This is a genomic window from Barnesiella sp. ET7, from assembly GCF_024733785.1.
Taxonomy (GTDB): Bacteria; Bacteroidota; Bacteroidia; order Bacteroidales; family Barnesiellaceae; genus Barnesiella; species Barnesiella merdigallinarum.
In genome coordinates this window covers 1-57,671 of sequence record NZ_JANRHM010000020.1, presented here as the reverse complement: position 1 = coordinate 57,671, position 57,671 = coordinate 1, and the positions used below count along the sequence as shown (strand labels likewise).

49 protein-coding genes and 1 tRNA gene (1 of these 50 running past the window's edge) are annotated in these 57,671 nt (G+C 53.2%); 16 read left to right on the top strand and 34 right to left on the bottom strand.

What is annotated here, in order from left to right:
* On the top strand, positions 1–969 hold the 3' portion of the coding sequence (gdhA, locus tag NW211_RS11945) for an NADP-specific glutamate dehydrogenase (RefSeq protein WP_258327969.1). Its footprint begins 366 nt before the window's first position; only the last 969 of its 1,335 coding nucleotides appear in the window; the start codon falls outside the window, past its left edge; the stop codon is at positions 967–969.
* 227 nt (positions 970–1,196) lie between these two features.
* Here gdhA and NW211_RS11940 read toward each other — a convergent pair whose 3' ends face one another.
* The 14 genes from NW211_RS11940 to NW211_RS11875 form a co-directional block, all read right to left on the bottom strand.
* Positions 1,197–1,580 (bottom strand): hypothetical protein, encoded by a 384-nt coding sequence (locus NW211_RS11940; RefSeq protein ID WP_258327968.1) that lies wholly within the window; start codon positions 1,578–1,580, stop codon positions 1,197–1,199.
* Positions 1,581–1,596: 16 nt separating this feature from the next.
* Entirely contained in the window at positions 1,597–2,445 is an 849-nt protein-coding gene (locus NW211_RS11935; RefSeq protein WP_087409139.1) for a DUF4296 domain-containing protein, read from the bottom strand.
* A gap of 4 nt (positions 2,446–2,449) precedes the next feature.
* Positions 2,450–3,079, bottom strand: coding sequence for a lipoprotein signal peptidase (locus tag NW211_RS11930; RefSeq protein ID WP_258327967.1), 630 nt, complete (start codon positions 3,077–3,079; stop codon positions 2,450–2,452).
* Between the two features lie 168 nt (positions 3,080–3,247).
* Positions 3,248–3,631, bottom strand: a complete 384-nt coding sequence (locus tag NW211_RS11925; protein WP_025277464.1) for a TraR/DksA C4-type zinc finger protein — start codon at positions 3,629–3,631, stop codon at positions 3,248–3,250.
* Between the two features lie 100 nt (positions 3,632–3,731).
* Complete coding sequence (gene ileS / locus NW211_RS11920; RefSeq protein WP_258327966.1) at positions 3,732–7,166, bottom strand: isoleucine--tRNA ligase; 3,435 nt, start codon at positions 7,164–7,166, stop codon at positions 3,732–3,734.
* 114 nt (positions 7,167–7,280) lie between these two features.
* Positions 7,281–8,123, bottom strand: coding sequence for a histidinol-phosphatase (locus tag NW211_RS11915; RefSeq protein ID WP_258327965.1), 843 nt, complete (start codon positions 8,121–8,123; stop codon positions 7,281–7,283).
* A 1-nt stretch (position 8,124) separates the two neighbouring features.
* The gene (locus NW211_RS11910) at positions 8,125–9,561 is read right to left on the bottom strand and encodes a carbon starvation protein A (protein ID WP_258327964.1); all 1,437 of its coding nucleotides are present in this window, start codon (positions 9,559–9,561) and stop codon (positions 8,125–8,127) included.
* Positions 9,562–9,780: 219 nt separating this feature from the next.
* Positions 9,781–10,161 carry a VOC family protein gene (locus NW211_RS11905; RefSeq protein ID WP_087409144.1) on the bottom strand — a complete coding sequence of 127 codons (381 nt, stop codon included), beginning with the start codon at positions 10,159–10,161 and terminating at the stop codon, positions 9,781–9,783.
* 36 nt (positions 10,162–10,197) lie between these two features.
* Positions 10,198–10,908, bottom strand: coding sequence for an MBL fold metallo-hydrolase (locus tag NW211_RS11900; protein ID WP_258327963.1), 711 nt, complete (start codon positions 10,906–10,908; stop codon positions 10,198–10,200).
* Positions 10,909–10,953: 45 nt separating this feature from the next.
* Positions 10,954–12,525, bottom strand: a complete 1,572-nt coding sequence (locus NW211_RS11895) for an NAD(P)/FAD-dependent oxidoreductase (RefSeq protein WP_258327962.1) — start codon at positions 12,523–12,525, stop codon at positions 10,954–10,956.
* Between the two features lie 15 nt (positions 12,526–12,540).
* Entirely contained in the window at positions 12,541–13,914 is a 1,374-nt protein-coding gene (radA, locus tag NW211_RS11890) for a DNA repair protein RadA (RefSeq protein ID WP_087409147.1), read from the bottom strand.
* A 3-nt stretch (positions 13,915–13,917) separates the two neighbouring features.
* A complete protein-coding gene (locus tag NW211_RS11885; protein ID WP_087409148.1) occupies positions 13,918–14,676 on the bottom strand; it encodes an RNA methyltransferase in 759 nt (252 codons plus the stop codon).
* A 64-nt stretch (positions 14,677–14,740) separates the two neighbouring features.
* Positions 14,741–15,724 carry a hypothetical protein gene (locus tag NW211_RS11880; protein ID WP_258327961.1) on the bottom strand — a complete coding sequence of 328 codons (984 nt, stop codon included), beginning with the start codon at positions 15,722–15,724 and terminating at the stop codon, positions 14,741–14,743.
* A 113-nt stretch (positions 15,725–15,837) separates the two neighbouring features.
* Positions 15,838–16,659: a lipopolysaccharide assembly protein LapB gene (locus tag NW211_RS11875; protein ID WP_087409150.1), complete on the bottom strand. Its 822-nt coding sequence runs from the start codon at positions 16,657–16,659 to the stop codon at positions 15,838–15,840.
* Between the two features lie 116 nt (positions 16,660–16,775).
* Here NW211_RS11875 and NW211_RS11870 point away from each other — a divergent pair, with 116 nt between their 5' ends.
* From NW211_RS11870 to NW211_RS11835, 8 genes are all read left to right on the top strand, one after another.
* The gene (locus NW211_RS11870) at positions 16,776–17,963 is read left to right on the top strand and encodes a clostripain-related cysteine peptidase (RefSeq protein WP_258327960.1); all 1,188 of its coding nucleotides are present in this window, start codon (positions 16,776–16,778) and stop codon (positions 17,961–17,963) included.
* Positions 17,964–17,999: 36 nt separating this feature from the next.
* Positions 18,000–18,920 carry a mechanosensitive ion channel family protein gene (locus NW211_RS11865; RefSeq protein ID WP_087409152.1) on the top strand — a complete coding sequence of 307 codons (921 nt, stop codon included), beginning with the start codon at positions 18,000–18,002 and terminating at the stop codon, positions 18,918–18,920.
* 142 nt (positions 18,921–19,062) lie between these two features.
* Positions 19,063–19,575, top strand: coding sequence for a GNAT family N-acetyltransferase (locus tag NW211_RS11860; protein WP_258327959.1), 513 nt, complete (start codon positions 19,063–19,065; stop codon positions 19,573–19,575).
* A 265-nt stretch (positions 19,576–19,840) separates the two neighbouring features.
* Positions 19,841–21,562: a single-stranded-DNA-specific exonuclease RecJ gene (recJ, locus tag NW211_RS11855; RefSeq protein WP_258327958.1), complete on the top strand. Its 1,722-nt coding sequence runs from the start codon at positions 19,841–19,843 to the stop codon at positions 21,560–21,562.
* A 195-nt stretch (positions 21,563–21,757) separates the two neighbouring features.
* Complete coding sequence (locus NW211_RS11850) at positions 21,758–23,665, top strand: ATP-dependent DNA helicase RecQ (protein ID WP_258327957.1); 1,908 nt, start codon at positions 21,758–21,760, stop codon at positions 23,663–23,665.
* Positions 23,666–23,721: 56 nt separating this feature from the next.
* Complete coding sequence (locus NW211_RS11845) at positions 23,722–24,087, top strand: CidA/LrgA family protein (protein ID WP_143240964.1); 366 nt, start codon at positions 23,722–23,724, stop codon at positions 24,085–24,087.
* On the top strand, positions 24,084–24,776 hold the full coding sequence (locus NW211_RS11840; RefSeq protein WP_258327956.1) for an LrgB family protein: 693 nt from the start codon (positions 24,084–24,086) through the stop codon (positions 24,774–24,776). Before NW211_RS11845 ends, NW211_RS11840 begins: the two co-directional genes overlap by 4 nt.
* Positions 24,777–24,906: 130 nt before the next feature.
* A tRNA-Lys gene (locus tag NW211_RS11835) sits at positions 24,907–24,979 on the top strand.
* Between the two features lie 128 nt (positions 24,980–25,107).
* Here the strand turns inward: NW211_RS11835 and NW211_RS11830 are convergent.
* The 19 genes from NW211_RS11830 to NW211_RS11740 all read right to left on the bottom strand — a co-directional run bounded on the left by NW211_RS11830 (position 25,108) and on the right by NW211_RS11740 (position 46,984).
* On the bottom strand, positions 25,108–25,329 hold the full coding sequence (locus NW211_RS11830) for a DUF6140 family protein (RefSeq protein ID WP_258327955.1): 222 nt from the start codon (positions 25,327–25,329) through the stop codon (positions 25,108–25,110).
* A gap of 103 nt (positions 25,330–25,432) precedes the next feature.
* Complete coding sequence (locus NW211_RS11825; protein ID WP_258327954.1) at positions 25,433–26,392, bottom strand: YafY family protein; 960 nt, start codon at positions 26,390–26,392, stop codon at positions 25,433–25,435.
* Positions 26,393–26,455: 63 nt separating this feature from the next.
* The gene (locus tag NW211_RS11820) at positions 26,456–28,537 is read right to left on the bottom strand and encodes an ATP-binding protein (RefSeq protein ID WP_258327953.1); all 2,082 of its coding nucleotides are present in this window, start codon (positions 28,535–28,537) and stop codon (positions 26,456–26,458) included.
* Positions 28,538–28,729: 192 nt separating this feature from the next.
* Entirely contained in the window at positions 28,730–29,122 is a 393-nt protein-coding gene (locus tag NW211_RS11815) for a WbuC family cupin fold metalloprotein (RefSeq protein WP_258327952.1), read from the bottom strand.
* Positions 29,119–30,333, bottom strand: a complete 1,215-nt coding sequence (locus tag NW211_RS11810) for a glycosyltransferase family 4 protein (RefSeq protein WP_158096871.1) — start codon at positions 30,331–30,333, stop codon at positions 29,119–29,121. Before NW211_RS11810 ends, NW211_RS11815 begins: the two co-directional genes overlap by 4 nt.
* A gap of 13 nt (positions 30,334–30,346) precedes the next feature.
* Complete coding sequence (gene wecB / locus NW211_RS11805) at positions 30,347–31,480, bottom strand: non-hydrolyzing UDP-N-acetylglucosamine 2-epimerase (RefSeq protein ID WP_258327951.1); 1,134 nt, start codon at positions 31,478–31,480, stop codon at positions 30,347–30,349.
* A gap of 19 nt (positions 31,481–31,499) precedes the next feature.
* Positions 31,500–32,645, bottom strand: coding sequence for an NAD-dependent epimerase/dehydratase family protein (locus tag NW211_RS11800; RefSeq protein WP_258327950.1), 1,146 nt, complete (start codon positions 32,643–32,645; stop codon positions 31,500–31,502).
* 8 nt (positions 32,646–32,653) lie between these two features.
* Positions 32,654–33,679 (bottom strand): polysaccharide biosynthesis protein, encoded by a 1,026-nt coding sequence (locus NW211_RS11795; RefSeq protein WP_258327949.1) that lies wholly within the window; start codon positions 33,677–33,679, stop codon positions 32,654–32,656.
* 126 nt (positions 33,680–33,805) lie between these two features.
* Positions 33,806–34,900, bottom strand: a complete 1,095-nt coding sequence (locus NW211_RS11790) for a glycosyltransferase family 4 protein (RefSeq protein WP_087409166.1) — start codon at positions 34,898–34,900, stop codon at positions 33,806–33,808.
* Positions 34,901–34,948: 48 nt separating this feature from the next.
* Positions 34,949–36,022, bottom strand: coding sequence for a glycosyltransferase family 4 protein (locus NW211_RS11785; protein WP_087409167.1), 1,074 nt, complete (start codon positions 36,020–36,022; stop codon positions 34,949–34,951).
* The gene (locus tag NW211_RS11780; protein WP_087409168.1) at positions 36,015–37,202 is read right to left on the bottom strand and encodes an O-antigen ligase; all 1,188 of its coding nucleotides are present in this window, start codon (positions 37,200–37,202) and stop codon (positions 36,015–36,017) included. The genes NW211_RS11785 and NW211_RS11780 overlap by 8 nt, the downstream gene beginning before the upstream one ends.
* 27 nt (positions 37,203–37,229) lie before the next feature.
* A complete protein-coding gene (locus NW211_RS11775) occupies positions 37,230–38,204 on the bottom strand; it encodes a N(5)-(carboxyethyl)ornithine synthase (RefSeq protein ID WP_258327948.1) in 975 nt (324 codons plus the stop codon).
* A 17-nt stretch (positions 38,205–38,221) separates the two neighbouring features.
* Positions 38,222–39,124, bottom strand: a complete 903-nt coding sequence (locus NW211_RS11770; protein ID WP_087409170.1) for an ATP-grasp fold amidoligase family protein — start codon at positions 39,122–39,124, stop codon at positions 38,222–38,224.
* Positions 39,125–40,390: an oligosaccharide flippase family protein gene (locus NW211_RS11765; RefSeq protein ID WP_087409171.1), complete on the bottom strand. Its 1,266-nt coding sequence runs from the start codon at positions 40,388–40,390 to the stop codon at positions 39,125–39,127.
* Entirely contained in the window at positions 40,390–41,406 is a 1,017-nt protein-coding gene (locus tag NW211_RS11760) for an NAD-dependent epimerase/dehydratase family protein (protein WP_087409219.1), read from the bottom strand. Before NW211_RS11760 ends, NW211_RS11765 begins: the two co-directional genes overlap by 1 nt.
* A 9-nt stretch (positions 41,407–41,415) precedes the next feature.
* Positions 41,416–41,931, bottom strand: coding sequence for a UpxY family transcription antiterminator (locus NW211_RS11755; protein ID WP_258327947.1), 516 nt, complete (start codon positions 41,929–41,931; stop codon positions 41,416–41,418).
* 352 nt (positions 41,932–42,283) lie between these two features.
* Positions 42,284–42,709 (bottom strand): hypothetical protein, encoded by a 426-nt coding sequence (locus NW211_RS11750; protein ID WP_258327946.1) that lies wholly within the window; start codon positions 42,707–42,709, stop codon positions 42,284–42,286.
* Between the two features lie 496 nt (positions 42,710–43,205).
* A complete protein-coding gene (locus NW211_RS11745) occupies positions 43,206–44,531 on the bottom strand; it encodes a sigma-54 dependent transcriptional regulator (RefSeq protein WP_087409174.1) in 1,326 nt (441 codons plus the stop codon).
* Positions 44,528–46,984, bottom strand: coding sequence for an ATP-binding protein (locus tag NW211_RS11740; protein WP_087409175.1), 2,457 nt, complete (start codon positions 46,982–46,984; stop codon positions 44,528–44,530). The genes NW211_RS11745 and NW211_RS11740 overlap by 4 nt, the downstream gene beginning before the upstream one ends.
* Before the next feature lie 463 nt (positions 46,985–47,447).
* Here NW211_RS11740 and NW211_RS11735 point away from each other — a divergent pair, with 463 nt between their 5' ends.
* From NW211_RS11735 to NW211_RS11705, 7 genes are all read left to right on the top strand, one after another.
* Positions 47,448–48,770: a TolC family protein gene (locus NW211_RS11735; protein ID WP_258327945.1), complete on the top strand. Its 1,323-nt coding sequence runs from the start codon at positions 47,448–47,450 to the stop codon at positions 48,768–48,770.
* Between the two features lie 68 nt (positions 48,771–48,838).
* Positions 48,839–49,936, top strand: a complete 1,098-nt coding sequence (locus NW211_RS11730; RefSeq protein WP_087409177.1) for an HlyD family secretion protein — start codon at positions 48,839–48,841, stop codon at positions 49,934–49,936.
* A 43-nt stretch (positions 49,937–49,979) separates the two neighbouring features.
* Positions 49,980–51,656, top strand: a complete 1,677-nt coding sequence (locus NW211_RS11725; RefSeq protein WP_258327944.1) for an MFS transporter — start codon at positions 49,980–49,982, stop codon at positions 51,654–51,656.
* Between the two features lie 56 nt (positions 51,657–51,712).
* Positions 51,713–52,597 (top strand): AraC family transcriptional regulator, encoded by an 885-nt coding sequence (locus NW211_RS11720; protein ID WP_241147849.1) that lies wholly within the window; start codon positions 51,713–51,715, stop codon positions 52,595–52,597.
* A gap of 30 nt (positions 52,598–52,627) precedes the next feature.
* Positions 52,628–52,996 (top strand): arsenate reductase family protein, encoded by a 369-nt coding sequence (locus NW211_RS11715; RefSeq protein WP_087409179.1) that lies wholly within the window; start codon positions 52,628–52,630, stop codon positions 52,994–52,996.
* Between the two features lie 135 nt (positions 52,997–53,131).
* Positions 53,132–53,704 carry a 30S ribosomal protein S16 gene (locus NW211_RS11710; RefSeq protein ID WP_087409180.1) on the top strand — a complete coding sequence of 191 codons (573 nt, stop codon included), beginning with the start codon at positions 53,132–53,134 and terminating at the stop codon, positions 53,702–53,704.
* 373 nt (positions 53,705–54,077) lie between these two features.
* On the top strand, positions 54,078–56,210 hold the full coding sequence (locus tag NW211_RS11705) for a LamG-like jellyroll fold domain-containing protein (protein WP_258327943.1): 2,133 nt from the start codon (positions 54,078–54,080) through the stop codon (positions 56,208–56,210).
* Between the two features lie 352 nt (positions 56,211–56,562).
* On the opposite strand, the gene NW211_RS11700 is transcribed toward NW211_RS11705, so the two are convergent.
* Complete coding sequence (locus NW211_RS11700; RefSeq protein ID WP_258327942.1) at positions 56,563–57,624, bottom strand: hypothetical protein; 1,062 nt, start codon at positions 57,622–57,624, stop codon at positions 56,563–56,565.
* Between the last annotated feature and the right edge of the window lie 47 nt (positions 57,625–57,671).

Here is a 57,671-nt window from a genome sequence, read left to right as displayed (position 1 = left end):
GCCAAAGGTGGTTCGGACTTCAGTCCGCGCGGCAAATCCGACGCTGAGGTCATGCGCTTCTGCCAGGCCTTCATGCTGGAGTTGTGGCGCCATCTGGGCCCCGACACCGACGTACCGGCCGGCGATATAGGCGTAGGCGGCCGCGAGGTGGGCTACATGTTCGGCATGTACAAGAAACTCACCCACGAGCACACCGGTACATTCACGGGCAAGGGCCTCGAATTCGGCGGTTCGCTCATCCGTCCCGAGGCTACCGGTTACGGAGGTCTCTACTTCGTAAAACAGATGTTGGCTACCAAGGGTATCGACATCGCCGGCAAACGCATCGCCATCAGCGGCTTCGGCAACGTGGCCTGGGGTGCTGCTTCGAAAGCTACCCAACTGGGCGCCAAGGTGGTTACCATATCGGGCCCCGACGGTTATGTATATGACCCCGACGGAATCTCGGGCGAGAAGATCGACTACATGCTCGAGTTGCGTGCTTCGGGCGAAGACATCGTAGCTCCCTATGCCGAGAAATACGGCGTGCAATTCTTCCCCGGCAAACGTCCCTGGGAACAGAAGGTCGACATCGCTCTGCCTTGCGCTACCCAGAACGAGCTTGACGAAGAGGATGCCAAGAAGCTGATCGAGAACGGCGTCATCTGCGTGGGCGAAATTTCGAACATGGGTTGCCGTCCCGAGGCTATCGACCTCTTCATCAAACACCGTATCATGTACGGTCCGGGCAAGGCTGTCAACGCCGGCGGCGTAGCTACCTCGGGTCTGGAGATGACTCAAAACGCCATGCACATTTCGTGGACGGCCGAAGAGGTTGACCAACGCCTGCACACGATCATGAGCGACATCCACGCCCAGTGCGTGAAATACGGTACCGAACCCGACGGCTACATCAACTACATGAAGGGCGCCAACATCGCCGGCTTTATGAAGGTGGCCAAAGCCATGATGGCTCAAGGTGTCATCTAATCAAGGAAACCGACAAACCATCTATACAGAGAGAGCGACCCCACACGGGGGGCCGCTCTCTTTTTATCTTCCTATTTTTGTTTCTGTACTTGTATTGCGCACAATGGTATCGCCACCTGCAGATAATCCGCACCGAACAGAAGCCTTGGAGACCACGCCCGTGAAACGGGGGTACCCCTCCTGCTCCATCGACCAGTGAAAGCCGACGCACCGAAGCCGCAATTCGCTCAGAGCACCTTCACCAAATCGAGACGATCGTCGCGCAACCGAGCCGTAGCCCAGTTGATCGAGGTAATGGTATAGAGACTGCACGGATGCACATCGTCGGCCATGTGGCGCAAATAGACGGGATTCTGAATGATGGCTTCGCCCACGGTAAGCAACCGGTTAGCCTCCAACTGCTCGCGTATGGTGCGGCAAAACTCATCCTTCTCAGATTCAAAATCGAGCGAAACGACAAAAAGCACTCCTTCACAAAAAGTGGTCAACGACACCTCGCGCTGAAAAGGCAATATGTTGTCTACCCTATTGTCTATGGTCAGGTAGAGAATATGCTTGTTCAACAGAGAGCGTCTGTAACATAACTGATGTGAGAAGAATCCTTTTTTCATAATTGCTAATCTGGAGCTATTTTTTCAAGTTTCCTAATTTTCTTATCGGTGCACGATTCCCCGACTTGTTTTCGACGGGTCGTTCGGGCAGCGACTTCTGCCCGCTTACCGCCGGAATGCGGTTGTTGTAGTGGCGCCGGATGAGCGACAGACTGTCGACATACATAGCCGACGGTACCGGCTGAACGGGTAACACGACATATCCGAAGAGGCGCTGCAACGAGGCCACGGAGTCGGACTGCAACGGCAGCGTGCACCACCCCTCCCGATCGACATCGACCTGATTGTAGACAATATCGTTGTTGCTGTGCCGTATGGCCATGTAGACCTGCGGCTTCACCGCCAAACGGGGCATGAAAAGCACCTTGAACCGCAACTCGAAGTAGTCGCGAATGCGGAAGTTCTCGTCGGGCACGATTTCGAAAGCGAGCAGATTGGAGGCCTGTCGCGTATCGAATACATGAGCCCGCTTCTGTTTCCACACATCCACACTGTCGCCGGGTTGCGACATGGTCTGCGAGTTCTCCTCGGCCAGCAGTTTCTTGGCCTCGTCGTTCTCGGTCTGGAGCCGTTCTATCACCTGCTCGTATATCGCCATGTAATCTTCGATATGATGCCCGTACCACACCAGGTTGGTATCGAACTGCTCCTGCGTGATGCCGTGCTTCAAGAAAACCGCCTCGCGCAACTTCTTCTTGTCGGCATTGCTGCTGTACAGGTTGTAGTTCGATTCGATTACGGCCTCGGCCTTGTGCACGTCGACCAGCACATCGACCATCTTCTTTTTTCCGATTACATAGTCGGGGTCGTGACTGCAGGCAGCCAGCACGAAAAGCGCCATGACGAGATATACCAGCTTTCTCATATCGTTACTGCGGTTTGGCCTCCTTCTTGTGGTCGGTAGAGAGATAGCGGTGATAAAACAGAATGAGACATACGACACCGACCGAGATGGCCGAGTCGGCTATGTTGAAGACCGGGCGGAAGAACTCGAAACGCTCCCCGCCGATCCACGGCATCCAGTCGGGCCAGTAGAAACTGAAGAGCGGGAAATAGAGCATATCGACCACACGCCCATAGAAGAGCCCGGCATACCCCTCGCCCGGGACAAACGAGGCCACCATCGGCGGCATGGGATTGTCGAACAACAGCCCGTAGAACAGACAGTCGAATATGTTGCCGGCCGCTCCGGCGATAATCAGGGCCAGACAGACAATAAAGCCCGTGGGCATCTGCGGCTTGTTCTTCACCCGCCACAAGACCCACACCAGCAACACGACAGCTACGATGCGGAACAGCGTAAGGAACAGTTTGCTACCCACCTCCATACCGAACGCCATACCGTTGTTCTCGATAAAGGCAATGTAGAACCAGTCGGTCACATGAATGGCCTGGCCTATATACATGTGGGTTTTCACCCATATCTTCACGACCTGGTCGATAATGAGTACAAGCACAATCACCACGAGGGCAATCTGGCCTTTGGTCAATTTCTTCATCTTTTCTCTCTTTTTCAAAAAAACAGATTCGACCTTCGTGCTTTTCTACGGCGAGAAGAGCGACCGAAGGTCGAATTGTATCAGCATATCGCTTCGATAAGTTTCGTAAAACGGGCATACCGTCCCGCGGCTTCCCGCAGGGAGCCGACAGGCAAAAGCGCGGCCCACTTATTTTTTGCGTCCATCTACCTTCGCATCTATGCCCAGCGTGGCATGAGGAACAGCCCGGAGTCTCTCTTTGGGAATCAGCTTGCCGGTTTCGCGGCAGATACCATAGGTCTTGTTCTCGATGCGCACGAGTGCAGCCTGCAAATGTTGTATAAATTTCATCTGACGTTGAGCCAACTGTCCGGCCTCTTCCTTGGAAAGCGTACTTGCACCCTCCTCCAGCACCTTGAATGTGGGCGACGTGTCGGTTACATCGTTACCGTCGGTATTCATAATCGAGGCTTTCAGCAAATCATAATCCCGATAAGCCTTCTCGAGCTTCTCGTTGATAATCTGTCTAAACTCTTCCAACTCGGCGTCGGAATAGCGTGTTTTTTCACTCATAATTATTATTGGTTAAAGTTACACATTCCATCGGTTCATCCCCCTCCGGGGGTGCCTTACGTCAGGTCAAATATAACAGAAATATTACTATGGCTCTCTATTATTTCACGGATTTAACAATTTTGATATTTACCTTGAAGGTGTCGAAATCCAACTCGCTGACACCCTCGCCCGAGAGCGTGTCGACAATCTCGAAGGTATTGGCCAGCACCTGGCGCGACATGTAGTCGCGATACTCCTTCACGGCCTGGTCGGTCTCTTCGTTCGAAGCGATGTAGACGTCGATCTTGTCGGTAATATCGAAGCCCGAGGTCTTGCGGATGTTCTGAATGCGGTTCACCAGTTCGCGGGCCACACCCTCGCGACGCAACTCGTCGGTCACGGTAATGTCGAGTGCCACGGTGAGGTTACCCTCGTTGGCTACCAGCCAGCCGGGAATATCTTCCGAAATCACCTCTACGTCGCCCTTCTCGATGGTAGCCTGCTGGCCGTCGATGTCGAAGGTAAACGAACCGTTCTTCTCGAACTCGGCAATATCGGGTTGCGACATGGCGGCAATGGCAGCAGCCAGCAGCTTCATGATTTTGCCGTAGCGCGGGCCCAGTTTCTTGAAGTCGGGTTTCACGCGTTTCACCAGTATGCCGGCGGCGTTGTCGACAAACTTCATTTCCTTCACGTTCACCTCGCTCAATATCAGGTCTTTTACGGCCTCGATATGAGCCTGCTGGTCCTGGTTGAGAACCGGCACCATGAGGGTCGTGAGCGGCTGGCGCACCTTGATGTTGACTTTACGACGCAAAGCCAGTACCATCGAGGTCATGCTCTGGGCAATCTGCATGCGCTCCTCGAGTGCCGAGTCGATATAGCAGTCGCAACTTACGGGGAAGTTGGCCAGATGTACCGAACGGTTGTCGCGGCCGGTGGCCGTAGTGAGGTCGGTGTAGAGGCGGTCGGCATAGAAGGGGGCAATAGGCGCCATCAGTTTGGCAACCGTCTCGAGGCAGGTATAGAGGGTCTGGTAGGCCGAGAGCTTGTCGTCGGTCATGGCACCGCCCCAGAAGCGTTTCCGGTTCAGGCGCACATACCAGTTGCTGAGGTTGTCGTTTACAAAGTCGGAGATGGCACGTCCGGCACGGGTGGGCTCGTAGGCCGAGAGCTGCTCGTCTACCTCCTTGATGAGCGAGTTGAGCAGCGAGATAATCCAGCGGTCAATCTCGGGACGCTTCTCTACGGGAATCTCGGGCTCGGCAAAGGTGAAGCCGTCGACATTGGCATAGAGGGCAAAGAACGAATAGGTGTTGTACAGGGTGCCGAAGAATTTGCGGCGCACCTCTTCGATGCCGTCGAAGTCGAACTTGAGGTTATCCCACGGCGACGAGTTGGTAATCATGTACCAGCGCAGCGGGTCGGAACCATATTTTTCGATGGTGCTGAAGGGGTCGACGGCATTGCCCAATCGCTTCGACATCTTGTTGCCGTTCTTGTCGAGCACGAGACCGTTGGAGACTACGGCCTTGTAGGCCACGCTGTCGAATACCATCGCGGCGATGGCGTGCAGCGTGAAGAACCAGCCACGCGTCTGGTCCACACCCTCGGCAATGAAGTCGGCGGGATAAACCTCGCGTTTGTCAAAGGCCTCCTTGTTCTCAAACGGATAGTGTATCTGGGCATAGGGCATGGCACCCGAGTCGAACCACACGTCGATGAGGTCGCTCTCGCGCTTCATGGGTTTGCCCGAAGGCGAAACGAGCACGATGTCGTCGACGTAGGGACGGTGCAAATCTATCTTGTTGTAGTTTTCGGCCGTATATTCGCCCGGTACGAAACCCTGTTTCTTGTAGGGATTCTCGGTCATCACACCGGCGGCGATAGCCTTTTCGATTTCGTTGTAGAGCTCCTCGACCGAACCGATGCAAATCTCTTCGCTGCCGTCCTCGGTGCGCCAGATGGGCAACGGGGTACCCCAGTAGCGGCTGCGCGAGAGGTTCCAGTCCTGCAGATTCTCGAGCCATTTGCCGAACCGGCCCGAACCGGTCGACTGCGGTTTCCAGTTGATGGTGTTGTTGAGCTCAATCATGCGGTCGCGGCAAGCCGTGGTGCGGATGAACCAGCTGTCAAGGGGATAGTAGAGCACCGGTTTGTCGGTACGCCAGCAGTGGGGATAGCTGTGTACGTGCTTCTCGATTTTGAACACCTTGTTGGTCTGCTTCAACATCACACAGATGTCGATGTCGAGCGTAGCGTCGTCCTCGGTCAGTGCCGGGTCGTAGGCGTTCTTCACGAAACGGCCGGCATACTCGCGGTAAGCCTCTACGTTGACATTCTCCTTCACAAACTCGGGATCGAGGTCTTCGAGCAGGTAGAACTTACCGGTCATGTCGACCATAGGCCGGCGGTTGCCGTCCTTGTCGAGCATCATCAACGGGGGCACGCCGCTGGCTTTAGCCACCCGGTCGTCGTCGGCACCGAACGTAGGTGCAATGTGCACGATACCGGTACCGTCTTCAGTAGTCACAAAGTCGCCCGTGATTACACGGAAAGCGCCCTTGCCGGGATTTACCCACGGCAACAGTTGCTCATACTCCATGCCGGCCAGGTCGCTGCCCTTGTATTCGGCTACGACTTTCCAGGGGATGAGTTTGTCGCCCGGCTTGTAGGCGTCGAGCTCCAGGGCGGCAGCCTTGGCGTTGAAGAGCGTGGGCACGAGTACCTTTGCCACAATCACGCTGATGGGCGCACCGGTATAGGGATTGTATGTCTGTACCAGATTATAGTCGATATTGGGACCTACGCACAGCGCCGTGTTGGAGGGCAAAGTCCAAGGCGTCGTGGTCCATGCCAGGAAATAGGGCTCACCGAAAGCCGCCATCTCGGGACGCGGATTGCGAATCTTGAATTGTGCGATACAGGTTGTATCCTTCACATCGCGGTAGCAACCGGGCTGGTTGAGCTCGTGCGAGCTGAGGCCGGTACCGGCAGCAGGCGAATAGGGCTGAATGGTGTATCCCTTGTAGAGGTAGTGTTTGTTGTAGAGTTGCTTGAGCAGCCACCACAGCGTCTCGATATAACGGTTGTCGTAGGTGATGTAGGGGTTCTTCATATCTACCCAGTAACCCATACGGTGCGTGAGGTCTTCCCACTCGCGGGTAAACTTCATCACATCTTTGCGGCAGGTAGCGTTGTAGTCGGCCACCGAAATGGTCTTACCGATGTCTTCCTTGGTAATGCCCAGCGCCTTTTCCACACCCAACTCTACGGGCAGACCATGGGTATCCCAACCGGCCTTACGCATCACCTGAAATCCCTTCATGGTCTTGTAACGGCAGAAAATATCCTTGATGGAGCGAGCCATTACGTGGTGAATACCCGGCATACCGTTGGCCGAGGGGGGACCCTCGTAGAATACAAACGAAGGACAACCTTCGCGGGTTTCCAAACTCTGATGAAAAAGATCTTGCTTATCCCACTGATTCAGAACCTCCTTGTTGATTTCAGAGAGGTCGAAGTGAGAATATTCGGTGAATTTCTTGCCCATATATTTCTGAAATAATATTTACTTAAAAAAATCGGCACGAAGATACAAAAAAAAGCTGTAACCATGAAAGAAACAGCTTTATATTCTTTTCCGAAAGAAAATCATACGACCCCGTTACAAGTCGAGCGGAGCCTCTACCCACTCGCCCCGGCTCAACTGCCACACGGCGGTGTAGCCGGCACGGGCCAAGGCGTGCAGGGCTTCGGGGCGGCCGGCATTGATTTTGGCCGGATAGTGTGCATCGGAGTTGACGACCACCCGGATGCCCATCCGGTGCATCTGCTCGAAATAGTCTTCGTTGGGGAAGAAGCGGCCGCGCGTGGCAAAGGCCTTGGTGTTGACCTCGACCAGCAGGTGGCGCGAAGCGATTGCCTCGAGGTAGTCGTTCACCAGCCGCCGGTACCACGCCTCACGGTCAAGGCCGGGCCGATAGAGCGAGGCATTGAGCCCAATCTTGTCGAGGTGCCCCAGAAAGTCGAACCCGCCCAACTCGATCAGGCGGAACGAACTGCGGTAGAAGCGACGCACCGCCTCGTCGACATCGCCCCCGAAATAGGTATCGACGTAGCCTCTGAAGCGGTCGGAAGATCCGTCGGTGTCGATAGGAGTTCCGTCGGGGGTGACAATGTAGTGCACCGACCCGATGCGATAGTCGAGCGGCAGCTCCTGAAAGTAGGGAATCGAGGGGTTGAAGGTGTCGTCGAGAAAGTCGATTTCGAGCCCCACATAAAGCTCTATCTTCGACGCATAGAGCGATTTAAGCCGATGGAACTCATCGAGATAGTCGACCAGCCGCTCCCGGTGCATGTTGCAGTTGTTGGCCACCGGGAAGGGGGCGTGCGACGATATGCCGTACGAGGCAAAGCCCTCGGCAACGGCCTCCTCGACAAAGTCGGCCATGGGGGCGTGCCCGTCACAAAACTCACAATGCGAATGATAATTGGTCAACAGATTCATATTATCTTCTTAAAGATTCACGGCCCGGCAGCGAGCGTTTGAACCGAACGAACAAAACGGTTATCGCCAGCGTGACGACAAAGGCGGCGCCCAGCGAGATGCCATAGGGAAGCCTGAACCCTTCGCGGGCAAAGAGTATATAGGTAACCGTCACCAGGGTCATAAACAGGGCCGGGACAAAGGTAATCCAATAGCATTTGCGTTCGCGGGCCAACCACACGGTGAGGGCCCACAGGGTGAAGACGGCCAACGTCTGGTTGCACCAGGCGAAGTAACGCCACAGCACCTCGAAGTCGATCATCATCACCAGCCAGGCCAGGGCAAAGATGGGGAGCGACACCAGCACCCGGTTGCGTATCTTCTTCTGGGAGATGTGCAGGAAATCGGCCGCAATCAACCGGGCCGACCGCAGAGCCGTATCGCCCGAAGTAATGGGAGCGGCAATCACACCGAGCATGGCCAGAATACCGCCGAAGGTACCCAACCACCCTACCGATATGTCGTTGACCAGAATAGCCGGGGTCTTACCCGTCAGATAGTCGGAGAGCGCGGCAAACGACCCGTCGAAGAAGGCGATGGCGGCAGCCGCCCAGATGAGGGCCACGATACCCTCGACCACCATGGCGCCATAGAATACCCGGCGGCCCATCTTCTCGTTTTTCAGGCAGCGGGCCATCATGGGCGACTGGGTAGCGTGAAAGCCCGATATGGCTCCACACGCTATCGAGATGAACATCATGGGGAATATGGGATTCACGTCGGCATCGGGCCGGGTGTAGGCCATGGCTTCGGTAAACTCGGGTAGACTGTCAGGGCGCAGGAAAAGCGACACCATGATGCCGATGGCCATAAAGAGCAGGGCAAACCCGAAAATCGGGTAGAGCCGCCCGATGAGCTTGTCGATAGGCAGCAGCGTAGCCAGTATATAGTAGCCAAAGATGATGGCAACCCACAGGGTCGTGGTGGTACCTTCGCCCGTGAGCAGGTCGAGCAGATTGGCAGGATTGATGACAAAGACAGCCCCCACAAGCACCATCAGGAGCAGCGAGAATACCCGCATCACCTGCTTGATGCCCACTCCCAGTTCGTCTCCTACGAGTTCGGGAAGGCTGGCGCCGTTGCGCCGCACCGAGAGCATACCCGACAGATAGTCGTGCACGGCTCCACCGAAGATGGTACCGAAGACAATCCACAGGTAGGCCGAAGGACCGTAGAGGATTCCCATGATAGCCCCGAAGATAGGGCCCAGCCCGGCGATGTTGAGGAACTGTATGAGGAAAACTTTCCACGTGGGCATGGGGATATAGTCAATCCCGTCGGTCGAAGCATAGGCGGGGGTCGTCCGGCTCGGCTCTACGCCAAACACCTTCTCGACCCAGGCACCATACACAAAATAGCCTGCAACCAGCAGCAACAGGGCAATACAAAAGGTTATCATACTACAAATATACTTCTGCTTGTCAAATACTCTTTCACGAAAGAAGAATCTCGCACTCTTTCAAAATGCCATTGATACAAATCGAACGAAATCTTTATCGCCTCTTTTTCATGGAATCGTACAAAGGTAAAACCTTTTTATCATTCCGACAACCTATTCAAAAGAAAAAAGCCGCCATTCCTGCGAGAATGACAGCTTCCTAAGTTTTTATGACGCTATTCACTCCTTCACCGGGAGCACCTCGATCCAATAGTCGTCGGGGTCGTGAATGAAGTAGAGCCCCATTGCTTCGTTTTCGAAGCAGACGCAGCCCATCTCCTTGTGGAAGGCCCGCACCTGGTCGTAGTCGCCCTCGACCCGCACACACAGGTGGCTCTCGTTCTCGCCCAGTTCATAGGGCTGGTCGTGGTCGCGCAACCAGGTGAGTTCGAGCAGGAAGGGCGACACGCCGTCGGAGAGATAGACCAGCACGAACGAGCCGTCGGCAGCCTCTTTACGGCTTACCTCATGAAAGCCCAACGCCTTGTGATAGAAGGCGATGCTGCGGTCGAGGTCGGTCACATTTACATTGAAATGGTCGAATTTCGATTTTATCTCCATAGTCGTAGTATAAATTATAGAATGATTATAGAATAGTTATTGAATAGTCACACTGTCGCCCGTATGGCTCAACAGCACGAAGTCGACCCCGTGCTGCCGGGCTATGGGTGCAAAGGCTTCGGCCTTGGCGACTGCGGGATAGAAGTGCATGGGCACGAAGAGCCCTACCTCGAACCGCTCGACAAACTGCCGGGCGCCCCGCATGTAGTCGCTACCCAGCCGGGCATCGACGGGAAACATGGCCACGTCGAACCGGGCCACCGTCTGCCCCAGGTAGTCGAGCTCGGCCCGATAGGCGGCCTCGGCTTCGCGCACCTCCTCCTCGGTCGACTCGTCCGTCCAGTGCCAGTTGTTCAGGTCACCGGCATGAAATATCACACGGCCGCCGGTCTCGACCTCGAAAGAGGCGCCCAGGTCGGTCGACCCGAAGGCGGTCACCCGCACCCGCTCGTCGGCAAACGACTCGCCCCGGCTCAAAAATGCCGCGTTGGGCAGATGGACCAACTCGCTGCGGCTGTCCATCTCGCGGGGAAACAGGTAGCAGATGCGGCTGTTCAGCCGGCTCCAGTTCAATATCTCGGGGTTGTAGTGGTCGCGATGCTCGTGCGACACCAGCACATAGAGCGGCTCGCCACGGCGAAGCACCTCGTCGAGGATGGCCTCGCCCCCGCGATAGTAGTCGAAAACGACGGCAAAGCCATCGGCCTCGAGCAAAAAGCCACTGTGAAAAAGATAGGTCAGTTTCATCTTCTTACACTTTTCATGAAAAACGTATATACAACACGCGGCGGGTTATGCAGGTTTACCGGTAAGTCGAAGGGCCAACGCCTCGGCACAACGCTCGCCGTCGATGGCGGCCGACACGATGCCGCCGGCATATCCGGCACCTTCGCCACAGGGATAGAGCCCTTGCAGGCGAATATGGGTCATCGACTCGCGGTCGCGAGGTATTCGTACCGGCGACGAGGTGCGGGTCTCTACCCCAATCATCACCGCCTCGCGGGTGAGGAACCCGTGTGATACCTTGCCGAAGTGCTTGAATCCCTCCTGCAAACGGGTGACGATGAAGGGGGGCATCCAGAAGTGCAACGGCGAGGCGATAAGCCCCGGCGAATAGGAAGAGCGCGGCAGGTCGTAGGAGTTGCGGCGGTTCACGAAATCGGTCATACGCTGGGCGGGAGCCGTCTGTTTGCAGTTGCCGTTGAGGTAGCACTGACGCTCGAGGTCTTCCTGAAACTTGATGCCGGCCAACACGCCATAGGCCGAGAAGCGGTCGGCAAAATCTTCGGGCTGCAGCTCGACCACCATGCCCGAGTTGGCCCAGACCGAACCGCGGGTCGAAGGCGACATGCCATTGACCACAATCTGTTCGGGCCCGCTGGCGGCCGGCACCACAAAGCCGCCGGGACACATGCAGAAGGAGTAGACCCCCCGCCCGTTCACCTGGGTGACAAAACTGTATTCGGCAGCCGGCAGGTACTTGCCCCGGCCGTGTGGATTGTGATACTGTATGGAGTCTATGAGTTGCTGGGGATGTTCCAGACGCACACCCACGGCGATACCCTTGGCCTCGAGCTCTACCCCCTTGTCGTGCAGCATGTAGTAGACATCGCGGGCCGAGTGGCCGGTGGCCAGAATGACGGGGCCGGTATACTCCCGCCCGTCGGCCGTGACGATGCCCCGCACCTCGTCGCCCTCGATTATGAGGTTATCCATGCGGGTCTCGAAGTGGACTTCGCCCCCCGACTCGACGATGCGGTTGCGCATGCGCTCGATGACGGCGGGCAGTTTGTCGGTGCCGATATGCGGATGAGCATCGGAGAGAATCGATACCGAAGCGCCATGCTGGCAAAAGATTTGCAGAATGCGGTCTACGTTGCCCCGCTTCTTGCTGCGGGTGTAGAGCTTGCCGTCGGAGAAGGCACCTGCCCCACCCTCGCCGAAACTGTAGTTCGACTCGGGGTCGATGCGCTGCTCGCGACTGATGCGGGCAATATCCTTGCGACGGTCGTGCACGTTCTTTCCCCGCTCGACCACGATAGGGCGCACCCCCAGTTCAATCAGACGCAGGGCGGCAAACAATCCGGCCGGGCCGGCTCCTACCACCACTGCCTGCGGCTTACCCGATACATCGCCATAGTCGATGCGGGGAAACTCGTCGTCCTGCGGGAACTCGTTGATGTACAGGCGCACCTTCAAATTGACCATAACGGTGCGCTGGCGAGCGTCGATCGAGCGCTTCAGCACCCGCACGCTCTTCACCGTGCGTATATCTATTCCTTGCTCACGAGCCACATAGGCCGCTATATTCTGTTCGTTGGCAGCCTGCTCGGGCAAAATTCGTAATTGCAATTCCTGAATCATAATCTTCTTTCTGTTTTATCCGAAGAGTTGACGGAAGGCCTCCTCGACCTTGCGCACCGGAATCAACTCGATGGAGAGCTTCGAGGTGTCGAAACCCTTGATGTTGTTCTGCGGGATAAGCATGCGTTTGAATCCCAGCTTCTCGGCCTCGAGGATGCGCTGCTCGATGCGGTTGACGGGACGTATCTCGCCCGAGAGGCCCACCTCGCCGGTCATGCAGGTGCCGGTCTCGATGGCCATATCCATGTTCGACGAGAGGATGGCACTGATGACCCCCAGGTCCATGGCCGGGTCGTTCACCTTGATGCCGCCCGCGATATTGAGGAATACATCTTTCTGAGCCAGTTTGAACCCCACCCGCTTCTCGAGCACGGCCAACAGCATGTTCATGCGCCGCAGGTCGAAACCCGTGGCCGACCGCTGGGGCGTGCCGTATGCGGCGGTGCTCACCAGAGCCTGCGTCTCGATCAGGAAGGGGCGCACCCCCTCGATGGTGACGGCGATGGCTACACCGCTCAACCCCTCGTGGTCTTGCGTGAGCAGCATCTCCGAGGGGTTCGAGACTTCGCGCAAACCGTTCTGCCGCATCTCGTAGATGCCCAGTTCCGACGTGCTGCCGAAACGGTTTTTGATCGAGCGCAATATGCGGTACATGTAATGCCGGTCGCCCTCGAACTGCAGCACCGTGTCGACTATGTGCTCGAGCACCTTGGGGCCGGCAATGCTCCCCTCTTTGTTGATATGCCCCACGAGCAGCACCGGCGTGTTGGTCTGCTTGGCAAACTTCAGCAGCGAGGCGGCACACTCGCGCACCTGCCCTACACTGCCGGGCGACGACTCCATGGCCGTGGTGGCGATGGTCTGTATCGAGTCGATGACCACGATGTCGGGGTCGACGTTGCGGATGTGTACGAAAATATCTTCGAGCGAAGTCTCGCACACGATATAGCAGTCGGGAGCACTGCCGCCAATGCGCTCGGCGCGCAGCTTCAACTGGCGGGCACTCTCCTCGCCCGACACATATAATATTTTATAGCCTTTCAGCCCCAGGACGGTTTGCAGGATAAGGGTCGACTTGCCTATGCCCGGCTCGCCACCGATAAGCACCAGCGACCCGCGCACGAGACCGCCGCCCAGCACCCGGTTGAGTTCGCCGTTTCCCAGGTCGATGCGCGACTCCTCGGTCACCTGTATGTCGTCGATGCGTTGCGGACGCACCCGATTCTCACCCGAGAGGCTGTATCCGCTACCCGACGAGGCGGCAGGCTTCGTGCTCACCACCTCCTCGACGTAGGTATTCCATTCGCCACACACGGGACAACGGCCTATCCATTTGGCCGACTCGGCCCCGCAATTATTGCAATAGTAAACCGATTTTGTCTTTGCCATATTTTACGAAACGATTTGCCTCCGGCGAAACTCGGCACAGGTAATGGCTGCCGCCATGGCGACGTTGAGCGATTCGGAGGTAGGTTGTCCAGCCGGATAGCTGGGGATATAGAGACGGCTCCCGATGTAGGGCTCGAGCTCGGGCGATATGCCGTTGCCCTCGTTGCCCATGACGATGACACCCCGGGGAGTCAGGGTTGAACGATAGAGGTCGACCCCGTCGAGAAAGGTGCCATAGACCGTAGTGCGGTCCATCGAACCGAGAAAATCGGCCAACGGGGTATAGTAAAGGCGCACCCGGGCCAAGGCCCCCATCGTGGCCTGTACCACCTTGGGGTTGTAGAGGTCGGCCGTCTCGGGCGAGCAGACGATGTGCCGGATGCCGAACCAGTCGGCCAGGCGCACGATTGTACCCAGATTGCCAGGGTCCTGCACGGTGTCGAGAGCCAGCACCAGCTCCTGGCGCAGGGCCTCCACATCGAGCCGATAGCGGGGTATGCGGTAGATGGCCATCACGTCGGTGGGGGTCGTGAGTTGCGACACCTTCGCCATCTCCTGCTCGGTCACCTCCTGCGCCGGCCGGTCGAACGCGCGGGCATGCGCATCGATCCACCGGCGGGTAGCCAGCAGCGTGTCACACTCGAAGGCCGCCCAGGTATCCTCGACCAGTTTGTGACCCTCGGCTATGAAACAGCCTTCGTCGCGCCGTCCTTTCTTACGGGCGAGCGATTGTATGCGTTTGATTTGATTTTTACTAAGCATCGCTTATCCGATAATTCGATAACAATAGAGCCCCCCGACCGAGCCCAGCCACGCGTCACGCCCCTCAATCCCGGGCGTTCATAATCCAGGCATTTTCAAAAAGGGGCTGCTCCTTGACCAGTTGCGAGAGGTATTGACGAGCCTCTTCGAAATCGTTGAACGAGGCCACATAGAGCCGCGACTTCCGCGCCGTCTCATAGATGTGCAGGTCGCACGCAACGCCCTGCTGGCGGAAACACTCAATCTGTTTCTCGGCCAATCGTTTGGAGGGAAGCGACGAAACTATGATGTAATAGGTATCGGCAGTAGCGGGTGCATCGGCTGTGATGACCGTCGTCTCCTTGGCGGCAGGAGCAGTTTGCTGCGACTCGGCCCGAGTGTCGGGCACGTCGCCTTCGTCGAGAAGTTGGGCCGTATCGCCGGCCGTACCGAAGAGTTCGGCCGAGAGCAAACCGGCGTAGTTGACGGTGGTATCGGGTGTATGGACGGGCTTCGACAACATCAGCAGAAAAACGATGACCGCCGCAGCTACAGCCACGGCCCGCAACGTGCGACGCGGGAACGAAATGTAGATGCGGTCGGGAGTCTTCGCCTCTTCGACCACGGCCACTTCGTTTTCGACCTCGGGCTCTTCCAGCAGATTCACCTCGACCGGGGCAAACCCAAACCGGGGATATTCGACAAAATTGGCCTCATCGGCACAGAAACTCAACCCGCCGTCGCGCTGTACGAAACGGCCCAGCCGACCCAACCGATATTCGCCATCGGCCTCGATGGCCCGGCGAATGGAGCCGACCTCGCCGTCGAGGGCTTCGCGAGCCTCGTCGTTCGACAGAAAACCGGCACGCATCACCGAGCGGAGCAACCGCTCGTCGTCGCCTGTCTCGCCGGGGAGAAACCCGATACTCCGCACCGGGGGCAAAAACGAACTCCCGTCGGGCAGCAGTCGAGCTTCGCGGTAAGTAACCGTAAACACACCCAACCCGGGCACCGAAACCCGGTCGTTGTGCAGCAACAAATATTCAATATGACGCGCCAGTTCAATCATACAACAAAGGTACGCATTTTCTTTCGTCGGCGCAATAGGTGGGGAAAAAATCTTTACATTCTTTCGGCGGCAATCAGGGTCTGCCTCCTGCACGAAACAGACGAACCTACCCGCTACTCCTCTTGCCGGAGCAACTGCTCGGCCGACTCCCGGTCGTACCCCAGCTCGACAGCCCGCTTCAAATCGGCCTTGGCCGACTCCCGTTCATACCGGGCCAACTTACCCAACGCCCGCAACACATAGACCACCGGGTCGTCGGGGTCGAGCTCCATGGCCTTCTCTATATCCTTGTCGGCCTTGGCATACTGCCCGGCAAAAAGGTAGGCTTCGGCCCGCCCCACATAGAGAATCTCCTTCTCGGGGTTGAACTTGATGACCTGCGAATAGACCTCGATGGCCTCGGGGTAGTAGCCCATCACCTTCAGCAGCGAAGCAAAGCCGATGCGACCGTTGGCACTGGCGGGATTGATTTTGAGCAGCCGCTCGAAGTCGGCCCGGCTCGAAATCGTATCGCCCCGCCCCAGCTCGATAAGTCCCCGCTGGTAGAGGGCATCCTCGTCGGAGTCGTCGATCATCAATATCTGGCTGTAGTCGTTATAGGCCAAGTCGATGCTGTCGATTTCGGAATAGAGGGCCGCCCGGTTGCGCAGCAGCGTGACCGAGTTGGGGGTCATCAGCAGACCATTGGAGTAGCTTCTGAGCGCCTCGTCGTACTTGCCGGCATAGCGCTGCACGGTGCCCAGATTCGACATCAGCAGCGAGTTCTGGCCGTTGGCCGGTTCGGTACGCAACGCACTCAGCAGGGCATGCTCGGCCCCGGCCCAATCCTTGGCCTTGATGCAACTGTCGGCCTTCTCGACCCACTGGTAATAGCTTTGCGCCCACAGCCCCAAAGGCAAGAGTAGAATCAAAAACAGAAATCCAAGTTTTTTCATACCCGATATTTTACCTAACAAAGGTACAGGTTTAGACCTTATTCTCCCACTCCGGGATTCTAAAAAGTACTCAAAAAAAACAGTCCTTGAAAAAATTTCTGTTATTTTTGCGAATTATGAAGAGATTCGATACAATATTCCTTTTCCGCCCGAGCCTTTGGGATCTGTTTTTGCTGGTAGCCGTCGCCTCGCTTCTGACCGCATGCTGCAAAGACGACGAGCCCGAGCCTGTCCCCGTAGACCGCACGGTGCTGGTCTACATGCTCTCCGACAACAGCCTGGGCTACTACGGGTATGACACGCAAAACATCAAAGAAATGCTGCAGGTGGCCCAGGCCGGCGAACTGAACGGCGGCAATCTGATTATCTATCGCGACGGTGGCGACACCAATCCGCAACTGATTCAGATAAAGCGCGATGCCTCGGGGCAGGCCCAAAAGGTGATTGTGAGGGAGTACCCCAACCGCAACTCGGCCACCGGCGAAGTGTTGAGCGCAATCGTCGACGAGACCATCGAGCTGTTCCCCGCCTCGGAGTATGGCCTGATACTCTGGTCGCATAGCACCGGATGGGTGCCGGGCAACTCATCGTTGGCCCTCTCGCGCAAACGGTGGACAGGCCCCCTTACCCGCTCGTTCGGGCAAGACGGCTCAAACTACATGGAGCTCGACGAACTGGCCAGGGCCCTGCCCGACCATCGGTTCCGGTTCATCCTCACCGACGTCTGCTTTATGGGCAGCGTCGAGTGCGCCTACCAGTTGCGCAACAAGACCGACTACTACATAGGCTCGGCTGCCGAGGTGATGGGGACCGGCATGCCCTATACGCTCACCATCCCCCTGCTCTTTGACTACCGGCTCGACCTGAGCAGCGTGTGCCACGCCATCTATACCTACTACGACGGACTCTCGGGGGCCTATCGGACAGCTACCACCAGCCTGATTGACTGCAGCAAACTCGAGGTGCTGGCCGACGCCACACGCACCATCTTCGCAGCCCACAGCGAGGAGGCCGCCCCCGACCTCACCCAGATACAGCACTTCGACCGCCAACGGCCCTACATCTGTTTCGACCTGCGTGACTACCTGTCGAAAATTGCTACGGCCGACGAGATGAGCCTGCTCGACCAGGCCCTGGCCGCTACCGTAATCTACCGGGCGGCTACCCCCTCGATTCTGGAAACAGTGCCCGTCAACACGCACTGTGGCTTGAGCACCTATGCCTTGGGAAGCGGCGACGCAACCCTCGACAGCTACTACACCACCCTCGACTGGTACCAACAGGTCTACCCGATTGCCAATTAAGAAACCAATAAAAACCATTAACCCTATATTTTACGTATGTCTATTCTCAATTCGCTATTGACCTTGTGGGCACAAACGCCCGACCTGCCGGCTCCCGAAGAGGTAGCCCAAACCTGGCAACAAAAGCTCTCGTCGCTTTCGTCGCTTTCGTTCGAACAATTCATGGAGCAAGCCATCTCGGCCATTTTGCACGGTCTGGTGAAGGTAGCCATCGCTCTGGCCGTCTTCTTTATCGGCAAGTGGATTATCAACCGCATCCACAGCTTCGTGGCCAAAGCCTTCGTCCGCCGCAACGTGGAGCTCTCGCTGCGCACCTTCCTGCTGAGCCTCATCCGCATCATACTCATGCTTATCCTCATCGTCATCGTCATCGGTATCCTGGGCATCAACACCAGCTCGTTCCTGGCCATCTTTGCCTCGGCCGGTCTTGCCGTAGGTATGGCACTGAGCGGCACGCTGCAAAACTTTGCCGGCGGGGTGATGATTCTCCTCTTCAAGCCCTACAAGGTGGGCGACTTCATCGAGGCGCAAGGCTACTCGGGTACCGTCAAGGAGATACAGATATTCAACACCATACTCAACACACCCGACAACAAAACCATCATCATACCCAACGGCGGGCTCTCGACCGGCAGCCTCAACAACTACTCGAAAGAGGGGCGCCGCCGCGTAGACTGGAAGATAGGCATCGCCTATGGCGACGACTTCGACACGGCCCGCACGGTCATCCTGCAACTGCTCGCGGCCGACAAACGGGTACTGACCGAACCGGCCCCGTTCGTGGCTCTGAGCAGCCTGGCCGACAGCGCCGTCGAGGTGACCGTTCGCGCCTGGGCTGCCGCCAGCGATTACTGGGGTGTCTATTACGATTTCAACGAGCAGGTATACAAACAGTTCGAGAAGTACAACCTGCACTTCCCCTACCCGCAAGTCGATGTGCACATGATCGACCAATAACCGGTACGACACAAACACATTATCCCCGGGAGGCAACCTGCAAGATGGTTGCCTCCCGTTTTTTTCAAGGAAATAGCCCCCACCCGTATACAACGGTCGGCCGTTTATTCGTATATTCGTGCCCTAAAAAAGAGACGATACGATGATACGCGAGGTTACCCCACACGATGCCGACGCCATTACGGCCATCTACAACGAATATATACTGCACAGCACCATCTCGTTCGAGACCGAACCGCTCACCCCCGAAGCCATGCGCGACCGCATCGTCCACATCGCCGACCACTACCCCTACTTCGTAGCCGAAGAGGCGGGCACCGTAGTCGGATACTGCTATGCCCACCCCTGGAAAGAGCGGGCCGCCTACGGCCACACGCTCGAAACTACCGTATACCTGTCGCCGCTCGGCCAAAACAAGGGACTGGGCCGGCAACTCATGCTCCGCCTCATCGAGGAGTGCCGCCGCCGGGGCTTCCGGGCCTTGATTGCCTGCATCACCGGCAACAACGAGGCCAGCCGCGCCTTCCACCTGCGGCTCGGGTTCGAACAGGTATCGCTCTTCAAAGAGGTAGGCTACAAATTCGACCAATGGCTCGACGTGGTCGATTACGAGTTGCTGCTGGCTCCACAAGCCGCCCCCGACCGAACCGAATAAAGGACGTTAAAATTTTGAAGATTTACAATTTTAATACGCAAAAGCGGTTCAACATTGAATGTCTTTTTATAACTTTACGCCAATAATGAGGTGAAAAAGGACTGTCTGTAAGCAATTACATCTCCTGCTCATTGCTATATAAATGTGGACAAGGCAGATAGCTTGGCCGAGGTCCATTTTTCCCGCTGGACACCATCGGGCTGTCGGACTTTTAACAGCCGGTCGCTGCGGGAACCGAGAGCGATAAAAAATAAAAAAAATATAAATGATAAGTAAATGGAATTACTTACCCCTAACATCCAACCAACAACAGATAGCCCAGAGATTAGAGGCCCGATACCCACGGGTCCCTGCGCTCTGTAAACTACTGACTCAACGAGGGGTAACTTCTGTCGCCGAAGCGGAGAAGTTTTTCAAACCCCAACTGTCCGATCTGCATGACCCGTTCCTCATGCGAGATATGGAGAAAGCGGTAGTTCGGCTCAACCGCGCATTAGGGAGTAAAGAAAAAATTATGATTTATGGCGATTACGACGTGGACGGAACGACGGCCGTATCGCTGGTATACAAGTTCTTGCAGAATTTCTACTCGGGGCTCGACTACTACATCCCCGACCGCTACGACGAGGGTTACGGCATCTCCGACAAGAGTATCGACTATGCCGCCCAGAACGGCATCACGCTCATCATCGCCCTCGATTGCGGCATCAAGGCCGTGGAGAAGATTGCATACGCCAAGAGCAAAGGCATCGACTTCATCATCTGCGACCACCACATGCCCGACGACCAGTTGCCCGACGCCGTGGCTATCCTCAACCCCAAACTCGAGGGAGAGACTTACCCCTACAAACATCTGTCGGGCTGCGGCGTGGGGTACAAGTTCATGCAGGGTTTTGCCCTGAACAACGGCATCGACATAGCCGCCGACCTGGAACCGCTGCTCGACCTGGTGGCCGTGAGCATCGCCTCAGACATCGTGCCCATCACCGGCGAGAACCGCATCCTGGCCTATCACGGCCTCAAGCGGCTCAACTCCAACCCCAGCATGGGACTGCGCGGCATCCTGAAGGTGTGCGGACTGAACAACAAAAACATCACCATCAGCGACATCGTCTTCAAAATCGGGCCCCGCATCAACGCCTCGGGTCGCATGCAGTCGGGCAAAGAGGCGGTAGACCTGCTGGTGGCCAAAGATATGGCCGGCGCCCTCGAAAAGAGCCAGAACATAGACCAGTACAACGAGAACCGCAAGGAGCTCGACAAGCGCATCACCGAAGAGGCCAGCAAGATACTCGAAGAGCATGTCGACATCAACCACCGCAAATCGATTGTCATCTACAACAAGGATTGGCACAAAGGCATCATCGGCATCGTGGCCTCGCGCCTGACCGAACTCTACTACCGCCCGGCCGTGGTGCTCACTCTCTCCGACGGACTGGCTACCGGCTCGGCCCGCTCGGTACAGGGATTCGACATCTACAAGGCGGTGGAGTCGTGCCGCGACCTGCTCGAGAACTTCGGCGGCCACACCTACGCCGTGGGGCTCTCGATGAAGGAGGAGCACATCAAGGAGTTTACCGCCCGCTTCGAGGAGCATGTGGCCAAACACATCCTGCCCGAACAGATGGAACCCCAAATCGACATCGACACCGAAATCGACTTCAACGAAATCACCTCCGAGTTCTTCGCGCTGCTCAAGCAATTCAACCCCTTCGGACCCGGTAACCAGAAGCCCATTTTCAGCACCCGGCACGTGACCGACTATGGCACGAGCCGGCTCGTGGGCAAGAAAAACGAACACGTGAAACTGGAGTTGGTCGATAGCAAGTCCAAGAATATCATGAACGGCATCGCCTTCAACATGAGCCGTCACTTCGACCACATCAAGGCAGGCAAACCGTTCGACATCTGCTACACCATCGAAGAGAATACCCACAACAGCGGATCGATACAACTCTTTATCAAAGATATACGCCCCTCGGAATAACCGAGCGGAGGCTAAACCGCATCACGGCAGAGGCACGGCAACCGACCCGGATACCGTGCCTCTGCTGTTTTTATCGGCTTCCGCTATCATGCCAGGACCCCTACCGATTTGCGGCTTTGCTCCAATTTTCGTCACCCGATTTCTATATCGTAATAGATAAAATTGTATTTTTGCAGTCGATTTTCAAGGAAAGGCATGCAAGAGCTTATCTACGAAATATTGAAGAAGTATTGGGGATACGACCGTTTCCGCCCTATGCAAGAGGAGATTATCACCTCGCTGCTCGACGGACACGACACGCTGGGACTCATGCCTACCGGCGGGGGCAAGTCGCTCACCTTCCAGGTACCCACCCTCTGTCGCGAAGGGCTCTGCCTTGTCATCACTCCCCTCGTGGCCCTGATGAAAGACCAGGTCGACAACCTGCGCGCCCGGGGCATACGAGCCGCCTGTATCCACGCGGGCATGTCGCGCCGCGAGATGGTGGTCACCTTCGACAACTGCCTCTACGGACGATTCAAGTTTCTCTACATCTCACCCGAACGCATCGACACCGAGCTCTTCACGGCCCGCATCAAGGGGTTGCCGGTCTCGTTTATCGTCGTTGACGAGGCACACTGCATTTCGCAATGGGGCTACGACTTCCGCCCCGCCTACCTGAAGATTGCCCAGATACGCCACACCCTGCCTCACGTTCCCGTGCTGGCACTCACCGCCACGGCTACTCCGCGCGTGGCCGAGGATATACAACAGAAACTCGACTTTCACGACGGGCGCGTATTCCGCACCCCCTTCACCCGCCCCAACATCTCGTATGTCGTGCGGCAGGGCGAGGACAAGATGCAGCAACTGCTGCGCATCCTCACCCGGGTGCCCGGCAGCGCCATCGTCTATGTGCGCAACCGCAAGCGCACCAAAGAGGTGGCCGAGGCGTTGACGCGGGCCGGCATCTCGGCCGACTACTACCACGCCGGTCTGGGACAGGAGGAGAAGAACGAGAAGCAGCGCCGGTGGAAAGAGAACGAGACGCGGGTGATGGTATCGACCAACGCCTTCGGCATGGGTATAGACAAGCCCGATGTGCGGGTGGTGGTGCATCTCGACATGCCCAACGCTCCCGAAGAGTATTTTCAGGAGGCAGGCCGGGCCGGTCGTGACGGGGCCCGCGCCTACGCCGTGCTGCTCTATGCCCGGCGCGACAAGGCCAACCTGCACAAGCGACTCACCGAGGAGTTTCCCGACAAGGAGTTTGTGCTGAAGGTCTACGAGCGGGTGAGCAACTTCCTCGAGATTGCCCTCGGTTGCGGCATGGATTCGATATTCGAGTTCAACCTGAAGCGCTTCTGCACCACCTTCAACTACACCGCCACGCCGGTGCTCAATGCCTTGAAGATACTCACCATATCGGGCTACATCGAGTTTATCGAAGAGACCGACACCCTCTCACGCGTGATGATTCTGGTGCACCGGGAGGAGCTCTACAACCTGCGCGACTGCGACCCGCAGACCGACCGCGTGCTGCAATGTCTGTTGCGCTCCTACACCGGGCTCTTTGCCGACTACATATACATTCACGAAGATCTGCTGGCCCAGCGGCTCGGCATCGACCAGCATGCCGTCTACGAAGCACTGCTCAAGCTGAACCGTCTGCATGTGCTCCACTACGTGCCCCGGCGGCGCACCCCCTACATCGTCTACACCCGCGAACGCATGGAACCCCGCTACGTGCACATCACCCGCGAGGCCTACGAAGAGCGACGCAAACGCATGGCCGACCGCATCGAGAGCATGATTACCTATGCCACCTCGACCCGCTGCCGGCAACAGATGCTGCTCGAATACTTCGGCGAGAAAAGCGACTACGAGTGTGGCTGTTGCGACAACTGCATCGAACGGCGCAAACACGAGCGCCCCTCGATACAGCGCCCTGCACAGATAGCCCGGGCCGTGCAGCAGGTAATCGGCACCGACACCGTGAGCCGCAACCGGATAGTCGACTCGCTCCCCTATCCCGAGGACGAAGTGATCGAAGCCCTGCGCTTCCTGCGAGATGAAGGATTCGTCGTCTGCGAAGACGAAATTCATTATAGAAACAAGGAATAAAAAGAGATAAAAAAAGATTTAGGTATTTAGGTATTAACAAGTAAGGTTTTAAGAAAATGATTAAAGGTTTTTGCTACATCATGCTCTTCTATGTACTGGGAGAGATGGTAAGCCTGCTCATCGGGAAACTCATTCCCGGCAGCGTGTGCGGCATGATACTGCTGTTCCTGGCACTCACCCTCAAGTGGGTACGTCCGCGCGACGTCGACAAGGCCGCCTCGGCCCTCACCCGCAACATGGCCCTCTTCTTCGTCCCCGCCAGCATCGGACTCATGCACGAGTACAAGATACTCATGAGCAACTGGGTGGTCCTGCTCACCGTCTCGGTAGTGACTACACTGCTGGTCATCATCGTGGTAGGAGTCACCGAAGAGCATCTCGACCGCAAACTGTCGCGCAAGAAAGGAGGGGTTGAGCAATGAACGCCATATTCTCCTCCACGCCCTTCATCCTGCTGCTGGTTCTGGGCTGCTATCTGGCCGGTTGCAAACTGCATCAGAAAAAACATATCGCCCTCTTTCACCCCCTGCTGGTAGCTATGGTGCTCATCATCGCGCTACTCTCGCTGCTCGACATCGACTACGACACCTTCTGCGCCGGCAGCAGCTTCATCAGCTTTCTGCTGGGCCCCTCGGTCGTTGCCCTGGGATATGCACTCTACGAACAGATCGAGCAGATACGGGGCAAAGAGATTCCCGTGCTCACGGCCGTCTTTGCCGGAGGTATCGTGGGCATCGTGAGTGTCATCGCCATCTGCCGCATAATGGGAGTCGACGAAGCCATCACCTCGTCGCTGCAACCCAAGTCGGTTACGATACCCATCGCCATCTCTCTCTCGGAGCATTCGCACGGCATCCCCTCGCTCACGGCCGTCATCGTATTTGGTTGCGGATTGCTGGGCGGCATCATCGGCCCGGCCGTACTCGACCGCTGCCACGTCAACAGCCGCGTAGCCCGCGGTCTGGCTCTGGGTTCGGCCGCCCACGGACTGGGTACCGCCCGCGCCATCGAGCTGGGAGCCGTCGAAGGTGCCATCAGTGGCTTGGCCATCGGTCTGATGGGTGTCATCACCTCGCTCCTCATCCCGGTGTTCGAGACCCTCATGCGCTGACAATCAATCCCACGACCGTGAGTCATGGGCCCCAGAGCGAAAAATAAATAGAATATTTTGGGGCTAACCCTTGTATATTCCAATAAAAGGCGCTATCTTTGCAACGCTTTTACAAAAAGCACCAAGGTTAGATTCGCTAGCTCAGCTGGTAGAGCACAACACTTTTAATGTTGGGGTCCTGGGTTCGAGCCCCAGGCGGATCACCGAAAAGCCAGACACTCCGATAATCGACCGATTACCGGAGTGTCGCTTTTTAAAAGTCCCCTATTATTCTCGCCGAGGCGGGGCAGTAAGTTCTCCCGCCCAGCTTGAAAAGAGTATCCCCTCTGTCTCAATCCAAAGCCCGAAAGTTGAAATCGGACTTATTGCAACAGGCCTTTTGATAGTCAAATCCATAGAGACGCATGTACGCCTCTTTGATCTCTTTGGCCCCGTTGTAGAACGGATCGGCGGTGTGTAGCTGAGTGGTTACGGTTACCTCCATTTCGGGAGTCAATACGGTGCCGTTTACCCGTTTGATTTTTTTCGGCGTTACTTTAAATACCCTTGACATATCGGTTTTTCGTTTTAAGTGAAACATTTTTGATTAACGATATGACAAAGGTAACCCCACCGATATGCCGGAACGAAGCACAGGTGAAAGCATTTTACCAAATTTATTCCAAGGGCTTATTTCCTTGTTTCAACAAAGATATCCCCTCCTCTATCGGGAGTGTCGGGTGGTATCGTTGCCATACCTCCCGGGCCAACTCGCACATTCGCTTTTTGACCCACTCGGGCTCGACCACCTCTATCTGCCCCGCCTGCTGCAACAGCAGTTGCATGAAGTCGAAGGTAGGGCGTACCTGCAACTCGAAGGTAATCGACTTGTCGTCGCGGGCTATTTCGCGCTGCGACGCATGCAGCGGCAGAGTCTTGATATACCAGCGGGCCCAGTCGTAGGTCTTGATGACTACCCGGTCTATCCCTATATCGTCATCGGCCATAATGCCTACACACCCCTCGAAATAGTGGTCGATGTCGAAATCGGCAGGTAGATCGAAGAGCTTGTCGGTAATCTTGACGCTCAGCATGCGGTCGAGTGCATAGGTGTAAATAGTGTTGTATTTAGGACTGCGCCCGATGAGATACCAGCGACGACGAACCACCTTGAGGTGATAGGGCTCAACCTCGAAAGTATAGGCAGTCGGCTTGTTGAAGGACTGATATTCCAACTCGACCACCCGATTCTTGCGCATCGCCTGCAGGAGGATTTGCAGGTAACGGCTGCCCGAGGGTATCTGCTCGAACGAGATGCGGCTCTGCAAATGGCTGTCGGCCTGCACCTGGTTGAGGGTGGCATACGAGTCGATGAGCCACGAGCGCAGGTTGTTGCCCTGCAGCTCGTCGTCGGCTATGTAGTAGCCATAGCCGGCCTTGGGGTCGCACTCGACAATCACATCGAAGATGGTCTCGATGGCCTCCTTGTGGTTCATAAAGGTACGCCACGGGAGGCACTTGCCGTCGCCCAGGCCCGAGTCGGCCCAGGCTTCGCTTATCTGCCGGAAGGTAATGCGGGGGTGATTTTTAATGAGATCGACCAGCCATATATATCGGCCGAATTTGTTAGCTGCCATAGAGGTTAATGAATTATATTGGGTGAAGTTACGGTTTTGTTATGAAAAAATCAAGCATAGCCTTTATCGATTGAAGCCAATCTTTCCGCTCGACCCGCCCCGGCCTATCTTCTCCTCGTTACAGATTCGGATAAGATTCTCCCACGAGGGGGCAGTGCCGTCGACCACCTCGGTCAGGGTCACCTTGCGCACGATGTTGTCTATCTCGCCACCGCTGAAGTTGTAGGTCGCGGCCAGCCGGGTAGCCTGCTCGTCGGTGAGCACGGGCAGTTTGTCGAGCCAGATGTTTCGCTTGGCCTCGACCGAAGGCTTGTTGAAACGTATCTTGAAGAGGAAGCGCCGCTCAAAAGCCTTGTCGAGATTATCGACCAGATTGGTCGTCGCAATCAGAATCCCGTCGAGCGTCTCCATCTCTTCGAGAATAATGTTTTGGATGGCATTCTCGGTCTGATCGATGCTACCCCTTCCCGTCAGATTCTGGCGGGTGGAAAAGAGGGCATCGGCCTCGTTGAACAACAGGATAGGCTTTTGTGCCGAGTGCTTGCATATGCTGCGATAACGGGTAAATATCTGCTTGACTATCTTCTCGCTCTCGCCATACCACATGCTCTTGGAGGCGCTTATATCGACATGCACAATATCGCGCCCCGACTGACGGGCCCACTGCATGACCGACTCGGTTTTACCCGTGCCCGGCTCTCCATACAGCAAGACGGCGATTCCCCGGGGGAGCAATTTGGCCTCGAGGCGGTCGACCAATGCCCGATAGTTCTCTTCGTTCAACACGTTGCCTACCAGCGACAGCTGCTCCTGCTCTTCAGGCGAAAAGAAGAGCCGTTTTTCCCGAATACCGGATGCCCGAATCAACTCCTTGTCATCGATCTTCTCCACAAAAAACCGGGCATCCTCTCCGAAATAGAGCTCTTTCCCCCGGTCGGTGAGTATCAGTTTCGTCTGTTTCCCGAAGAAACTGCTCTCGGTTACCATCTCGATCAGATCGAGCCGCTGCAACTTGTGAGACCCACTTTTGAAGAGGCTCAAATTGGCACTGCAATCTTTCGGGGAATAGATAAGATTCAACACCATGGGCAGCTCAACCCCCGATCCATCGATGCAACCTTCGCACGCCAGATAGAACAAGATTCTGTAACCGGGCTCTTCAATCAGGTTCTGCACTTTGGCCAGGCAGGAGATGTGATGGTTATCCTTCTCCATCGCAACCAGTTTTGCTTCCATTCTATAGGTATCCCTCGCGGTTTTGGTTCCACGCCTGGAGCGGTCGACATACTCCTCGACCATTTTCGCAAAGCCATAACAATCGCTCTCTACATTCGTCTTGAGCCGCTCAAAATCTTCACCCAGGAAAAGGCGCTCCCCTGCGGTTGTAAGTTCCAGATACTCCTTGTCTACCAGCTCCATCAATCCGGCGACAACCAGCGGATGTTCTCTGGAGAGTAAAGCATGCTTTGCCTGTAAGCGTGCCCCATAGTTCTTATAGATATCTTCCAGAATATCATCCACATCCGAACTGTTATTCTCGGTAAAACCGAAACACAGTTTATAAAAGATTGCTCGCTCATCCAGTTGAGGCACTACACCCTTCAACTCTTTCACCAGCGACATCCCGGCATTATCCCGCTCCAGAAACTCGATACATTTCAGAGAATCAACATCAGAAGAATTTCGATTTTGCAGCACCGTGTCGACCGCCTCGCAAAAGTCATATTGATTAAACGCATTTCCCGGCATATACTCTTTCGGATGGGGCATCTTGTTTTCCAGGATAGACTCGATTACATAATCGGGTATTATGAACATCTGTTCTACCACTCGAAATTCACTCCTGTTGGTCTGTACCACCAGATGCTTTCGAACCAACGACCGGATAGCCACTACATACTCCATCATCTGCAACAGCGTACAACCGAAGTAAGCGACCAGGTCGTTCAAGTCGTTCTTCCGCCCTCCGCATCCACAATCAAAAAGAGCCGTAAAGACAACAGCCTCATCCACATTATCCAAATGAAAGCGAGCCTGCACCTCGCCCAACAACCCCGAAAGCTCTTCCCCGGTAAGTCCCTTGAGTTTCCGATTGTGCAATTTCGAAGCCGTCAGTTTAAGCAGTTGAATCATCGTTCTTTCCATACTTTTCTAAATTTATGCCACAAAGTTACATATGGACATATGCCAAAATATAGCATAGGTTTGGAGAGATGCGAAATTTTTTCATATCCCGGCAACAGCTTCACCGCCATCCCTGTACGCACCGAGGGCAACCTGTCGGCCAGATAGACCGACGGGTCGCCCTCGGAGAAAACGGGATAGGTAACCAGGTACCTACTCCAGTATGTCGGCCGGAGCCAGAGGCATGTAGGGACCGTCTTTCACCTCGAAGATGACGGTACCGCTGCACAACACCTCGATGGTGTGCCACTGCCCGCGGGAAATGTTCACGCCATAGGCTCCCTTCGTGGGATCGAGTTCGTAATGGGCCGTCACCTGACGGTCCTCGTTGTAGAAGTCGACATTGAGCCGGCCCCGCAACACGACATAGGTCTCGGCCGTGTGCATGTGGCGGTGTATGGGCAACACCGTGCCCGGCTCGAGCGCATTGAGCAGACGTTGCGCAGGGGCGTCGAGCGTCTCGTGAAAGTTGTAGTTTATGCGCAACCGGGGGCTGGCCTGGGCTTCGGCCGTCACCTGGTCGAGCAATTTCTCGTCGATAATCATTTTTTAGCTCCTTTCTTTTTGTAGTTTTCGATGGTTCCGAAGAGGTCGTTCATACACTTGTCTCTTCTGAAATGGCGCTGGTAGTAGTGGTATCCGTTGCGCCCCTTCTGCTCGAGCTCCTGCTTGGGGACCCGCGAAATGGAGAGCACGAGGCGCACCATCTTGTCGATAGAGTCGGCATTGGCACCATAGCCGCACCGCGCCTCGCGGACCACCGACTGGGCCTCGCCGTTGGCCATCACCAGCACGGGCTTGGCATTGAGCATATAGGCCTGCAGCTTGGCCGGCAGGGTCACATTGAATGCGTTGTTGTTGCAGAGCGAGAGCAACATGATGTCGGCTTTCTTGAAAAAGGCCGACATGTACTCTATCGGATAGCGTTTGTAGAGATGGACCGTATCTTCCATTTCGCGGCTCTGCACAAACTGCTGCACCCACTTCTTCTTGCGGCCGTCGCCGATGAAAATCCACTGGATGCGTTTGTCGTCCTTCAACCGCTCGGCCACACGCATCACGTTCTCGAGGTTCTGGGCCTCGCCCAGATTCCCGGCAAACATGATGCGGAACCCATCGGGCAACGGGGGCAGCTGATCTTCGCTCACCTCATCGCCCTGCAAGGCATCTTCACCCCAGTTGGGCAAGTCCTCGATGCAGTCGTTGCGCACGCCGCGCTGCTGCAACAGCGACCGCACGCCGGGGGCCGCGATAAAGATCTTGTGACAGTTGCGATATATGCGGCGCATGATTTTGTCGACGATGCCAATGATGTATTTGTTGGTGATGCCACCGGCTGCCAGACTCTCGGGCCACACATCGAGCAGCCAGAAGTAGATGGGTATGTGCTGTATCTTCTTGGCCAGCACGGCGGGAATGCCGATAAAGGCCGGCGAAAGTTCCTGCACGAAGATGAAATCGAACTTCTTGCGGAGCACGATGCTCAACGTATAGATAAAGGTGAAGAAGAGGCTCGACACGTAGTTGAGCACCATGCGTATGGCCCGGCCGTTGCCGCGCGGGATGACCGGCACGCGTATCACGTTCACCCCGTTGACTACCTCGCGCCGGCGGCGCCACATGCCATACCCGTCGTAGAAACGGCCCTGCGGGTAGTTGGGGATACAGGTGATGACCGTAACCTCGTAGCCCCGCTTCACCATCTCGAAGGCTACGTCGTTACCCCTGAAGGTCTCGGGGTAAAAATAGTTGGTCAAAAGCAGACAGCGCTTACCTTTCACTCCAGACGACTCGCTTGACATAATCGGTATAGGATAAGATGATTCGTACTACCTTGTCGCTCACGTTGGGTATCGAGTAATCGGCTACCGGGCGGAAGTTGCGGTGCTCGAGATTCTGGTCCTGCAACTCGGCCAACCCTTGCATCACCCGCTCGGGATTGAGACCCACCATCATCACCGAGGCCTCCTCCATCGCTTCGGGACGCTCGTGCGCCTCGCGGATATTCAGGGCCCGGAAGTTGAGAATCGACGACTCTTCGCTGATGGTGCCGCTATCGGAGATGACCGCCCGGGCATTGAGTTGCAGCTTGTTGTAATCGCTCAATCCCATCGGTTTCATCAACCGCACCAAGGGGTCGAATTCGACCCCGGTCTGTTCGATTCGCTTGCGGGTGCGGGGGTGGGTCGACACGATAACCGGATAGCCGTACTCCCGGGCAATGCCGTTCAGAATCGTCACCAGATTGCCGAAGTTGCGGTCGCTCGAGATATTCTCCTCGCGATGAGCCGAGACCACGAAGTAACGGTCGCGCTCGAGCCCCAATGTCTCGAGTATGGTCGACGCCTCGATCTTGGGCAGGTAGCGGTTCAGCACCTCGTACATGGGGCTGCCGGTCTTGATTACGCGGTCGGCCGGGATGCCCTCGTGCAGCAGGTATTCACGGGCGATGCTGCTGTATGTCATGTTGATGTCGGAGATATGGTCTACAATCTTGCGGTTGCTCTCCTCGGGGACCCGTTGGTCGAAGCAGCGATTACCGGCCTCCATGTGGAAGATGGGGATGTGCCGCTTCTTGGCCGCAATGGCACAGAGGCACGAATTGGTATCGCCCAGCACCAGGAAGGCGTCGGGCTTGACCTGCTCGAGCACGGGGTCGATGTTGATCAATATCTGCCCGGCCGTAGAGGTAGCGTTGTTGCCCGCCGCATTGAGGAAGTAGTCGGGCTTGCGCAATCCCAGGTCCTGGAAAAATATCTCGTTCAACTCATAGTCGTAGTTCTGGCCGGTATGTACCAGCACATGGTCTATGGCTGGACTGGCGTCCAGTTTCTGCAACACGCACGAAAGTCGGATGATTTCGGGTCGTGTGCCCACCACAGTAAGCACTTTCAAAGGTTTCATAATCTTATATTGAGTTGTTTCATGGTTCTTGTTCTACGGGTTCGAAATAGGTATCGCCGTCGTCGGGATCGTACCACTCGTTGATCCAGAACTGGGCATACAGTATTTCATCGCCGATATTCGATATATTATGCGTATACCACACGGGCATATCGACATAGGCCGGACGCTCGCCGTCGAGGTAATAATCGAGCACCTCGTCGGTACCCACCCGGCGCAGCTGTATGCGGGCCTTGCCCTTGATGACGACAAAGCGCTCCATCTTGCGCGTGTGGTAGTGGTTGCCCCGAGTGACGCCGGGCACCGTGGTCGAGAAGCTCACCTGCCCCCCTACCCCTATCTTCACCGTCTCGACAAAACTGCCGCGTGCATCGGTGTGCTGCACCAGCTGCACCGGGAAGTGCTGCTTCATGTCGATGTAGCTGCGGAAGGTGTTGAACAGATTCCACTCGTGCCGGTTACAGAGCGGCGGGATAATGCCCTGCTCGAGGTAGAGGCTCTTGAACTGGCCGAAGCGGTCGAGCACCTCGCTCACCTTCATGGCAAAGTCGAAGGGCACTTCGTCGCGTTCGACCACCACCTCGGCAATCTCGGACTGACGGCGGATCCGCTTGCAGATGTATTCGCACAACGAACCCACATAGATGAGATGCACCTCGCTGTCCTGCATCACCACCGGCTCCTCGCCGTGGGTCAACTTATAGGCAAACGTAGCGATAAACGAGTTGTAGTTGGGGCGGCCGAAGGGTCCGAAGACATTGGGTACCACCAGCCCGGTGAACGAGGCCCCCTGACGGCGGGCCCACTCCTCGAACAGGCGACGCCCCTCGCGCTTGCTGCGACCGTACTCGTTGCCGCGCTCCTCCTGCGTACTCGACGAAAAGAGCACATAGGGGCGCACCCCGGTCGACTCCATCGCCTCGATGAGCTGGCGCACCAGCTTCACGTTGGTCTCATACAGCACCTGCGCATCGGGGTGACGGTTCATTGCCGCCAGATGCACAATGACATCGCACTGCCGCACAAACGCCTCCAGCCGTTCCCGGTCGGCAAAAAAGGAATCCTCGAAAGGTATCCGCTCGAACACTTCGGACCAGAGCCCCAGCGTATGGTACAGATGTGTACCCACGAAACCGGCCTGCCCGGTAATTCCTACTCGTATCATACCCCCTCCTATGCTTTCAGGTTCAAATCGTCACGCACCAGATCGAGCTTGAGCAGCAATTGCTTCATCTCCTCCACGTCGAGGCGATGCGTGTTGTGAGAATGATAGTCTTCGATTTGCGAAACCACCTTGTTGCCCTCGACAAAATACTTGTCGTAGTTCAAGTCGCGGCTGTCGCACGGGATACGGAAGTAGTTGCCCATATCCACGGCACGCGCCATCTCCTCGCGAGTCACCAGCGTCTCGTACAACTTCTCGCCATGACGGGTGCCGATAACCTTCACCGGCGTATCCTTGCCATAGAGCTGCTTCAGGGCCGTGGCCAGAGTCTCCAGCGTAGCTGCCGGCGCCTTCTGCACGAACAGGTCGCCGTTGTGACCATGCTCAAAAGTATATACCACCAGGTCTACCGCATCGTCGAGCGTCATCATAAAGCGCGTCATATTGGGGTCGGTCATCGTAATCACGGCATTATTCTTCATCTGGTCGATCCACAAGGGGATGACCGAACCGCGGCTCGCCATCACGTTACCGTAGCGCGTGCAGCAAATCGTAGTCGTCGCCGAGTCGCCCAACTGACGCCCCTTGGCGATAGCCACCTTCTCCATCATCGCCTTGCTGATGCCCATGGCATTGATGGGATAAGCCGCCTTGTCGGTCGAGAGCACCACCACATTCTTCACCCCGTGTTCGATAGCCGAGTCGAGAACATTCTCGGTCCCCAACACATTGGTACGCACCGCCTGCATGGGGAAAAACTCGCACGAAGGCACCTGCTTCAAAGCCGCAGCCGAAAATACATAATCGACCCCGGTCATGGCCCCGTCGATACTGCGCTTGTCGCGCACATCGCCAATATAGAATTTTACCTTGGGATTTTGCAGCCGATGGCGCATATCGTCCTGCTTCTTCTCATCGCGACTGAATATGCGAATCTCGCGCACGTCGCTATCGAGGAAACGTCGCAAAACGGCATTACCAAAAGAACCTGTTCCACCGGTAATGAGCAATACCTTATCTTTAAAAATAGACATAATGCATAATTTTAATATCCTCTTTTATATTTTCATTTGATTTTCAACAATATGTCGCCCAATACTTCAAGGGATCTTATCCATGCAGAAACGAGGCTACTGCATCAAAGATAACCAAACGCTTTTTCATACTGTCAATAAATCTCTATAATTTTTTCTGTATTCTGCATAAACGGTATTCAAGTCATATGCTTGCCGAACCTTTTGTAGTGCTCTTTCACAAATCTTATCTGCTTCAACCGGATGATTATGGCACCAATCAATAGCTTCGGCCAGCTGCTTTGAATTGCGCTCTTCCACAAGGATGCCGCACAAGCTGCCATCTGCTCCTGTCAACATATCGGGAATAGCAGCCCGCCTCGTGGAAATAACCATTTTACCCAAACTCATTGCTTCCAGAATGGATATGGGAAATGCCTCACTCTTGTAATAGGTAGGGAGCACCAACACATCCATTCGATTCATAAATTCAATGGCATCTTTATTAGGTAATACACCGTAATATTTTATCCGTTTTCCCCAATCACTACCCGCCATTGTCTTTATCTTGGAAATAAAGTCCATATCACCTCCTCCAACAAGATGTAAAGAAATATTTTCATTAACCGACATCATTGCCGCGACTAATTCTCCAACACCTTTCGAAGGTAACAAATTACCAATAAATGCAACTTGAGTATACTGTTTAGGTATGATGTTCACAACCTGATTCTCCAGATTTATACCATTAGGAGTCAAACGTACTCGGTTTTTCAAGGTATCTATTTTTTGAAGCATTTGATATGATTTCCGATCCAATACCCATATTTGATTGTACTGCTTCATCGACATCAATGTTCCCCAACCAATAAGGCTATGGCTATTTATTGTTTGGGGAATACATCCATAATGACAATGTAAAATGGACTTTATCTTTCTCTTTTTACAGATTCGTCCAATACACCAGTCTCGTAAAACGCCCATAGAGCCACTCGTCGTTGCGTGCATAATGTCGATATGAGTGGTTTCAAGTATAGATTTAATCTCGCGCTTAATCCTAAATAATGCAGCCAATCCTGTTACAACTCTTCCGAAAAAAGAGACTTTCTTTTCTCGAACAGGTGCATTGTCTACACAATAAAGACGATACTCCGATTGAGGAAATTTCTCTCGAAAAACTTGTGCCCATGAAAATATTCCACCGACATTGTGCTCTGGAGCTACAAACAAGACATTTTTCATTGGTATCTACAGTTGTGCAATCTTCTAAAATTCTCTTAATCCTTCGCTTCAAGCATCAATAATACGCCGATAAGAGTTGACAAACGTCTCTTTTGAACAAAGTTGCTCGACTCGCAATCTGGCATTAGCAGCCAGTTCGCGCCGCTGATTGTCCGGCAACTCTATGAATCGCTCGATTGTTCGAACCATATCCTGCACATCATTCGGATCGAACAAGAATCCACTCTTACCCTCCTCCACAATATACGGGTTATCGCAAACCCGGCTACATACAACCGGCACTCCACAGCTCATTGCCTCGCACAAAACATTAGGGAACCCTTCGTAAATCGACGGCAAACAAAACAGATCGGCTTCGTGATACACTCGCTCCACCTCTTGGGTCGGAGCATAAAAAGTAAATATATCGTTCAAACGATACTCCTCTATTTTCTTCTCACACCATGCAAAATAGGAGTCCTTCATCCCGTACCACGAAACCTTCACCGGATAATGTTGACGCACAATATTGACGGCCTCGATAAAGCGAAGAATATTTTTCTGCTCCGATACCCGTCCTACGCCCACAATATGCAGATACGGATGCTCGAATGCCTCCCTCGGCAACGGTTGGAAACGCTCCAAATCCACATAATTGGTTATCACCTCACACCTGGGTGATAAAAGAGGATAATGGTTCTCGACAAACCGAGCTTGAGTATATGAATTACATACAATCTTATCGGCAAACCGATAGCTCCAAAATTTAATACGCTCTTTCCAAGAGAGCCTCTGGGTGGTATTGCGTTCCGAGACAATCAACCGGAACTTGCCCCCTAGCATTTTACAAATGCAGGCGATGATTGACGGCCCATCTAAATAGGCAATGACTGCATCGGGCGAATAAGCAGTCAAATACCGGTAAATGGCATATATCCGAAACCACTTGTTATTGGCTTTTTCCAGATACTCACACTCTACGCCTTGCGACTTGAGAAGCGGTTTATAAAAAGGAATATCGTAATAAGTGACCAGTCGCACGGAGTAGCCATTCTGTTTCAACAGTCCGGCCAATCCCACCATCTGACGTTGGGCCCCACCAGAATTCAGACAATCAATCAAACAAAGTACCTTCTTATCCATTACAGGGAACCTTTTTGAACTGAACTTTCTCACTACCTACAATCAGTCCCAACAGCAAAATATATTCTACATTAGACATAGAGGTAAATCCCATGGAGAAGAGCGATTGAAGGAACCAAATCAACATACACAAATAGGCCGACAAACGCACCCACGAAGATAACGATGACCGATATATGAATCGAAACAGGCCGACGAATATCATCAAATAGAGTACGACACCCACTACACCATTACAAATCAGCAATTCCAACCAGTCGTTATGTGCAAAATTGCCCCAAACTGTTACCGTTTGGGCCATACCATTACCAAACATGAGTGTCCAGAAATTTGTATCATTGTACCAGTGCCCCAGCAACACAGGATAAGCTACGCCTCGGCCGCCTATACCCTCGTTCTGCATAAACTCGATACGGCTCAAAAGCCACTCATTCGATTCATAAGCATAATAAATAAGGTAGCCGGCACCCAAGAACAAGACTACAGCCAAAAGTATGGCTTTCATCGATGCCTTATTCTCTTTGAGATAAAACAATACCGAGAAAAACAAAGCCGCTACCATACATACAATAGCTCCACGTTTGGCCGCAAACATGATGAGCACAATTGACAAGACCAATATTATAGCTGCCAAAATCTTACTCCGCTTCAAAAAAAAAGGTAAGAACGGAAGAATTCCTACTACAAAATATCCACTATTATTCGTCACACCATCCACTCTCAACCATGAAAGTAACGCATGCAACATATAAAAATAGCGAATTAAAGCCAGTAAAAAGAATATCAGTCCAATAGAAACCAAAATATTATTACTTATCTTACCAGATTTTCGGGCAACCACATAGCCGATACAGAACGAAAGCATAAATGCAGATATGCTCTTAAATTGGTCCATTGTATGTACCTCTCCTATTGCCTCGTACACCGTACCGAAAACGACCTGGGGAGAAAACAAAAACGAAGCCGTCTGAACCAAGTAAAAAATCAACCATATCGTTACCCAGAAAGGCTTATGTACATACAATGCAGTTTTCCCGTAATAATAAAGACCTATCAATAAAAAAAAGAAAATAGAAACCTGCGATAAAATACTACCACTGGGATACAAGATACCCTGTAAATAATATAAGAAAAAGAACAGTATCGGGGAAACAAGCCCCACGGGTTTCTGTAATGCCATAAAATTCCGTTTCTAAAAATATACCATCTATTTCAGGACCTGCCGATTTTGGAAACTATTTATTCTTTCGTCTCGAATAACCCCTTGTTCAATAATCAGGCTGTTTTTCAAGACTTCACACTCCAACTCTCTCCCTTCTATAAAATAGTCGATATATTTCACGACCTCTTTACTTAACTCTTTGGAGACTGTTTTATAAAACAAAGCCGGAGTATGGTCTACAACATAATGACGAATACCATCAATCTCGTAGTCCGGATTATCAATCGTCATGGGAACACTTGTCTCTATACCGCCACCCCGGTCACAACTGATGTCTATAATCATCGCACCCGGTTTCATGCGTTTCAAATCTTCCCGCGATATAATATGATCCTTGCGAGAAATGTCCCACAATACCCCATTTACGACTACATCATAGAGTGGTAGCTCTTTTCGGAATAAAGCCTCTGTCTTACGATCATAAACAGTAACCATTGCACCCATATAATTGAGCATGTTCATGGCCCCCCGAGCAACATTGCCTCGACCGATTACGGCCACTCGAGTATGATATGGAAAGATTCCATGCCTCAAATAGGCGTGCATGATAGCAGCCTCTCCGGCAATCTCGTTGTTCCTCCAAAAAGAGTGACGCCCCATTTCGTACATGTCTTCCCAGGCGTACGCCGACAATTTGCTTGCAATCACCCGGTCGGTAATATCTCTGTTCTGAACAGCATGCAACCATCCAAAAACGATTTGTCCCGACAGTTCGTTCAAGTATTCGGCATCTCCCACCTTAGGGTCACATATCACATCTTTCTTCAAAATCTCAGCCCGGTCACAAACGCCGCCAATACCCTCGTTCAGATAGCAGCTATCGTCATATCCCAATATGGAACCATAGCCTTTCTCGATATAGACATGCTCTTTATTCTTTATAGACTTCACATCGCAAGGCAATAGAGCCCGACGATGTTCATTCTCCTTTTTACTTATTACAAATCCTATCGTCCTCATAATAAAAATCGATACGCTCAGTTTTTCAAACAAATCATCGACCCAAACAGCCAATCGGTCTCTTCCAGTAAATTCCCGTCGAAACCACTCGCCGGATAAAAGGTCATTTCACCAAAATAAATGGCTCCTGCATGATTGTATAAATCGACCCTCACAAACGGGATTCCTCCCGACAACTTTTCGGCCAGACGGAACATTTCGTTCATACCGGACGGCTCGGGTAACGTAAAATCAACAGGAGCCTCTTTCCCCCTTTTATTCAATCGTAAAAGAGTCCAATCTCTATTAAAAAAATAAAATTTCGGACTTCCTATACTACGGTCTATACAAACCATCACACAATAAGCCTTACCGTCAAAACAAAAGAACTTATAATCGGCCAGTTCGCCACGTTCATCTGCTATATATTTCTCGGCAATAATCCGAGGCTTCACCTGTTTATATGGCCACTCCTTCGTCTCGGCATATATATCGCGTTGCATAGAGCGTTTCAATTTCGATAAAGCAGACTGTTCATCAAAATTTTTTTTATTACGACAAACAACGACGCCCTCGCCTCCTCCATCGTGAGTAGTCTTCAATACGAATTGATCGGGTAAACGAGACATATCAATATCCTCTACCCCCGACCACACGGCCCATGTGGGAATAATATACTTCTCACCAATAATAGAAGCCACATACTTCTTAGCCTCATATTTATCTACCATCTGAGTATATAATGGATTGTGATCGTGCAACTTCAGCCATTGTAACTTTTCATTGAATGTGACCGGATGTTTGAGGTGCAACGGGTTCCTCATTTCAAGGAAATACACTAACCTTAAATAGACCGAATCACTATACAAGAAATTCGTTTTTTTGACAATAGCCAACAACAAACGTCGTGGCGATTTTATATAATCAATAATCCTCTGCATCTAACTATGAGTTTTTGCTTTCATCAACCGCTTAGCCATGAGATAAATCGATACGCCTATAGCTCCCCTTATTGCCAACAGCACGAACGCAACTCCCACATAACTAAATCGGGGGACCAGAATCCAGGCCAAAGCGAAGCCAACCAGAGACCACACAACATATATGTCGCGTATCAAATTTTCTTTTCCTACGAGGACCAAATAATTAGTACCATAAGAATTGGACAGAAATAAAAAAATTGGCGACAATGCCAAGATGCGAATAACAGTTGCCGAATCGGAAAAATTGGGCGTCAAGAATATATCGACAAAGAGATTGGCTCCCAAAAACATAAGCAAACTCATCAATATGGCTATAGTTCCCGTAATTTTTACATAGAGGCTATGCTTCTCCTCGTGCCGGGCCAGGAACGGGAAAAAAGCTCTCGAAAGAACCTGTGTCAACTGATCGACTATCCCGTGAAATTTTTCTCCGCCCGAATAGATACCTGTTGCACCGTCTCCACAATAGGTCCGCAACAAGATTACCGAAAAATTATTATATAAGTTGGGAACAATCAAACTTATAAACATATTTGTCGAATTTTTCAATCGTCTGAAAATCGGACCAAACTTCGGGAATCGCACATAAATACCATAACGTTTTACCAAAACAAACATGGCTATTATACCGCTAACGATGTATCCGCAAGCCACCAAAAGCGGCTGAAACATATAATCGCTCTGCTCACGAATAACGACAAACACCAATACCGTAAATATCAGTTTCGACAGCACATTCAAGATAGTAATATATTTCATCTGCTCAAATGCCTGAAACAGCCACTCAGGAAACAGTATATGTCCTGGTATATAGGCAAAAGTCAACAACAACAGCAACTCTGTTTCTTTTGACAGCGAAAACAAGGGCAACAATGAAAAAAGCAAAAAGAAACATATCGCCATCAAGGTTAGTTTCGAAAAAATCACCTCACTGAATATTTGCGAAACCACATCTATATCTTCACGAGCCCGAGCGGCATCACGAGTCGCCGTATAGTTGAACCCCCAATCCACGACAGTCTCTACAATCACAATTACTGCCGTAGCAAAAGCTATCGCTCCAAATTTTTCTACCCCTATCACACGCGTAAGATAAGGCAAAGTAATAAGGGGAAAAACAAACGATATGATTTTGAGGATGGACAAATAGAAAAAATTTCCTACCAATCCCCGTATATCCTGATTCTGAAAAAGCGATTTTATTTTCGACTTGTTCAACCGCATTATTCTTCCCGACAATTATACGTCTTGTACCAGTCCACAAAGTGAGCAATTCCCTCGCTTAATGTCACTGAAGGTCTAAATCCGAAAGTCTGTTCAAATTTCGACGAATCGGCATAAGTTTGATACACATCGCCAGCCTGCATCGGATACATCTCCAACTGGGCTTTCTTACCCATATTCTCTTCTATAATGTGAATAAAGTCCATCAAAGGTACCGGGTGGCCGCATCCTACATTATAAATATCGAATACATGGTCTTTGTCTCGGGTATAATCTATTGCTCTTATGGTAGCCTCCACAATATCATCGATATAGGTAAAATCTCTCGACAGATTGCCTTGATTGAACACCTTTATGGGACGCCCTTCGTCAATCGCTTTTACAAAGAGTGAAGGAGCCATGTCGGGACGGCCCCAAGGCCCGTAAACCGTAAAATATCGCAAACCCGTAGTAGGTATGCCATACAAATGGGCATAGACATGAGCCATCAGTTCATCGGCCTTTTTGGTAGCAGCATACAGGCTCACGGGCTTATCGGTCTTATCCTCTTCCGAAAAAGGCACATGGGTATCCATACCGTACACACTGCTCGACGAGGCAAACACAAAATGGGAGACCGGATAGTGTCTTACACATTCCAAGAGATTGACGAACCCTACCAAATTACTTTCGACATACGCATAAGGGTTATCTATGGAATATCTTACTCCGGCCTGGGCTGCCAAGCTACATACCTTATCAAACTTCTCTTCTCGGAAAAGAGATTGCAATGCCTCCCGATCCGCCAGATCTATCTTGACAAATCTCAATCGGTCGTATCGATGGCTCTGCACAATTACCCCATCTGCTATCTCCTCTTTTTCAATTCCCAACAAAGCTAAACGGGAATATTTCAACTCTATATCATAATAATCGTTCAGATTATCAAGTGCTACGATATCATAACCATGGTCTATTAAGCCTTGGCACAAATTACTTCCTATAAATCCGGCACCACCGGTAACCAATATTTTCATCATTCAAATTTATATCTTCTCCAAATAGCTGCCCGGTATATAGACCGTAGCTACGGTAAAGAGGTTGTCTATGCGTACCACCACGCGGCGATGGCCGGCTATGCGCACCAGTTCGCCTTCGATGCCGGCAAAGCTGCCGGCGACGACCCGTACGCGGTCGCCCCGACGCAGGTCGTGAGGCAGCACCTCGATTTCGTTCTTGTGGTGTTCTACCAGATAGATGAAGTCCTCCATCTGCTTGTCGGGCACTCGCAACAGCGAGCGGCTGGAAAAGTCGCGAACATACCGCATGGGGTAACCATAGTCGTTGATAAGCGAAATGCACTCTTTTTTACAACCATGAACGAATATCAACCCGCTGATAAAAGGGACTTCGACCTTCTTACGCTTTCCGCCAATCTCTTTGACGGTTTCGCAAAAAGGGATAAAGTGCTTCACCCCCATGCGGGTAAGAAGCTCCTTTATCTTGCGTTCCTGGCGATAGGTTTTCGCCACATACCACCCTTCTTCTTCAGCATCCTGCATATTCGGTTCGGTTTTGACAAAGCCTAAGCTTCCAGGCGACAAAACGTCGTCCTCGACTACATCAGGCACTCCTGCTATCTCTTGCATTTTAACCTCTTAAACAGAGTTGTAAATACAATTTAACTATGCAAATATAACGAGAAATGGTTACATTTTAATATTATTTACGCTATTATTCCCAATAGATAAAAAAAATCAAAAGCCCTCTTATACGACTTCTTAAAAGGGCGCTACAAAAAACACCGCCATCCCCCTCATACCGAGGAGAATGGCGGCTCCATCATCTTCACTAAAACAGATAAAAAATAAGAACGCTTTATCTAAGGATTAACTCACTTATCCGATGCAAGAGTTATGCGATAGAGTTCTGTGCCTGGGGCTCGTCTTTCTGAGGCTCTTGTGTGGGAACGCTGTCGGTGGGCTCCTCGTTCAAGCCAAGCAGATAGAGATTGGCCTGGGGCTCGTCTTTCTGAGGCTCTTGTGTGGGAACACTGTCGGTGGGCTCCTCGGTCAAGCCAAGCAGATAGAGATTAGCCTGGGGCTCGTCTTTCTGAGGCTCTTGAGTGGGAACACTGTCGGTAGGCTCCTCGGTCAAGCCAAGCAGATAGAGATTGGCTTGAGGCTCATCCTTTTGCGGCTCCTGCGTGGGAACACTGTCAGTGGGCTCTTCGGTCAGGCCAAGCAGATAGAGATTGGCTTGAGGCTCGTCTTTCTGAGGCTCTTGAGTGGGAACGCTGTCGGTAGGAGCCGGCTCCTCATTCAAACAGAACAGAGACATTTTGCTCTGGGGTTCTTGAGAGGGGACACTGTCAGCGGGAGCCGGCTCTTCATTCAGACCGAACAGACTTGCCTCTCCTTGGGGGTCCTGTGCAGGGACACTATCGGTTTGTGCCGGTTCTTCGCTCGGGCTCTGTGCATACGATACAAAAGATGAAACGCTAACCGACATCATAAATACTGCGACTGATAACATTAACTTTTTCATAATTCCACATTTTTAAGTTATACACTCTATTATTCCATTCTTCGCCTAATGAAAATACAATCGCCGTGCCAATGGCGCCAATATGCACATAAAGCTCTATTTATTAAGATATTAAAAAATAATACCACTTGTAGCATAGTGTGGAATAGTGTGGAACAGATGTGGAGTGGTGTGGAAAAATTCCACACCACACACCCAAAAAGCATCGGGACACCCCAATTGGAGTGCCCCGATATAGATGTACGGGAACCGAGATCGAAAGGCGACAATCACCCCCACCCGCCCGGCTTCACTCGATGTGATACAGTTTGAGTTTGTTGTAGAGTGTCTTGCGATCGATGCCCAGCATTTCGGCCGCCCGGCTCTTGTTGCCTGCACAGTGTTGCAGAGCGGCCACAATCTTGGTGCGTTCGCTCTCGGGGTCGTGCAATGCGGCCGTCCGTTTCGCAGACTCGGCAACCTCCAGTCCCAGATGTTCCACCCCGACGGGAGCTCCTTGCGACAGCAGGGCGGCCCGCATTACGGTATTGCGCATCTCGCGCAAGTTACCGGGCCAGCGATAGCGACAAATCTGCTCCATGGCATCGGGCCGGAATCCCGGGACGGGCTTCTCCAACTCGCGATTGGCCTGGTCCAGAAAGAAGTTGGCAAAGAGTGGAATATCTTCGCCCCGCTCACACAGGCGAGGCATATGGATGGTAAACTCATTGATGCGGTGATACAAATCTTCGCGGAAGGTACCCGCGGCTATGGCAGCCTTCAAATCTTCGTTGGTAGCGGCAATCAACCGCACATCGACCTTAATATCGGTCGTGGTACCTATCGGCTTGACCCTCCGCTCCTGCAACACCCGGAGCAGTTGTATCTGCACGTCGTAACTGAGATTGCCTATCTCGTCGAGAAATATCGTGCCTCCGTCGGCCTCGACAAAGGCTCCCACCTTGTCTTCGATAGCCCCCGTAAACGACCCCTTCTTATGACCGAAGAACTCGGAGGCGGCCAACTCCCTGGGGATGGCTCCGCAATCGATGGCCACAAACGGACGGTCGGCTCGCTTGCTCAACTGGTGTATCCGCTTGGCCACATACTCTTTACCTGTACCACTCGCCCCGTTGATTAAGACCGACATGCTGGTAGGGGCTACCAACCGTACATACGAATAGAGCTGCCGGGCAGCTTCGCTCTGCCCCTCGAGATAGCCGGGCTCTTCGGGTGCAGCCTTTGGCTTGGGCTGCTTCGGTTCGACGGCACGGGCGGCGGCCCCGAGTACCTCGTTGATTTTTTGCAACAGATCTTCGGGATTGACCGGCTTGGCTATATAATCCTTGGCCCCCAGTTTCATGGCCTGGACGGCCGAGGGGATGGCTGCATAACTGGTCATCACGATAACCGGCACCGGTTGCCGCCGGGCATTGAGCCACTCCAGCAGGTCGATGCCTTCGCCATCGGGCAGCCGCAAGTCGCACAGCACCAAGTCGACGGCTTCGTCCTGCAGTGCACGCCGGGCCGCTCCCACCCCCGAAACCGAGGTGATGGCAAAGCCCTTTTTGGTAAGCCACGTCTGCAGCATGAGGGCAAATGTAGTATCGTCCTCGACGATAAGAATATGGTTCATGGTTGTTGTTCCTCCTTTCTTAAAATAGCTTGCAACTCGTCCCGTATCTGCCCGGCACAGGCGAGCAGAGGGGTCAAGTGTTCCGACAGGCTATCGCTCCACGGGGCAGCCCCCTCCTCTTCCAGTCGCGAAAGCAACGGCAGCATGTCCGAGAGCTTCAGCATGGCAAAAAGCGGCTGCCATTTGTGAGCCATACGGGTAACGACTACCCCGTTGCGCGTCTCGCGAGCCTGCTCCAGCTCTTCGATCTGGGTCGTAAGTTCGTGCAAGAGGGTTTCCAGTATCTTCACACGGGCGGCCCGGTCGTCACCGGCAAACACGGTGAGCGGCGAAAAGTCATATCGCCCCTGCGACTCTTCACCTTCGGCGGTCACAGGCTGCGGCTCGGCTACGGCCCGAGGTACCTCGTGCCAAATGGCCGACAGGCAGTCGGACAGCTGTGCCAACGAGAAGGGTTTGCGTAACACACGCGAAAAGCCTTCGGACAACAGACGCTCCGAATCGCTGCGGGCCGTAACCACGACTACGGGAATATCCCGGGCCCGGGGCACCGACGAATCGCGCAACGATTTCAAGAACTGCACACCATCCATCTCGGGCATCTGCATATCGGTAAAGACGGCGTCGAAGGGTTCGTGCTCCAGATAGCTGACCACCTCTTCGGGCCGCACACAGGAGACCGCCTCCACGCCGAGTTGTTTCAACTGGTTTTCAAAGAGGGTCAATTGTATCTTGTCGTCGTCGAGCAACAGGCAGCGGCGCCCGGCAAAGGCGGGAGCTTCGGGCTCGGCCTCGCCGTCGACCTTGTCGAGCGGAATCTCTACGGTGAAGGTACTGCCCACCCCCTCCTGGCTGCGCACATCGAGCCGGCCGCCGAGCAGGTCGACCAACTGCCGGGTAATCGTCAAGCCCAACCCGAAGCCTTCGATGCCCTGAGCCGACGACAAGCGGGTAAAGGCCTGGAATATCTGTTCCAAATCGTCACGGGCAATGCCCCGCCCCGTATCGCTCACCGAGAAGACCAGGTATTGTCCCCGCACGAATAGATGCACGGTGACCCGTCCCCGGGCGGTAAACTTCAACGCATTGGAGAGCAGGTTGTCGACAATCTGCTGGATGCGCAACGGATCGCCCGCAAAGGTGGCATTGGCCGACGGTTCGGCCTTCAACTCCAGCGTCAACTGCTTCTTCTCGGCCACCGGCTGCATGGCCGAGACAATCTTCTCGAACAACACCCGCGGATTGAAGGTAAGGTGATTGACATCGAGTTTATGCGACTCCAGCCGATAAAAGTCGAGCAGGTCGCTCACCAGCGACAACAGATGGTCGGACGAGGCCTTCATATTTTGCAGATAGAACCGCTGCCGCTCGCTGTTGTCGAGCCTCATCATCAGTTCTACATATCCGATAATCGAACTGAGCGGAGCCTTGAAGTCGTGCGTAATTGTCAGCATCAGCTTCTCGCGAGCCTCCAGCAGCTCTTCGGCCCGACGGCGGGCCTCCTCCAGTTCGCGACGCCAGCGGTCGTCGCGCATCCAGCCCCGCCACACCATGATGCCGAATATCAACGCCAGCACGATAGCCCCCGAGGCCACCCCCACCAGAGCATTCATCGACTCCTGGCGGATAGCCTCGTTGCGGTCGAGAATCCGCTCCGAGACCAACAGTTGCTCCTGCTCGAAGCTACTCATCAGCCGGCCTATCTGCCCGCTCAACCGCTGGTTGTCAAACCGCAGTCGCCAGCGTTCCCGCTCGAGGGCCTGCTTCGAGAGCTCGCGACTCTCGTGAAAACCGCTCTCCATGGCCTTCAGGTCCAGAGCCAGCGAATCGCTCAAGGCCCCAATCCGCCGCGACTCCGACCGAATGCTGTCAAGTCCGCCCGGCGACTTGCCCGATATGGCATCGGCTATGCGACCGAACAGATTGCGCCGCTTGCGCTTCTCCATGAGCGAATCGCTCTTCTGGGCCAACTTTTGCTGATGGGCATGAATAAGGAGCAAGGAGTCTTGCTGACGCATGATGTCGTCGAACTTGCGATTTTGTTCCTCGGCCACATCGATCGACGTACTCATCAACCGACGGATGACCGAATTTTTCCGATTCAACAGATAGACAATGCTGTCGATACGCGACAACTGCACCGAGTCGGCAGTGATGTTACACAACGAATCGACGCACGACACGGCATCGTTCATCAAACGCCGGTACACCGGATAATCGGAATAGCGTCCCCACACCAGCGATTGCCCCAGCGTCTCGGTACGATAGAGCAGCGACAGCGCATCGGATACTCGATGGCGCTTGGCCGTCATATCCTCCTCAACCTCACGCACCGATACCAACAGCCCTATCTCGTGATAGACAAACCACGAGGAGGAGAGCAGCACGACAACGAGCAGCAAATATCCCCACAACGCCTTGTTGCGGGTAGCTTTTCGGGAATAGGAAGCCATAGTTCACGATTTGGCGGTGAAGATAAAAAAATTTCCACAAAAACCATCCCCTCCTCCCCCCGCTATTTTTCATTCCACCTCTTCCTCCCTACCCGAAACGGCCCCACGCCTGCCCCCCAACTACATGCCGGCCATCAGCATCGGCCGCCATTCATGACATACACTCGGGGGCATCACACCTTTTTAATAAAGAGGGACGAAAAACAGCCCCTGTCCACGGATCAAAACGCACCACGGCCTGCCACAGGTTTCCCGTTCACTTCTGCCGCCTGCTTACCCTACCCATCCCCCTCCCCAAAAACGGTCCGGACCGGATCCGTTTCACAGCTTTACAGCGATATATCCCGTTTTTTATACCCCACTCATACAGAAACGGAAAATATGAACATACAGTAGGGAAATCTCATCGCGATAAAGCATATATAACTACCTATTTTTGCAGTGGATAAATGAAACAAACGTTATGAAGAGACTTTTATTTACATTTGCTGTTCTCTCTACGCTTTTTCCTCTTAAAGCGCAGGAGACGCTCACGCTCGAGCAGTGTCTGCTCATGGGCATCGAAAACAACCTCCAGCTACAGACGAGGCGCAACGACATCACGAAAGGCAAACACAATGTTACCGAAAACCGTGCCAAACTGCTGCCTCAAATCAACGCCGTAGGGTCGTTCAACGACAACTTCAATCCGCCCGTATCCGTAACCGACGGCTCGGCCTACGGCAACCCCTACAACGTGACCAAGACCTTGCAGTACAACGCTTCGGCCGGGCTCCAGTTGCAGATGCCTCTCTATAACCAGACACTGCTCACAGCGCTCGACATCACGAAGATGATGGACCGCATCAACCGCCTCTCTTACGACAAGGCCCGCAACGACCTCATAGAGCAGATAACCCGCATGTACTATCTCGCCCAGAGCACGGCAGAGCAGATTGCCATCATCAAGGACAACATCGCCCGACTGGAAGAGCTGCGAGATATTACCGTAGCCTTTTTTGACAACGGTATGGCCATGGATGTCGACGTGAAGCGAGTGAACATCAACCTGGAAAATCTGCAAGTACAATGCGACAACGCCGAGGCCATGCTCACGCAACAGACCAACATGCTGAAGTATGTAATCGACTATCCGGCCGAAAAGCCCATAGCCCTTACCGCAGTCAATGCGGCAAGCGTCGAGGATATTGAACTCACCGGACTTTACGAGTCGTTGCCCGAGCTACAGCTGTTGCAACAACAGAGCGAACTGGCCAACAAGCAAGAGACGATGATTCGGCAAGGCTACCTGCCTTCACTCTCGCTCACAGGCAACTTCACCTACTCGGCTTTCACCGACAAGTTCTGCAACTGGTTTCACTCCGGCCCCTCCAACCACTGGTACAACTCATCGGGTCTGGGCATCACGCTGCGTATCCCAATATTCGACGGACTCGAGAAACGCTCCAAGATACGCAAGGCCAAACTCGATGCCGAGAACGCCCGCCTGGCCTACAACGACGCCCTCAAAGGGTTGCACACCCAATACCTCAATGCAACCTGCGACCTCATGAACAGCAGGCGCAACTTCACCAAGCAACTCGACAACTACCGGCTTGCCGAGGAGGTCTACGCCGTTACGGCCGACCGCTACCGCGAAGGCATAGCCTCGATGACCGAAGTGCTCCAAGACGAGATGCAGATGAGCGAAGCTCAAAACAGCTATGTGACCGCTCACTACAACTATCGCGTGACGGCCTTGTCGCTCTTGAAACTGACCGGCAAACTCGACTCTCTGCTGAAATAGACCTTTTCACAGAGCAACCGAACAGCGCACAAACACACTCATAATCAACCATTTTAGAATTTACTTCAATGAAAACTCCGAACAACAACATACAGAAAACCAACACCCTGGAACAACAAGCCAAAAGATTACGGAAACAGCGCTCCCGCCAAATCGTAGCCAGCATCTTCGGCATTATAATCCTCGTATGCGGCATTGTGAAAATATCAATGATTTTTCTCGACTACAAAAATACCGAAACCAGCAACGATGCCCAGATAGAACAATATATCTCGCCGGTCAACCTTCGTGCCTCGGGCTACATCAAGCGAGTATGTTTCACTGAACACCAGAACGTAAGAAAGGGTGACACCCTCTTGATCCTCGACGACCGCGAATACCGCATTCGCGTGATGGAAGCCGAAGCTGCGCTGAAGGATGCTTTAGCCGGCGCATCGGTCATAGGACAGACACTGCAGACGACACAGGCTTCGGCCTCGGTCTACGAGTCATCGATTGCCGAGGTTAAGATACGCCTGGCCAAACTCGAGAAAGACCGCACCCGCTACCAGAACCTGCTTGAACGCAATGCCACAACACCGATACAACTGGAGCAAATCGAGACCGAATACGAGGCTACCCAGAAAAAACTGGCCGGACTGATAAGCCAGCAAAAGGCTGCCATATCGGGTGTGAACGAGGTATCTACCCGCCGCCAAAGCACCGAGGCTGCTGTCGAAAGAGCCCGCGCCGCACTCGAGATGGCCCGCCTCAACCTCTCCTACACCGTAGTCGTGGCTCCTTGCGACGGCAAACTCGGACGCCGTGCCGTCGAGGACGGGCAGTATGTTTCGGCCGGACAGACTCTCACCTACATCATACCCGACACCCAGAAGTGGGTGATTGCCAACTACAAGGAGACCCAGGTCGAAAACCTGTATGTAGGTCAGGAGGTAGCCATTACGGTAGATGCTCTTGACGGACATGAGTTCAAGGGACGCATCTCGGCCATCTCGGGAGCCACCGGTTCCAAATACTCGCTCGTTCCTACCGACAATTCGGCCGGTAACTTCGTGAAAATACGCCAGCGAATCCCGGTCAGAATCGACTTCACCGATCTGTCCGAAGCCGACAACGAACGCCTGGCTGCCGGCATGATGGTAATCGTAAAAGCTAAAATCGATTAAGCAAGCTGGCTCGTGAAGCATCTCTCACAAAAAGCTTAGAGTCATGAAACAAAATACGATAAGCCTCACCTATGGGGCAAAATATAAGAACTACCCGTTCTACAACTGGGTACCCAAGCCGCTGGGCATCATACTGCTGATACTGCTGTTTATCCCCATCCTCACCGTAGGTGGCGTTTATACAGCCAACAGCGGCGAAATGACAAGCGGACTGGGCATACAGTCGGAACACATACAGTTCGTGGGGTTCGTCACCTCCGTGGGCATGGCGGCCTTCTCGCCCTTCTTCTACCAGTTGGTGTGCATACGCCGCGAAAAGATGATGTGTGTCGTAGGGTTCTCCCTGATGTATCTTCTCAGCCATGTCTGCGCCATCACCGACAGCATATTTGTACTGGCCCTGTGCAGCCTCATCATGGGGTTCTTGCGCATGGTACTCATGATGGTCAATCTGTTCTCGCTCATACGCTACGCTTTCGGCATGGAAGCTACGCAAAACATCACACCGGGCAACGAACCTGTCGATGAAGAGGGATGGGACCGACTCGACTCGGAGAAGAGCAAGAGCATGCCGATAATATATCTGTTCTTCATGATTCTGGGACAGTTGGGTACATCGCTCACGGCATGGCTGGCTTATGAATACCAGTGGCAAGACGTGTACTACTACATGATGTGTATGACGCTCGTAGCTATACTCATCGTCCTCGTCACCATGCCTTACCACACCTACAACAACCGGCGTTTCCCCATTACGTTCCGCAAGTTTGGCAATGTGGCCGTTTTCAGCGCCATGATGACCTGCGGCATCTACGTTCTCGTGTATGGCAAAACGCTCGACTGGTTCTCCGACCCCACCATCGTACGCTCCACGATACTTACGGTAGTCTTTGCCCTCGTGTTCTTCTACATGGAGTGGTCTCACCAATCGCCCTACTTCCTCATGGGGGTATTCCGCCTGCGCACCATCAACATGGGTATCGTCCTGTTCCTCCTGCTCATGGTATTCAATACCAGTTCGATGTTTGTCAACGTGTTTACCGGCATGAGCATGAAAATAGACAACTGGCAGAATGCCGCCTTGGGCAACTGGAGCATGCTGGGCTATTTCATCGGGGCCGTGATAGCCATCTTCCTGGGCTCCCGCAACGTAAAGCTGAAATATCTTTTCGCTTTAGGTTTCTTGCTCATCGGCCTGTCGTCCCTGTTCATGTATTTCGAAGTGCAGACCGACGGTCTGTACGAGAGGATGAAGTACCCGGTAATCATACGCTCGACCGGCATGATGCTCATCTACTCCCTCACGGCCGTGTATGCCAACCAACGCATGCCCTACAAGTATCTGTCGACCTGGATATGTATCATGCTCAGTGTGCGTATGGTTATTGGCCCGGGTATCGGTTCGGCCCTCTATTCCAACGTGCTCCAGCACCGCCAGCAGCACTACATCACAATGTTTGCTCAAGATGTAGACCGCATCAACCCCCAGTCGGCCGCCGACTACGACCAGACGGTAAACGGGATGCGCTGGCAAGGCCGCAGCGAGACCGAGGCCGAACACATGGCTGCCACGTCTACTAAAGGCAAAATACAAGTGCAGGCCACCCTCTCGGCCGTCAAGGAGATGTCGGGGTGGACCTTCTACGGTTGTATCATTTCAATGCTCTTCGTACTCATTTATCCATACAAGAAGAGGGAATTATCTGCTTGGCGGGAATAACAACCCGCCAAGTCAGATAATTTTTATTACCTTAGTGGCGATAAATATTTGCCCCTATGGAAAAAACACTTTATGAAAAGGCTACGGCCCGGCTTGACACGCTGCAAGAAATGATGTCGGGCCAGGCCGATGTGTGCTCGTCGGGGGGTACCGTTTCTGATTTCCCGGCATGTATGAAAGAGGGGTTTATCAGTTTCGGTATAGGCCTCATCGTGTGCCACGAAGGCGAGTTCGAGTTCACCTTGTCGGGCCGCTCCTACAAGGCCAGCCGCAACGAAACCGTCTTTATGCCCGAGGGGGGTCTCTTCCGCGTTACACGGCAATCGGCCGACGTGCTCCTGAGCCTCATCATCTACCACACCGAATCCATCCGCGACATCATGGGGGCCATGGTACAATCGGTACACCTCTATACCCTCATGTCGTCCAACATACCCTGTGTGTGGAGTACCGGCTGCGAAAACGACATCGCCCGGTACATCTCCCTGATAAAGGCCAAAGATATTTCGTCCGAAGATTTCTTTTCGATCAACGAGCACAAGTTGCTGCTGCTATCACTCACCTACCGGCTTTGCTCCGTGTTCAGCCAGAAATTCCTGTCGAACAGCCCGACCCATGCCCGGCGCACCGAGATATTTCTGAAACTGATACGACTCATCGACCGCCACTTCATGCACGAGCGGGGTGTGGCATTCTATGCCGACAAGCTATGCCTCTCGCCCAAATATCTGTCAGAACTATCAAAATCGGTTTGCGGATATACCGTTCAAGAACTGGTATTCAAAAACATAACACGCAAAGCCATGTCGCTGCTCGACAGCACCCACAAGACCGTAGCCGAAATTTCCGACGAACTCAATTTCCCTACCCCATCGAGTTTCGGCACATTTTTCCGCAAGCAAACAGGCTTATCGCCTCAAAAATATCGCAACCAAGCATAAACCGAAGTACAACAATCATTACCGACACCTATGGAAATTTTGTTTTACCAATACCCTCCATGCAGCACCTGCCGCAAAGCGGCCCAATGGCTGCGCGACCATCACATCGAGGTAACAACCCGGCACATCGTAGAGACTCCGCCCACGGCTCAAGAGCTCGTCCAATGGATTGCCCGCAGCGGGTTGCCTCTGCAAAAGTTTTTCAACACCAGCGGCCAGCGATACCGCGAGCTGCGGGTGAAGGAGCGCATCCTCACCGCCCAGCCCCAGGAGCTGATCGAGCTGCTGGCCTCGGACGGCATGCTCATCAAACGCCCGTTGCTGGTCACCGGCGACCGGGTGCTCGTGGGTTTCGCCCCCACCCAATGGGAAGAGGCTCTATGCCCCCAGTCGAAATAACGGTACACCGCCACCCCCGAAGCGGACAAACCGAAGCAAACAAAAAGAAAATTAAAGAGTTTTACTTGCACGATTCGCAAAGAAACACTACCTTTGCGCCGCTAATGCAAATACTAACCAATTAAAAAATTTCAAATGGCAACAAAAATCAGATTACAGCGCTTTGGTCACAAAGACTATGCGTTCTATCAAATTGTAATCGCCGATAGCAGGGCACCACGTGATGGTAAGTTTATTGAAAGGATAGGTTCTTATAATCCGAACACTAATCCTGCTACAATAAATTTGAATTTCGAACGGGCTTTGTATTGGCTGACAACGGGTGCTCAACCCACCGACACCGTGCGCAACATCCTCTCTCGTGAAGGTGTATTGCTGAAAAAACACTTGCTGGGCGGTGTAAAGAAAGGTGCTTTTACCGAAGAAGTTGCAGAACAACGCTTCGAAGCCTGGTTGAAAAACAAGAAATCGGCTACCGATGCTGAAAAGGCTAAAATCTCTGCCGCTAAAGACGCTGCTGCCAAGAAACGTCTCGAAGACGAAGTAGAGAAGAACAAAGTGAAAGCCGAAGCTGTTGCTGCTAAGAAAGCTGCCGAAGCTGCCGCCAAGGCCGAGGCTGAAGCCGCTGCCAAAGCAGAAGCCGAAGCTGCCGCTGCTGCAGAAGCTCCCGCCGAAGAAGCAGCTCCCGCTGCCGAAAATGCTGAATAATCCAAAACTTAGACAGCATATCGAGACGGAGTATCCACACCAGGATACTCCGTTCTCTTTTTATAAACACCTCTCTACTCCGCACCCTACCCTCTCGCACCCCTGCCGCCAAGGAGAATTTAACACATCGATTGATTCCATTAAAGCCCATTCGCGACTTTTTTTATAAAAAAGGATAAAATAAATTCCTTTTCCTACTAGGGACCCTACTCGATATAGAGTTATTATATATGATAAAATTTTTTTTTGCAAAAAACAGATTTGCAAGCCTATTTTACGGGGGGGGTAACCATGAAAAACAGATGATCGAAAAAAAACAGATAATCGAGAAACATCCAATAAGAACACATTTTTTTCACTAAACTTTTATATCATGAGAAAACATTTTTTACTATTCTCTCTATTGTTTGTTCTCTTGCCATTCTTCACGACACAGGCACAGGAGAATAAAGCAATCAACATTCCACAACTCAACATCAACTGGAGCACCTCGGCCTACCGACTGGAAGTACCCGAAACAATCTTGGGCGACCGTAACGGTGGTGAAACCGACCGCACAGGAAAATCGTTTACCCTGTCGGCCTGGATCAACATGGACCAGTTTACCAATGGTAGCTACAACAACAAGGGAAATGTAATTATGGGTCACGGCGCCCGCTTTCACTTCAACTACAACGGCAGCCTGGTATTGGCTACAACAACCGACGGTACCCTCAAAATCATTTCGGGAGGTGGCAACACCGTGTCGGGCAATATCAATGCAACCATCGACTTGAATACCTGGACCTACCTGACGCTGGTCTACGACAACAGCGACTTTTCGGTAAAGGTCTACAAAGACGGTACACTGGTCGACTCTCGCAACAACGGCTCGCAATTGACTCTCTTTGGCGACGACCCCTGTATCTTCTTCGTGGGTGGTGCCGGTTTCTCGGGCCTCTGCGACGAAATGCAGTTCTATAACAAAGCTCTTACGGCCGACGAAGTAGCCCAAGCCTACAACAACAATCCTCAGGGCGTCTCGGGTCTGACTGCCTGGTACGACTTCAACGAAATCGAGAGCGGAACAACCGGTACGTTTGCCAACAAGGCTACCGGCTCGGCTCATGCCGACACCAAGGCTGTATTCTATAACCTCACCAACGCCACGCTGAGCAGCGACGGTGGCTATACCTCTATTAAGGCCTTTACCGAAACTGCTCCTACCTTGGCCGAAGGCCGCACGATTGAGACCACCACGATGTACACCGTAACCGTGCCCGAGACCGTAGAGAACGGAACCCTCTCGGTCATGAGCGGCGAAACGGCCCTCAACGCCGGTGAAAACCAGGTAGAGGCCGGTACCGAATTGACCATCACGGCTACGCCGAGCGAAAACTATTTCGTAGAGTCGCTTACCGTAAACGGTACTCCCGTTGAAAACGGCGGCACTTATGTAGTGAACGAAAATGCCACCATCGCCGTTTCGTTTGCCGAAATCGAAATGCACAGCGTATCGGTTGCCATCGACGAGAGCGTAGACTATCAAATCACCATGGACGGCGAACCGGTCGAAGACCTCACTTCGATAGTTGCCGGCAGCAAACTGACGCTGACCATCAACACTCTGCCCCAAGGTAAGAAACTCGCATCGGTAACCCTCGGCGACGAACCCCTCGAGGCTAACGAAGACGGCACCTACACCTTCACGGTAACTGCCGACGCTACCCTCACCGTTACACTGGCCGACATTGCCTACTATACCGTAACCTTGCCCGAAACCGTAGAGAACGGTACACTTACTGTTATGAAGGGCGACGTAGCCCTCAACCCCGGCGAGAATACCCAAATCGAAGAGGGTACTACCCTGACCATCACCGCTACCCCCAACTCGGGTTATGAAATACTCTCGCTCCTGATCAACGGCGAAGAGAAGATTGACGAAGTAGCCGACAACACCTACACCATCGCTTCGCTCGACGGAGACGTGACTGTCGAAGCTGCCTTCAGCGAAAAGGTTCTCTACTGGCAAATCACCTGCATGGTTGAAGGTAACGGTACGGTTACCATCTACGACGAAGAGGGCACGCAATACCCCAGCGGTTACAGCCAGATTCCGTCGAATGTAGACATGAGACTGGAATTCGAGCCGGCCGAAGGATACGAAATCGTTGACTTCTACGAAACCGATGCCGAAGGCGAAACCACTTCGTTGCTGACTCAGATTCAATCGAATGTATACAATATCGGCCGCCTCACCGGCAACCACATCTACAACGTGAAGTTCAGTGCTATCAGCGGCATCGAAGAAACCATCGACGCCCTCTCGATCTACTGCAACGCCGGCATGCTCTATGTAAACGGCCTGGGCGAGAACGCTACGATTGAAATCTACGACATCACCGGCAAACTGGTGAAAGTGGCTCACGAAGCTCCCGTCAATGTAAGCGACCTGTACAACGGCTGCTACATCGTGAAGGTAGCGATGAACAACGCCGAGAAGATGGTAAAATTTATCAAACGATAAGCCTTTGCATTTCGACCGACCGACGGTAATCCGTTGCGGTCAATAACCAACCAATCGGGGCCGCCTCGCATCGCGAAGCGGCCCCGATTCTTTACACCTCTTCCTGCCGGCATCGATAGTCCCCGAAAACGATACAACGGGGGGAAGAAAAAAACAAGGGTCATATCTTCGTCGCGATATAGTCCCTGTTGTATATCATAAATCGGGAATCGAATATTCTATCAAATCATTTCTCGCAGCACCCTTTGGAGAAAGTCTTATCCCCTTGACAACACTGCCACAACCGCTTTTCTGCTCATACCTGCCAGCGGTCTCGACAAAACGCCCGACTCCACCTCATACAAAGGCAAAGCTATTTCAAATGTGCATCGAACGTAACAAGCAGCGTCACGCCACTGGCCTCTTTTTTGGAGTACATGATGCCGATTGTATGGCCTTCCCAGTAGCCCTGGTATCCGGCAGACATACCCCATTTGTGCTTCTTCATTTCTATACCCAACATATTCAATTCGCGGCACATCTGTTCGGCTACGTTTTTCACGTTTTTCGCCTCGGTCTTCACATGAAACTGAACCGACTTGACAGAGTCGCTCTTCTCATCTACGCTGCTAACCGATACATAGTCTACCACATAATCCGCATAAGGGAACTGCACGTTGGCAAACAGGGTCGGCTGGCCAGAAAAGTCCTTATCGGTACGGACGTTGGTAAATAAGGACGGGGTCGTCAGAGCCACGCCTTGCAATACAGAGAAGGAAATCTGGCGAGTATTCACCACCCCCAAAGGACGCTCCAGCATCATCGCCACGGTGAGCGGGAAAGTCTTGTCGATGTATTTCGTATAGTCCACCAAAGCCTCACGGTCATCCGACTCGCCGTAATACAGAATCACCCGGGTCTCCTTCTCCACACCGTCCTCTTCCAGCAGGCCGGTTTTACTGTTCACGCTGCGATGCCGCACCTCCCGCTCAACCCAGTTGCCCTTATCGTCATAGCGGAGTATCCGGTAGTTATCCACGCTCAGCAGGGTGAAATTATTATAGAACACCGACTTCTCGATACGCTCAGCGGCCGAGTTGTATTTATACATGGTGGTCATTTCGCCCAGCAAAGCCACATCGTTTTCAAAAACGAGCAGCCCGTTTAACTCATCATATTGATACTCTGTACACAACTGATTACAACGCTCCAGAAGATAGCCGTCGGGACTGTATTTGCCTGTATCCTGTACGGCTTGATTGTTGACCGAGATCAAGCGGCCGTCGAAATCATAAGTATATACCTCGTCTCCACTTTTTATCATTTTCACATGGCCATAGGCATCCTCGACAACGGCATCGTAATACTTCTGCGCCCCGACCGAAGGAATGCTCAACAGCAAAACGGCACATAGGGAAACAATCCTGTTTTTCATATCTGTCCTAACTTTTAGGCCACAGCCAACCACGTGACGGAAAGAGG

Bases quoted from the DNA above. Each gene is read 5' to 3' on its own strand.
- NW211_RS11940 (WP_258327968.1), bottom strand. From the start codon at position 1,580: ATGAAAAAAGGATTCTTCTCACATCAGTTATGTTACAGACGCTCTCTG.
- NW211_RS11935 (WP_087409139.1), bottom strand. From the start codon at position 2,445: ATGAGAAAGCTGGTATATCTCGTCATGGCGCTTTTCGTGCTGGCTGCC.
- NW211_RS11930 (WP_258327967.1), bottom strand. From the start codon at position 3,079: ATGAAGAAATTGACCAAAGGCCAGATTGCCCTCGTGGTGATTGTGCTT.
- NW211_RS11925 (WP_025277464.1), bottom strand. From the start codon at position 3,631: ATGAGTGAAAAAACACGCTATTCCGACGCCGAGTTGGAAGAGTTTAGA.
- ileS (WP_258327966.1), bottom strand. From the start codon at position 7,166: ATGGGCAAGAAATTCACCGAATATTCTCACTTCGACCTCTCTGAAATC.
- NW211_RS11915 (WP_258327965.1), bottom strand. From the start codon at position 8,123: ATGAATCTGTTGACCAATTATCATTCGCATTGTGAGTTTTGTGACGGG.
- NW211_RS11910 (WP_258327964.1), bottom strand. From the start codon at position 9,561: ATGATAACCTTTTGTATTGCCCTGTTGCTGCTGGTTGCAGGCTATTTT.
- NW211_RS11905 (WP_087409144.1), bottom strand. From the start codon at position 10,161: ATGGAGATAAAATCGAAATTCGACCATTTCAATGTAAATGTGACCGAC.
- NW211_RS11900 (WP_258327963.1), bottom strand. From the start codon at position 10,908: ATGAAACTGACCTATCTTTTTCACAGTGGCTTTTTGCTCGAGGCCGAT.
- NW211_RS11895 (WP_258327962.1), bottom strand. From the start codon at position 12,525: ATGATTCAGGAATTGCAATTACGAATTTTGCCCGAGCAGGCTGCCAAC.
- radA (WP_087409147.1), bottom strand. From the start codon at position 13,914: ATGGCAAAGACAAAATCGGTTTACTATTGCAATAATTGCGGGGCCGAG.
- NW211_RS11885 (WP_087409148.1), bottom strand. From the start codon at position 14,676: ATGCTTAGTAAAAATCAAATCAAACGCATACAATCGCTCGCCCGTAAG.
- NW211_RS11880 (WP_258327961.1), bottom strand. From the start codon at position 15,724: ATGATTGAACTGGCGCGTCATATTGAATATTTGTTGCTGCACAACGAC.
- NW211_RS11875 (WP_087409150.1), bottom strand. From the start codon at position 16,659: ATGAAAAAACTTGGATTTCTGTTTTTGATTCTACTCTTGCCTTTGGGG.
- NW211_RS11870 (WP_258327960.1), top strand. From the start codon at position 16,776: ATGAAGAGATTCGATACAATATTCCTTTTCCGCCCGAGCCTTTGGGAT.
- NW211_RS11865 (WP_087409152.1), top strand. From the start codon at position 18,000: ATGTCTATTCTCAATTCGCTATTGACCTTGTGGGCACAAACGCCCGAC.
- NW211_RS11860 (WP_258327959.1), top strand. From the start codon at position 19,063: ATGATACGCGAGGTTACCCCACACGATGCCGACGCCATTACGGCCATC.
- recJ (WP_258327958.1), top strand. From the start codon at position 19,841: ATGATAAGTAAATGGAATTACTTACCCCTAACATCCAACCAACAACAG.
- NW211_RS11850 (WP_258327957.1), top strand. From the start codon at position 21,758: ATGCAAGAGCTTATCTACGAAATATTGAAGAAGTATTGGGGATACGAC.
- NW211_RS11845 (WP_143240964.1), top strand. From the start codon at position 23,722: ATGATTAAAGGTTTTTGCTACATCATGCTCTTCTATGTACTGGGAGAG.
- NW211_RS11840 (WP_258327956.1), top strand. From the start codon at position 24,084: ATGAACGCCATATTCTCCTCCACGCCCTTCATCCTGCTGCTGGTTCTG.
- NW211_RS11830 (WP_258327955.1), bottom strand. From the start codon at position 25,329: ATGTCAAGGGTATTTAAAGTAACGCCGAAAAAAATCAAACGGGTAAAC.
- NW211_RS11825 (WP_258327954.1), bottom strand. From the start codon at position 26,392: ATGGCAGCTAACAAATTCGGCCGATATATATGGCTGGTCGATCTCATT.
- NW211_RS11820 (WP_258327953.1), bottom strand. From the start codon at position 28,537: ATGGAAAGAACGATGATTCAACTGCTTAAACTGACGGCTTCGAAATTG.
- NW211_RS11815 (WP_258327952.1), bottom strand. From the start codon at position 29,122: ATGATTATCGACGAGAAATTGCTCGACCAGGTGACGGCCGAAGCCCAG.
- wecB (WP_258327951.1), bottom strand. From the start codon at position 31,480: ATGAAACCTTTGAAAGTGCTTACTGTGGTGGGCACACGACCCGAAATC.
- NW211_RS11800 (WP_258327950.1), bottom strand. From the start codon at position 32,645: ATGATACGAGTAGGAATTACCGGGCAGGCCGGTTTCGTGGGTACACAT.
- NW211_RS11795 (WP_258327949.1), bottom strand. From the start codon at position 33,679: ATGTCTATTTTTAAAGATAAGGTATTGCTCATTACCGGTGGAACAGGT.
- NW211_RS11790 (WP_087409166.1), bottom strand. From the start codon at position 34,900: ATGAAAAATGTCTTGTTTGTAGCTCCAGAGCACAATGTCGGTGGAATA.
- NW211_RS11785 (WP_087409167.1), bottom strand. From the start codon at position 36,022: ATGGATAAGAAGGTACTTTGTTTGATTGATTGTCTGAATTCTGGTGGG.
- NW211_RS11780 (WP_087409168.1), bottom strand. From the start codon at position 37,202: ATGGCATTACAGAAACCCGTGGGGCTTGTTTCCCCGATACTGTTCTTT.
- NW211_RS11775 (WP_258327948.1), bottom strand. From the start codon at position 38,204: ATGAGGACGATAGGATTTGTAATAAGTAAAAAGGAGAATGAACATCGT.
- NW211_RS11770 (WP_087409170.1), bottom strand. From the start codon at position 39,124: ATGCAGAGGATTATTGATTATATAAAATCGCCACGACGTTTGTTGTTG.
- NW211_RS11765 (WP_087409171.1), bottom strand. From the start codon at position 40,390: ATGCGGTTGAACAAGTCGAAAATAAAATCGCTTTTTCAGAATCAGGAT.
- NW211_RS11760 (WP_087409219.1), bottom strand. From the start codon at position 41,406: ATGAAAATATTGGTTACCGGTGGTGCCGGATTTATAGGAAGTAATTTG.
- NW211_RS11755 (WP_258327947.1), bottom strand. From the start codon at position 41,931: ATGCAGGATGCTGAAGAAGAAGGGTGGTATGTGGCGAAAACCTATCGC.
- NW211_RS11750 (WP_258327946.1), bottom strand. From the start codon at position 42,709: ATGTCTCTGTTCTGTTTGAATGAGGAGCCGGCTCCTACCGACAGCGTT.
- NW211_RS11745 (WP_087409174.1), bottom strand. From the start codon at position 44,531: ATGAACCATATTCTTATCGTCGAGGACGATACTACATTTGCCCTCATG.
- NW211_RS11740 (WP_087409175.1), bottom strand. From the start codon at position 46,984: ATGGCTTCCTATTCCCGAAAAGCTACCCGCAACAAGGCGTTGTGGGGA.
- NW211_RS11735 (WP_258327945.1), top strand. From the start codon at position 47,448: ATGAAGAGACTTTTATTTACATTTGCTGTTCTCTCTACGCTTTTTCCT.
- NW211_RS11730 (WP_087409177.1), top strand. From the start codon at position 48,839: ATGAAAACTCCGAACAACAACATACAGAAAACCAACACCCTGGAACAA.
- NW211_RS11725 (WP_258327944.1), top strand. From the start codon at position 49,980: ATGAAACAAAATACGATAAGCCTCACCTATGGGGCAAAATATAAGAAC.
- NW211_RS11720 (WP_241147849.1), top strand. From the start codon at position 51,713: ATGGAAAAAACACTTTATGAAAAGGCTACGGCCCGGCTTGACACGCTG.
- NW211_RS11715 (WP_087409179.1), top strand. From the start codon at position 52,628: ATGGAAATTTTGTTTTACCAATACCCTCCATGCAGCACCTGCCGCAAA.
- NW211_RS11710 (WP_087409180.1), top strand. From the start codon at position 53,132: ATGGCAACAAAAATCAGATTACAGCGCTTTGGTCACAAAGACTATGCG.
- NW211_RS11705 (WP_258327943.1), top strand. From the start codon at position 54,078: ATGAGAAAACATTTTTTACTATTCTCTCTATTGTTTGTTCTCTTGCCA.
- NW211_RS11700 (WP_258327942.1), bottom strand. From the start codon at position 57,624: ATGAAAAACAGGATTGTTTCCCTATGTGCCGTTTTGCTGTTGAGCATT.